This is a genomic window from Lysobacter sp. Root604, assembly GCF_001427505.1.
GTDB lineage: Bacteria > Pseudomonadota > Gammaproteobacteria > Xanthomonadales > Xanthomonadaceae > Lysobacter.
Genome location: NZ_LMGS01000001.1, coordinates 1,363,576 through 1,421,246 on the forward strand (window position 1 = coordinate 1,363,576; position 57,671 = coordinate 1,421,246).

Annotated in this window: 48 protein-coding genes, 1 tRNA gene and 1 pseudogene (2 of these 50 only partly in view); 13 read left to right on the forward strand and 37 right to left on the reverse strand. The window is 66.3% G+C overall.

Features of this window, described 5'->3' with window-relative positions; translation table 11 throughout:
- On the forward strand, window positions 1–545 hold the 3' portion of the coding sequence (locus ASD69_RS06250; protein ID WP_056175126.1) for an Rne/Rng family ribonuclease. It extends 2,758 nt beyond the left edge of the window; 545 of the gene's 3,303 nt are visible here — the last part of the coding sequence; its start codon lies beyond the left edge, outside the window; the stop codon is at window positions 543–545.
- Window positions 546–942: 397 nt separating this feature from the next.
- On the opposite strand, the gene ASD69_RS06255 is transcribed toward ASD69_RS06250, so the two are convergent.
- Window positions 943–1,590, reverse strand: coding sequence for a response regulator (locus ASD69_RS06255; RefSeq protein WP_056175131.1), 648 nt, complete (start codon window positions 1,588–1,590; stop codon window positions 943–945).
- 142 nt (window positions 1,591–1,732) lie between these two features.
- Between ASD69_RS06255 and ASD69_RS06260 the strand changes: the two genes are divergently transcribed.
- From ASD69_RS06260 to ASD69_RS06280, 5 genes are all read left to right on the forward strand, one after another.
- Window positions 1,733–2,641 carry a M20/M25/M40 family metallo-hydrolase gene (locus ASD69_RS06260; RefSeq protein WP_056175134.1) on the forward strand — a complete coding sequence of 303 codons (909 nt, stop codon included), beginning with the start codon at window positions 1,733–1,735 and terminating at the stop codon, window positions 2,639–2,641.
- A gap of 223 nt (window positions 2,642–2,864) precedes the next feature.
- Entirely contained in the window at window positions 2,865–3,668 is an 804-nt protein-coding gene (locus ASD69_RS06265; RefSeq protein WP_056175137.1) for an isocitrate lyase/phosphoenolpyruvate mutase family protein, read from the forward strand.
- An 86-nt stretch (window positions 3,669–3,754) separates the two neighbouring features.
- Complete coding sequence (locus tag ASD69_RS06270; RefSeq protein ID WP_056175141.1) at window positions 3,755–5,122, forward strand: phospholipase D-like domain-containing protein; 1,368 nt, start codon at window positions 3,755–3,757, stop codon at window positions 5,120–5,122.
- Window positions 5,123–5,313: 191 nt separating this feature from the next.
- Entirely contained in the window at window positions 5,314–5,556 is a 243-nt protein-coding gene (locus ASD69_RS06275) for a hypothetical protein (RefSeq protein WP_056175144.1), read from the forward strand.
- Window positions 5,557–5,781: 225 nt separating this feature from the next.
- The gene (locus ASD69_RS06280; RefSeq protein WP_056175149.1) at window positions 5,782–6,630 is read left to right on the forward strand and encodes an aminotransferase class IV family protein; all 849 of its coding nucleotides are present in this window, start codon (window positions 5,782–5,784) and stop codon (window positions 6,628–6,630) included.
- Window positions 6,631–6,682: 52 nt separating this feature from the next.
- On the opposite strand, the gene ASD69_RS06285 is transcribed toward ASD69_RS06280, so the two are convergent.
- The 3 genes and pseudogenes from ASD69_RS06285 to ASD69_RS06295 form a co-directional block, all read right to left on the reverse strand.
- The gene (locus ASD69_RS06285; protein WP_056176655.1) at window positions 6,683–7,672 is read right to left on the reverse strand and encodes an HNH endonuclease; all 990 of its coding nucleotides are present in this window, start codon (window positions 7,670–7,672) and stop codon (window positions 6,683–6,685) included.
- A gap of 28 nt (window positions 7,673–7,700) precedes the next feature.
- Window positions 7,701–7,790: transfer RNA gene (locus tag ASD69_RS06290), tRNA-Ser, on the reverse strand.
- Between the two features lie 166 nt (window positions 7,791–7,956).
- Window positions 7,957–8,835 (reverse strand): annotated as a pseudogene (locus tag ASD69_RS06295) (LysR family transcriptional regulator); the annotation flags it as partial.
- A 117-nt stretch (window positions 8,836–8,952) separates the two neighbouring features.
- Here ASD69_RS06295 and ASD69_RS06300 point away from each other — a divergent pair.
- Window positions 8,953–9,531 (forward strand): NAD(P)H-dependent oxidoreductase, encoded by a 579-nt coding sequence (locus ASD69_RS06300; RefSeq protein ID WP_056175155.1) that lies wholly within the window; start codon window positions 8,953–8,955, stop codon window positions 9,529–9,531.
- Between the two features lie 430 nt (window positions 9,532–9,961).
- On the opposite strand, the gene ASD69_RS06305 is transcribed toward ASD69_RS06300, so the two are convergent.
- From ASD69_RS06305 to ASD69_RS06350, 10 genes are all read right to left on the reverse strand, one after another.
- Window positions 9,962–13,147, reverse strand: a complete 3,186-nt coding sequence (locus tag ASD69_RS06305; RefSeq protein WP_056176657.1) for a discoidin domain-containing protein — start codon at window positions 13,145–13,147, stop codon at window positions 9,962–9,964.
- Between the two features lie 153 nt (window positions 13,148–13,300).
- The gene (locus ASD69_RS06310; protein ID WP_056175159.1) at window positions 13,301–14,122 is read right to left on the reverse strand and encodes a carbohydrate ABC transporter permease; all 822 of its coding nucleotides are present in this window, start codon (window positions 14,120–14,122) and stop codon (window positions 13,301–13,303) included.
- Entirely contained in the window at window positions 14,122–15,000 is an 879-nt protein-coding gene (locus tag ASD69_RS06315) for a sugar ABC transporter permease (RefSeq protein ID WP_056175162.1), read from the reverse strand. The genes ASD69_RS06310 and ASD69_RS06315 overlap by 1 nt, the downstream gene beginning before the upstream one ends.
- Entirely contained in the window at window positions 14,997–16,343 is a 1,347-nt protein-coding gene (locus ASD69_RS06320; protein WP_082576296.1) for a sugar ABC transporter substrate-binding protein, read from the reverse strand. The genes ASD69_RS06315 and ASD69_RS06320 overlap by 4 nt, the downstream gene beginning before the upstream one ends.
- Window positions 16,344–16,353: 10 nt before the next feature.
- Entirely contained in the window at window positions 16,354–18,000 is a 1,647-nt protein-coding gene (locus ASD69_RS06325) for a glucoamylase family protein (protein WP_056175169.1), read from the reverse strand.
- A gap of 112 nt (window positions 18,001–18,112) precedes the next feature.
- Window positions 18,113–21,148 carry a TonB-dependent receptor gene (locus ASD69_RS06330; RefSeq protein WP_056175174.1) on the reverse strand — a complete coding sequence of 1,012 codons (3,036 nt, stop codon included), beginning with the start codon at window positions 21,146–21,148 and terminating at the stop codon, window positions 18,113–18,115.
- Between the two features lie 260 nt (window positions 21,149–21,408).
- Entirely contained in the window at window positions 21,409–24,435 is a 3,027-nt protein-coding gene (locus tag ASD69_RS06335) for a TonB-dependent receptor (protein ID WP_056175178.1), read from the reverse strand.
- 81 nt (window positions 24,436–24,516) lie between these two features.
- On the reverse strand, window positions 24,517–25,536 hold the full coding sequence (locus ASD69_RS06340; protein WP_056175181.1) for a LacI family DNA-binding transcriptional regulator: 1,020 nt from the start codon (window positions 25,534–25,536) through the stop codon (window positions 24,517–24,519).
- 162 nt (window positions 25,537–25,698) lie between these two features.
- Complete coding sequence (locus ASD69_RS06345) at window positions 25,699–25,974, reverse strand: BolA family protein (RefSeq protein WP_056176659.1); 276 nt, start codon at window positions 25,972–25,974, stop codon at window positions 25,699–25,701.
- An 11-nt stretch (window positions 25,975–25,985) separates the two neighbouring features.
- Window positions 25,986–26,285 (reverse strand): YciI family protein, encoded by a 300-nt coding sequence (locus ASD69_RS06350; RefSeq protein ID WP_056175184.1) that lies wholly within the window; start codon window positions 26,283–26,285, stop codon window positions 25,986–25,988.
- 180 nt (window positions 26,286–26,465) lie between these two features.
- Between ASD69_RS06350 and ASD69_RS06355 the strand changes: the two genes are divergently transcribed.
- The 6 genes from ASD69_RS06355 (at window position 26,466) to ASD69_RS06380 (ending at window position 34,115) form a co-directional block, all read left to right on the forward strand.
- On the forward strand, window positions 26,466–27,716 hold the full coding sequence (locus ASD69_RS06355; RefSeq protein ID WP_056175187.1) for a zinc-dependent metalloprotease: 1,251 nt from the start codon (window positions 26,466–26,468) through the stop codon (window positions 27,714–27,716).
- A 569-nt stretch (window positions 27,717–28,285) separates the two neighbouring features.
- Window positions 28,286–29,299, forward strand: a complete 1,014-nt coding sequence (locus ASD69_RS06360) for a ScpA family protein (RefSeq protein ID WP_082576297.1) — start codon at window positions 28,286–28,288, stop codon at window positions 29,297–29,299.
- A gap of 92 nt (window positions 29,300–29,391) precedes the next feature.
- The gene (gene scpB / locus ASD69_RS06365) at window positions 29,392–30,363 is read left to right on the forward strand and encodes an SMC-Scp complex subunit ScpB (RefSeq protein WP_056175191.1); all 972 of its coding nucleotides are present in this window, start codon (window positions 29,392–29,394) and stop codon (window positions 30,361–30,363) included.
- Complete coding sequence (locus ASD69_RS06370; RefSeq protein ID WP_056175194.1) at window positions 30,360–32,060, forward strand: pseudouridine synthase; 1,701 nt, start codon at window positions 30,360–30,362, stop codon at window positions 32,058–32,060. The genes scpB and ASD69_RS06370 overlap by 4 nt, the downstream gene beginning before the upstream one ends.
- Window positions 32,061–32,190: 130 nt before the next feature.
- The gene (locus ASD69_RS06375; RefSeq protein WP_056175197.1) at window positions 32,191–32,862 is read left to right on the forward strand and encodes an SMI1/KNR4 family protein; all 672 of its coding nucleotides are present in this window, start codon (window positions 32,191–32,193) and stop codon (window positions 32,860–32,862) included.
- A 101-nt stretch (window positions 32,863–32,963) separates the two neighbouring features.
- The gene (locus ASD69_RS06380; protein ID WP_056175198.1) at window positions 32,964–34,115 is read left to right on the forward strand and encodes an NAD(P)/FAD-dependent oxidoreductase; all 1,152 of its coding nucleotides are present in this window, start codon (window positions 32,964–32,966) and stop codon (window positions 34,113–34,115) included.
- Window positions 34,116–34,300: 185 nt separating this feature from the next.
- Here ASD69_RS06380 and ASD69_RS06385 read toward each other — a convergent pair whose 3' ends face one another.
- From ASD69_RS06385 to ASD69_RS06495, 23 genes are all read right to left on the reverse strand, one after another.
- Window positions 34,301–35,521, reverse strand: coding sequence for a lipase family protein (locus ASD69_RS06385; RefSeq protein WP_056175201.1), 1,221 nt, complete (start codon window positions 35,519–35,521; stop codon window positions 34,301–34,303).
- Between the two features lie 446 nt (window positions 35,522–35,967).
- Complete coding sequence (locus ASD69_RS06390; protein WP_056175204.1) at window positions 35,968–36,765, reverse strand: amidohydrolase; 798 nt, start codon at window positions 36,763–36,765, stop codon at window positions 35,968–35,970.
- Window positions 36,766–36,882: 117 nt separating this feature from the next.
- A complete protein-coding gene (locus tag ASD69_RS06395) occupies window positions 36,883–38,547 on the reverse strand; it encodes a type IV secretory system conjugative DNA transfer family protein (protein ID WP_157499105.1) in 1,665 nt (554 codons plus the stop codon).
- Window positions 38,548–38,600: 53 nt separating this feature from the next.
- Window positions 38,601–38,897, reverse strand: coding sequence for a hypothetical protein (locus ASD69_RS06400; protein WP_056175208.1), 297 nt, complete (start codon window positions 38,895–38,897; stop codon window positions 38,601–38,603).
- A gap of 55 nt (window positions 38,898–38,952) precedes the next feature.
- Complete coding sequence (locus tag ASD69_RS06405) at window positions 38,953–39,450, reverse strand: XVIPCD domain-containing protein (protein WP_056175211.1); 498 nt, start codon at window positions 39,448–39,450, stop codon at window positions 38,953–38,955.
- A gap of 224 nt (window positions 39,451–39,674) precedes the next feature.
- Complete coding sequence (locus ASD69_RS06410) at window positions 39,675–41,003, reverse strand: XVIPCD domain-containing protein (RefSeq protein ID WP_056175214.1); 1,329 nt, start codon at window positions 41,001–41,003, stop codon at window positions 39,675–39,677.
- Window positions 41,004–41,058: 55 nt separating this feature from the next.
- Window positions 41,059–41,727: a hypothetical protein gene (locus tag ASD69_RS06415; RefSeq protein ID WP_157499059.1), complete on the reverse strand. Its 669-nt coding sequence runs from the start codon at window positions 41,725–41,727 to the stop codon at window positions 41,059–41,061.
- A 154-nt stretch (window positions 41,728–41,881) separates the two neighbouring features.
- The gene (locus ASD69_RS06420; RefSeq protein WP_082576298.1) at window positions 41,882–43,165 is read right to left on the reverse strand and encodes an XVIPCD domain-containing protein; all 1,284 of its coding nucleotides are present in this window, start codon (window positions 43,163–43,165) and stop codon (window positions 41,882–41,884) included.
- Between the two features lie 88 nt (window positions 43,166–43,253).
- Window positions 43,254–43,790: a hypothetical protein gene (locus ASD69_RS06425; RefSeq protein ID WP_235567152.1), complete on the reverse strand. Its 537-nt coding sequence runs from the start codon at window positions 43,788–43,790 to the stop codon at window positions 43,254–43,256.
- 245 nt (window positions 43,791–44,035) lie between these two features.
- Window positions 44,036–45,262 carry a peptidoglycan-binding protein gene (locus tag ASD69_RS06430; protein WP_056175223.1) on the reverse strand — a complete coding sequence of 409 codons (1,227 nt, stop codon included), beginning with the start codon at window positions 45,260–45,262 and terminating at the stop codon, window positions 44,036–44,038.
- A 99-nt stretch (window positions 45,263–45,361) separates the two neighbouring features.
- A complete protein-coding gene (locus ASD69_RS06435) occupies window positions 45,362–45,976 on the reverse strand; it encodes a hypothetical protein (protein WP_157489296.1) in 615 nt (204 codons plus the stop codon).
- 307 nt (window positions 45,977–46,283) lie between these two features.
- Window positions 46,284–46,775: a DUF4189 domain-containing protein gene (locus ASD69_RS06440; RefSeq protein WP_162250617.1), complete on the reverse strand. Its 492-nt coding sequence runs from the start codon at window positions 46,773–46,775 to the stop codon at window positions 46,284–46,286.
- Window positions 46,776–46,814: 39 nt separating this feature from the next.
- Complete coding sequence (locus ASD69_RS06445) at window positions 46,815–48,038, reverse strand: type IV secretion system protein (protein ID WP_082576300.1); 1,224 nt, start codon at window positions 48,036–48,038, stop codon at window positions 46,815–46,817.
- 143 nt (window positions 48,039–48,181) lie between these two features.
- Entirely contained in the window at window positions 48,182–48,979 is a 798-nt protein-coding gene (locus ASD69_RS06450; protein ID WP_056175236.1) for a hypothetical protein, read from the reverse strand.
- A 75-nt stretch (window positions 48,980–49,054) separates the two neighbouring features.
- The gene (locus tag ASD69_RS06455; protein ID WP_056175239.1) at window positions 49,055–51,514 is read right to left on the reverse strand and encodes a VirB4 family type IV secretion/conjugal transfer ATPase; all 2,460 of its coding nucleotides are present in this window, start codon (window positions 51,512–51,514) and stop codon (window positions 49,055–49,057) included.
- A gap of 141 nt (window positions 51,515–51,655) precedes the next feature.
- Entirely contained in the window at window positions 51,656–51,964 is a 309-nt protein-coding gene (locus ASD69_RS06460; RefSeq protein WP_082576301.1) for a VirB3 family type IV secretion system protein, read from the reverse strand.
- A complete protein-coding gene (locus tag ASD69_RS06465) occupies window positions 51,957–52,328 on the reverse strand; it encodes a TrbC/VirB2 family protein (RefSeq protein WP_056175246.1) in 372 nt (123 codons plus the stop codon). Before ASD69_RS06465 ends, ASD69_RS06460 begins: the two co-directional genes overlap by 8 nt.
- Before the next feature lie 73 nt (window positions 52,329–52,401).
- Window positions 52,402–53,238 carry a lytic transglycosylase domain-containing protein gene (locus ASD69_RS22975; RefSeq protein WP_082576302.1) on the reverse strand — a complete coding sequence of 279 codons (837 nt, stop codon included), beginning with the start codon at window positions 53,236–53,238 and terminating at the stop codon, window positions 52,402–52,404.
- Between the two features lie 176 nt (window positions 53,239–53,414).
- Complete coding sequence (virB11, locus tag ASD69_RS06475; RefSeq protein WP_056175255.1) at window positions 53,415–54,452, reverse strand: P-type DNA transfer ATPase VirB11; 1,038 nt, start codon at window positions 54,450–54,452, stop codon at window positions 53,415–53,417.
- A 23-nt stretch (window positions 54,453–54,475) separates the two neighbouring features.
- Complete coding sequence (locus ASD69_RS06480; RefSeq protein WP_056175260.1) at window positions 54,476–55,738, reverse strand: TrbI/VirB10 family protein; 1,263 nt, start codon at window positions 55,736–55,738, stop codon at window positions 54,476–54,478.
- Window positions 55,735–56,514, reverse strand: a complete 780-nt coding sequence (locus ASD69_RS06485; RefSeq protein ID WP_056175263.1) for a TrbG/VirB9 family P-type conjugative transfer protein — start codon at window positions 56,512–56,514, stop codon at window positions 55,735–55,737. The genes ASD69_RS06480 and ASD69_RS06485 overlap by 4 nt, the downstream gene beginning before the upstream one ends.
- Window positions 56,511–57,485: a type IV secretion system protein gene (locus tag ASD69_RS06490; protein ID WP_056175266.1), complete on the reverse strand. Its 975-nt coding sequence runs from the start codon at window positions 57,483–57,485 to the stop codon at window positions 56,511–56,513. The genes ASD69_RS06485 and ASD69_RS06490 overlap by 4 nt, the downstream gene beginning before the upstream one ends.
- A 95-nt stretch (window positions 57,486–57,580) precedes the next feature.
- Window positions 57,581–57,671: the final stretch of a hypothetical protein gene (locus tag ASD69_RS06495; protein WP_056176666.1), read on the reverse strand. 401 nt of this gene lie beyond the right edge of the window; only the last 91 of its 492 coding nucleotides appear in the window; the start codon falls outside the window, past its right edge — the gene reads right to left on this strand; its stop codon occupies window positions 57,581–57,583.

Below are 57,671 nucleotides of genomic sequence, written 5' to 3' on the forward strand. Positions count from 1 at the left end.
CGCCGGTCGCGACCGCTCCGGTGGAAGCAGCGCCAGTCGCCGCCGCCGCCAAGACGGAAGCGCCCACTAGCGCCTACGTGGCGCCGAAGGCGTACGAAGCCCCGAAGGCCTATGAGGCTCCGAAGGCCGAAGCGCCCAAGGCCTACGAAGCACCGCAGGCTTACGAGGCACCGAAGCCCGTCGAAGCGCCGGTCGTGATCGCGCCGCAGTACGCCCAGCCCGCCGCGCCCAAAGCCGACGAACCGGCCGTCGTGACGCCCACCGCGGTCGTGATCGAGCCTGAAGTCGTCGCCCCGCTGGTGGTCGAAGCCGAAGTCGTGCCGGCACCGGTCGCGATCGAAGAGACCGTGGTCGAAACGCCGGCCGTGGTGCCGGCGGTCGAAGCGAAGGCGGAAGCCGTCGCGCCTTCGATGCCGCACACCGCCAGCCTGTTCGATCCGGTCCCGCAGCCGCCGCGTCCGGCGACGCCGGCACCTGCCGATGCCGCGGTCGAAGGCCAGGCCGATGCGGACGACGAGCCCAAGGAAGGCGACCGTCACGCCTGATCGGGTGAGGTCGTAGTGCGACAGGAAACGGGCCGCTAGCTGCGGCCCGTTTCTATTTGGGGGCTAGGAATAGGAACGGAGGCGTTCGTGACGAGCCGTTCGTGGTGAGCTTGTCGAGCCATGAGCGGTGGGCCCGCGCCAAGGCAAAGGCAAATCCCCCTCAATCCCCCTTTTGCAAAGGGGGAAGGCAAACAAGGCGAAGAAACCCCACGAGCCGTTCGTGGTGAGCTTGTCGAACCATGAGCGGTGGGCTCGTGACAAGGCAAAAGCAAATCCCCCTCAATCCCCCTTTTGCAAAGGGGGAAGACAAGCAAAGGCAAAGAAAACTCACGAGCCGTTCGTGGTGAGCGTGTCGAACCATAAGCGGCGAAGCGTGCCGCGTAACCTGCGGCGCCGCTTACAACGCGTGCGCCGGATCCGCCAAACCGTACTGCCCGGCCAAGCGCGCCAGCGCGATGGTGTCGACCACGCCCAGCTTCGCGAACAAGCGCGTCTTGTGGGTGTTGACGGTTTTGGCGCTAAGGCTCAGACGCTTGGCGATCTCTTCCTGGCGCAGCCCCTGCACCAGCAACAGCGCGATTTCGATTTCGCGCGGCGACAATTCGTCGAACGGCGACGCGCCGCCGTCGACCTTGGCCAAAGCCATGTTCTGGGCGATCGCGACGGCCAGGTAACGCTTGCCGCGTGCGACGTCGCGCACCGCGCGCAACAGCTCGGCGGCGTCGCCGCCCTTGTTGACGTAGCCCGAGGCGCCGGCCGCGAGCAGGCGCTGCGGCATCGGCCCGTCCTCCAGCACCGACACGATGATCACCCGCGTGCCGTGGTCGCCCTTGATCACGCGCTCGGTCACTTCCAGCCCGCTGTAGCCGGGCAGATGCAGATCGCACAGCACCACGTCGGGACGCAGCTTGCGGATTTCCGGCAAGGCGAGCTCGCCGCTTTCGGCGTCGCCCACCACTTCGATGTCGGTTTCCGCCGACAAGATCATGCGCATGCCGGTTCGCACCAGCGCGTGATCGTCGACAAGGTAAACGCGTATCGTCATGCTGTCCCCGGCCGCTGCGGCCTGCCGCAAACGAGGCTACGCGGCGCCCGCGGGGCACGCAAGCAGTCGCGAACCTTTGGCACATTCGATCCATTGCCGCGCTGTGCAAACTCCAGCTAATTCGTTAGGCGAAGGAACCCAAATGCCGCACAAAAGCCGTCTTGTCGTCCTCGCGCTCAGCCTCGCGATCGCCGCCTGCGCGCAAACCGCGCCGGTTGCGCCGGCCGCACCGCCGGCGAGCGTAGACGCCACCAGCCAACCCGCCGCCGCCGGCTGGCTGGCCGACGTGGTCGCGATGTCCGACAGCCAGGCCGCCGGCGACCGCCGCGCGGTGATCCAGCGCCGCCTGCAGGGCCTGGGCATCCAGTGGAGCGCCGTACCGTTCAGCGCCGGCGAACACAGCGGCGAAAACCTGCTGGCCGACGTCTCCGGCTCGGCCGATGCGCCGCTGCTGCTGCTGGGCGCGCATTCGGACAAGGTAGACGTCGGCCGCGGCGCCACCGACAACGCCTCCGGCAGCGCGGCGGTGCTGGCCCTGGCCGAGCGCTTCAAGCGCGAACCGCTGCGGCACCATCGCGTCGCGGTCGCGTTCTGGGACCTGGAGGAACGCGGTCTGCTCGGCGCCAAGGCCTACGTCGCCGACGGCAAGGTCAAGCCCGCGCTGTACGTCAATTTCGACGTGTTCGGCTGGGGCGACACGCTGTGGATGATGACGCCCGATGCCAATCAGCCGCTGGTCGCCGCATCGCGCGCCGCCACCGACGAAACCGGTATCAGCCTGTCCGCTGGCGACAAGTACCCGCCGTCCGATCATCTGGCCTTCCTCAAGGCCGGCTGGCCGGCGGTGTCGTACTCGCTGCTCGGCGCGGCGGAGATTCCGCTGACCTTGGAAGCGTTCGCCGGCAAGAAGCCCAAGCCGGTGCCGAAGGTGATGCAGGTGATCCATAGCGATGCCGACACCGTCAGCCAGGTCGACGCGGTCGCGGCCGCGCGCGGCGTGGATGCGGTGGAACGCGCGTTGCGCCGTTGGGACGCGCAGTCCGCGCCGTAACGCGATCGGCGCTCGCGGCGGCTGCCGCCGCGAGCGCGTAACGCCCGTCTTGCGGCGAATTCGCAAGCGCCGCACAGGTTGCCAACGGCACGCAGGCTATCGTGATCGATACCCGCCGACGCGACTCCGAGCACAGCGCCACGGCGCTGTCCGAATCCGGCGAGTCGGCATCGCGCCCAGCTGTCAGCATCACCGCATCCAGCCCTCTCCCCCGGAGCACCGAATGACCGACCACGCCACCGCCTTCCGCCGTCTGCATCAGGACGGCCTGCTCCTGCTCGCCAACGCCTGGGATGCGGGCAGCGCGCGCTTGATCGAAAGCCTGGGCGCGAAAGCCGTCGCCACCACCAGCGCAGGCCTAGCCTGGTCGAACGGTTACGCCGACGGCGACGCGCTGCCGGTCGAACGCCTGTACGCCGCGGTGGAAAGCATCGCGCGCGCGATCCGCGTGTCGCTGACGGTCGACGCCGAAGGCGGCTATTCCGACGATCCGGCCACGGTCGGCGCGACGATCGCGCGGCTGGGCGCGCTGGGCGCGGTCGGCATCAATCTCGAAGACGGCGACGGCACGCCCGAGGCGCTGTGCGCCAAGCTCGACGCGATCAAGCGCGCCTGCGCCCAGACCGGCGTCGACCTCTTCGTCAACGTGCGCACCGACATCTACCTGCGCGGCCTCGCCCCGGAAGGCGAGCGCGTCGGCGCCACCCTGGCGCGCGCGCGGCTGTACCGCGACGCCGGCGCCGACGGCCTGTTCGTGCCCGGCATCGTTGAGCGCAGCGATATCGCCGACGTCGTCGCCGGCACGCCGCTGCCGGTGAACGTGCTCGCACGCCCGGGCCTGCCCGCCGCAGCGGAGCTGGCGCAGTTGGGCGTGCGCCGCCTCAGCGCGGGCTCCGGCCTGTCGCAGACCCTGTTCGCGCGCGCCGCCGAGCTCGCCAGCGGCTTCTTCCGCGACGGCGACTCCGCGCCACTGTCCGCCGGCGCCATGCCCTACGCCGACATCAACGCGCTGTTCGCCGCACGCTGACGCGGCGGCGCGCGGCGCCGGTGTACATTGCCTGCAACGCGCACGCGCCGGCTCCACCGGCGCGGCGCTAGCGCCGAGGCAGACGCATGTTCCATTGGCTGACGGGCACCTTCGCGCACCTGGCCGCCGCCGCGCTGGCGGTGCTGATCTATGTCCTGACCACGCGCGTCGCCCAGGAACGCCGCGCGCCCGCGGCCGCGATCGCCTGGGTGATCGCGCTGGCCCTGCTGCCCTACCTCGCGCTGCCGCTGTATCTCGCCTTCGGCCGGCGCAAGCTCACGCGCGAGCGCGTGCACCTGCGTGCGCACACGCAAGCGCAGACGCATTGGGCCGCCGAACTGCTGGTCTCGCTGGGCCTGCCCACGCCGGCCAGCGCGAACACGCAGTTCGACGCCGACGGCACGGCCGCGCTCGCATCGATGCTGGCGCTGATCGACGGCGCCCGCCAGCGCTTGGACGTGTGCAGCTTCATCCTCGGCAGCGACCAGGTCGGCGCGCGCGTACTGCGGGCGCTGGCCGCGGCCCAGCAACGCGGCGTGCGCGTGCGACTGTTGCTGGACGGCGTCGGCTCGCTGCGCACCGATCGCGCCGCCCTGCGCGCCTTGCGCCGCAGCGGCGCCGAGGTCGCGTTCTTCCGTGGTCTGCTCGGCCGCCCCGATGGAGCGCCGCGCAATCTGCGCAATCACCGCAAGCTCGCGATCGCCGACGGCCAGCGCCTGTGGAGCGGCGGCCGCAATCTCGCCATCGAATACTTCCTCGACCGGCCCGAGCGCCCGGCCTGGCTGGACCTGTCGTTCACCATCGACGGCGCCGTCGCCGCCGACGCCGCCGACCGCTTCGAGCGCGACTGGTGCAAGGCCGTGCACCGGCCGCTGCCCGCATTGGCCGCATCCGTGCCCCAGCCCGCGCAACCGCTGGTCGCGGCCGCCCAATTCCTGCCCAGCGGCCCCGAGTTGCCCGAGGACAGCGCCCAGGCCCTGCTGGTCGCCGGCGGCTACCGCGTGCGCCGCCGCTTGCTCGCGGTCACGCCATATTTCGTGCCCGACGACAGCTTGCAACAGACCTTGAAACTGGCCGCGCTGCGCGGCATCCAAGTCGACCTGGTCCTGCCCGCGCAATCCAACCACCGCCTCGCCGACCTCGCCCGCCGCCGCTCCATGCGCGACCTGGCCGCGGCCGGCGCGCGCTTCTGGCTGCACCCGCGCATGCTGCACGCCAAGGCGGTGGTGTTCGACGACGACCTGGCGATGTGCGGCTCGATCAACCTCGACCTGCGCAGCCTGTTCCTCAACCACGAGGCCTCGGTGCTGTTCTACGGCCGCCACGAAATCGACTGGCTCGCCCAATGGATCGACGCCCGACGCGGCGAATCCCAGGCCTACCAGCTCCGCCCGGCCGGCATGGGCGCCGACCTGCTGGAAGGCGCGGTGCGCGCGATCGCCTTCCAGCTCTAAGCACGTCCGCTGACACCATCGGCCACGCCGATTGGGGATTCAGATCACAACTTTTACGCGCGCTCAAAGTCTGCCGGCCGATTCCGTGCTTCCATGCCGCGAAAGACCGCGCCGCCGGCACGCTCACGCCTTATTCTCTGCCGGGACACCAGACTGTCAGCCACGCCAGGCATTACACGGGGCCGCACCACATGCCGGACAAGGAACGCCGACGCACCGCCGAACCGACCGATGCGCAATTGCGCGCCGGCCTGACGCCCGAACAGCTGTCCGCCTTGGAGACGCTGGAACACTTCCGCTGGACCCTGCGCTTCGTGCGCCGCCCGCTGTTCAAAGAACCGATACCGGTGGTCTTCCACGCCGACGGCCGCTACGCCGTGCTGGAACCGGACGGCTCGATCAACGACAACCCCGGCTTCGATATCCGCAAATAGCCGCACCGGCGTCCCAACGCCAACCCCGTTTTGGGGTAGGAGTGGCGTAAGCCGCGACCACGTAACCCCACCTACGACGCGTCCCAGACTTCAAACCAAACTTGAAGCCCCAACAAGAAACATTCGTTTCTCCACATCGAAACCGCGGCGGATAGTCGCACCCATCGAACCGCTGCACTGCTCTTCTACGGGCAATGCAGCGCCTAATCCTTGGAGTGCCCCGCCATGCTCACTGCCTCGCCCACCTACGTCACCCAACGCAACGGCCAAGACGCCAACGCCGAAACCCTCGCCCCACTCGCCTTCGCCGGCCACGCCCACTTCACCGCCATGCAAGTCCGCGACCGCAAAATCCGCGGCCTCGACCTGCACCTGGACCGCCTGCGCGCCGCTTCGATGCAGATGTACGGCCACGCCCTCCCCGACGAGCGCATCTGCGCCTACCTGCGCAGCGCCATCGAAGCCGGCCCCGCCGACCTCTCGCTGACCGCCACGGTCTACTCGCCCGCCGGCGAATTCGTCGTCGCCGGCCCCGGCATCGAACCCGAAATCCTGATCCGCACCAGCCCCGCCGCCACCGGCCCCGCAGGCCCGCTATCCCTGGCCACCTTCGACTACGAACGCCCGCTCCCCAACGTGAAGCACGTAGGCGAAGTCGCCAAAACCCACTACCTGCGCGCAGCCGTCGCGCAAGGTTTCGACGACGCCGCCTTCGTGGACCGCCACGGCCGCCTCAGCGAAGCCTCGATCTGGAATCTGGTGTTCTGGGATGGCGAAGCCGTGGTGTGGCCGATCGCGGACATGCTGATCGGCACGACGATGGGGATCGTACGGCGGCAGTTAGAGCGCCTGGGCGTCGCGCAGCGCGCTCAAGAAGTACGGCTGACCGATCTGGCCTGCATGGCGGGCGCGGCGGTGATGAACTCGTGGACGCCGGGGATCGCAGTGAGCGCGCTAGATCAAGCCAACCTATCAGCATCCCCTGCGCTCATGAGAACTTTACATCGCGCATATGAGATGGAACCACCGCAAGACCTAGATCTCTCAAAAGCGACACGAGTCGAATCGAGATAGAACGAGCAAAAAGCATTTCAACGCATACTCTGCATGCTCTGATTAGCAACTATCAAGAATGACTTCGGCGTGCGCGCGCCAGCGCCGAGTTCATCTTATCTGACCAGCCATCGGGGAGAGACAACTTCATTGATAGGAGAAACTGACCTTCAGCTCGGTTATCAGCCAAGATTTTTGACATAAAGTCTGGCACTTTCGCTGCCTCGTCAATTATCCCTCCTGCAACGCCGACGAGAAGGTCGCGAACCTCTATGTACACATCATCAACGGTAGAGAAACGCACCGTCTCCTCCCAAGCCAGGCATGCTTCACAAACCTCACGATACAGCCTACAAACGGAGATGATGTCAGATTCGATGCCAGGAACTCCCGGAGCCCCCCACGCGCGCGCGAACTCAACATTGCTCAGCTCGCCGAAGGCCCTGATCATGACGCGGATCTCAGCCATACGATCATCCAACCAAGAAAGGAAATCGACCTTCGCCACTCTTGTCGCGGGCTTCATATATAGCCCTCGTTGCAATGCGTCCCAGCGTCGAAGGACAGGCGCCATCTCAAAACGTAAAACTTCAGCTGTGAGGCGATACTCCCAGGGCCCATCTTTCTCAAGAATCAGTCGCTCGGCCAAATAGCTCAGCCGCCCTAATTCGTCCAAGTGACGTTTCTCATATCTCTCGCGAACATCAGCGCCAGCCTTACCCACTAAGTCGCTAATTGTTCGGGCGTGCTCCCTTTGCCATTCGAACAGAAGGCCAACTGGGAAGCGATTCGGATCGTCATCTACTAGCTTATGGCAATTGCCACATAGCCAAATTGCATTCGAAATATCACTGCGCGCCGATGAGCTCATATCAGCGTCATAACGAGCCGCCCCGGGATTCGCGCCATAGATATGCGCCGCTTCTCCCACGTTGACCGAGCCTGCCGGATCATCGGTGGGACCACTAGTTATTGCCTTGCAGTCCGGGTTAGAGCACCGATTTGCCGCTCTCTTCGCTAACGTCACAATGACTGATTGCTTGAACCTGTCTTCCGTCGCCATACCGGCTCCGCCCTGAAAGACGAGAACATGGCGGAGAGAGTGGGATTCGAACCCACGGAAGGTTTAACCCTTCGGCGGTTTTCAAGACCGCTGCCTTAAACCACTCGGCCACCTCTCCGTAGCGGGGTCGCGGCGCCGGGCGTGGCCGGCGGCGCCGCGGGATTCTCTCACGCCGCGGTCTTGCTGCGCGCCTTGGCGTCGTTCTTGGCGACGCCGTCGGGGCACGGGGCGCCCTTGATGTCGCTGCATTGCAGGCGCGCGGACTCGACCAGGGACGGGGCCTTTTCGGCCAGGAAGTCGATGAACACGCGCACTGCCGGCAGCAGACCGCGACGGGAGGCGAACACGGCGTGGAAGATGCCTTGCGGCAGGCGCCAGTTCGGCAGCACCACTTCCAGCTCGCCGCGGCGCACGGCTTCGGCGCAGACGGTTTCCGGCAGCAGGGTGATGCCCACACCCTGTTCGGCCAGCGCCATCAGCATCGGGAAATCGAAGCCCATCACCCGCGGCTTGAGTTCGACCCGGCGCACTTCGCCGTCGGGGCCGTGCAGCTCCCAGCGCTGGCGGGCGTCGTCCTCGCTGATGCTGAGGGTGACATGGTCGGACAGTTCGTCGGGGTTCTTGGGACGGCCCATGCGGGTGAGGTACTTCGGGCTGGCGACCAGCAGTTCCTGGATCTGGCCGAAGCTGCGCATCACCAGGCTGCCGTCGTCGTCGAGCTTGGAACGCACGCGCAAGGCGACGTCGATGCCTTCGTTGATGATGTCGACGCGGCGGTTGCTGACGTGCAGTTGGACGCGCACCTGCGGGTACTTGGCCAGGAATTCGGGCAACAGCTTGGGCAACTGCTGCTGGGCCAGGCCGACCGGCACGCTGACGCGGATCACGCCGCGCGGCTCGGCGCTGAGGCGGTCCACCACTTCGCGCGCGGCCTGGGCTTCGGCCAGCATCGACTGGGCATGGCGATAGACGCTGTTGCCGACGTCGGTGACGGCGAAGCGACGCGTGGAACGCTGCAGCAGGCGCACGCCCAGATCGGTCTCGAGCTGGCTGATGCGCCGGCTCAGACGCGACTTCGGTATGCCCAGCGCGCGCTCGGCGGCGGCGAAACCGGCGTGGTCTACGACCATCGCGAAGTAGTAGAGGTCGTTGAGATCGTGCATGGCTATAGTTCCGAATTCAGAACAGTAAGTGATATTAAACCAGCTTTATCCTATTTTTGCAACGAACTACAGTTTGCCTCAACGCGGCGCCGCCGCAACCGCCCACCGAGGCCAGCCATGAAACTCCTGCACATCGATTCCAGCGCCCTAGGCGCCAATTCCGTGACCCGCGAGCTTAGCGCGGCCGTGGTGGCGCGCTGGCAGGACGCCCTGCCGGCGCTCAAGGTCGAGTACCGCGACCTGGACGCCGAGCCGATCCCGCATCTTACCGGTCGCACCCTGGCCAAGGCCGATCCGGCCGAGGCCGACGAGGGCGAGCGCGTGATCCAGCAGTTCCTGGACGCCGACGTGATCGTGATCGGCTCGCCGATGTACAACTTCGGCGTGAGCTCGACCCTGAAGGCCTGGATCGACCGTGTCGCCGTCGCCGGCCGCACCTTCCGCTATACCGAGAACGGGCCGGAAGGCCTGGCCAAGGGCAAGCGCGTGATCGTCGCCACGGGTCGCGGCGGCTTCCACGCCGGCGCGCCCACCGACTTCCAGGAGCCCTACCTGCGCCAGGTGTTCGCCTTCCTGGATATCGACCAGGTCGAGTTCGTACGCGCCGAGGGCGTGGCCTATTCGCCGCAGCACCGCAGCGACGCCCTCGCCCAGGCGCATGCGTCGATTCCGACCCCGCTGCGTCTGGCCGCCTGATTCCCTCCCCGAGCCGGCGCCCTCCCCTCGCCGGCACCGCGCCGGGCCTGCACGCAGGCCCGGCGTTCTTGTTTGGTGGCGGCGCTACACCAGGAGCGGCCGCGGCTTTGGGGTAGGAGCGACGTGAGTCGCGACACGCGCAACTGGCCGTAGGTTCGCGGTCGCGACTCACGTCGCTCCTACCCCAAGGCAACGGCATTGTTGTGATCGCCTCGAGGCTCACGGCCAGCGCATGGTCCAACCTCGAAAACATCTGCCGACTGTAGGAGCGACGCGAGTCGCGACCACGAAACTTCGGCCACCTGCGCGACCCGCCTTCTGTGGGAGCGACGTGAGTCGCGATTGCGCAGCTTCGGCGACCTGCGCGGGTCGCGACTTGCGTCGCTCCTACAGGACGGTGGCGCAAGTTCGCCGGCAACCTCGCCTACGACTACTGCGCCAACTCGACCGTCACCTTCGCCGGCACCCGCTCGATCCGCAGCTCGCCGTTGCGCCATTGCGCGGGCTGGCCGTCGATGCGGGTGGCGCCCGGCGCCTGCGGGTAAGGCCAGCTCAGCACCACGCCGCCGGCGGGCGGCGTCAGGCCGGCCTCCAGGCTCAGCTGCAGTTGCTTGCGCTGGCTGCGCAAACGATAGGACAGCTGACCATAAGGCGTGCGCAGTGCGGTCACCGACACGCCCTCGTCGTCCAGCCAGTCCGCCGGAAGACCGGCGCCGATCACCAGCGCCTCGTCCAGGTCGCGGGTATAGGCGAACAAGTCCAGCGCCGAGCGCACGTAGTCGGACTCGACCCAGGCATGCGGCAAGTCGCCGACGAAGAACGGCTTGCGCGGCGTACGCGAGACCACCTCGGCCCATTGGTTCCAGCCGCGCGGCTGCTGGTCCTTGAAGAAGAAATCCAGAGCCTGGTGCGCGCGCTCGCGCCAGCCCAGGCGCACGAAGCTGCCGATAGTGCGCAGCTCGTAGGGCGTGTAGTCCTTCCACTCGCGGCGGCCGTCGCGGCGGTCCACGAATTCCATCCAGTAGCGCTCGAAGGTATTGCGCAGCAGCGTCTCGGGCAGGCGCCCCTGCTCGCCGCCGGGCGCGAGCGCGATCGTGGTCGAGGTGGCGTCGAAATCGCCGAGCTCGGCGGCGCCCGGGATGAAGTCGATGCCGCGGTCGCGGGTGGCGGCGGCGATGGAGGCGTAGAGATCGTCGCGGAACTGGTCGCGCGAGGCCTTGATGCGCCGGGCCTCGTCGTCCTTGCCCAGCCACTGCGCGATCTCGACCGCGTCCTTGTAGCCGCGCAGCGCCCAGAAATTGTCCCAGTACGAGTGCATCGGCTTGGCCGAATAGCCCTCGTGGCTGATCGAGGCCGGCATCATGCCGTAGAAGGCCGGGTTCTTCGCGCGGTTGGCCTCGGTGCGCTCGCTCAGGCGCAGCTCGTCCATGTACTTCACCGCGCCCAATACGTGCGGCCACATCGCGTCGAGCAACGCGCGGTCGCGGCGGTAACGGTAGACCTCGGCGACGGTAAAGATCAGCTCGCCGTGGCTGTCGTTCTCCGGCACCGGGTCGCTGCCGCGGTCATCCACGCAGCACGGTACCTTGCCGTTGTCGAACTGATACGGCGCGTACCAGCGCAGGAACTCCTCGGCCACGTCTTCGCGCCCCATGCGCAGCAGGCCCTCGCCTATCATCGCGCCGTCGCGGATCCAGGCGCGCGAATACGAGCGTGTGCCCGGCTGCAAACGCGGGCCGACGCGGCTGATCAGCATGTGGGCCAGGCCCGTGCGCAAGGTGTCGACGATAGGCTGGCCTTGCTTCGGCACCGCAATGCGCACGCGGTCGAGTTTGTCGCGCCATTGCCGGGCCACATCGTCCTGCACCTGCTGCGGCGACCGCGGCGGTGGCGGCGGCCCGGGGGGAGCGGCACCGCTCAAACGCGAGTCCCAACTGAAGTCCTGGCTGGCGCCCGGGGCCAGCTCGACGGCGTAGAGCAAAGCACCGGAAGCCAGGCCGCTGGCGTCGCTGACTTCAGCGGCGCTGCTGCCGACCAGAGTGAACGGCCGCTCGTTGTCGGCGCAAGCTTGCTTGCAGAAACTCGACCAGTCCGCGTTCGCGAGACGTTCTACCACATCGCCTTGATCGTAGGCGCTGGCGAAAGCCGCCGCGGACTTGCTGGCGCGAACACGCTCGCGGCCGGCCACCGTGAAAATCCCTTCGCTGGCGGAGATCGTGTAAATCGGGCTGACGCCGCCGACGGTATTGAGGAACTGGCTGGGCGGATTGACCTGCAAGGGTCGCGCGGCCAACACGAACACATAACGGCGCGGTGAAGCGCCGGTGTTTGTGAGCCGGTAGCGCGCGTACAGCGTCGAGTCTTCGCGCACGCCCTGCGCGAACGCCGTGATATCCAGCGCGAACTCAGGGTGCGCCCATTTCACCGACGGGATCGGTAGATAGCCGTCCTGCAAGGATTGAGAGGTTTGCACATCGGCCCAGGTGACTAGCCGATCGCCACTGACCACGAACGGCTCGATGCTGAAACCGCCCTTGCCCACCTCGATCGCGCCATCCTCGCCGATCAGGCCCTGATCTTCACCGCCATCGACGCCGACGATGGTCCAGTACGGCTGCTCGCCGCTGAAACCGCGCGGATAACGGCCGCGCGGCGCCTCCTTGGCGATCGCGGCGACGAAGTCGTTGGGCGTGGCGGCGAAAGCCAAGGGCTGCACACTGAATTCGGCCAATCCAAAACCGAGCCCCGCGCCGTTCTCCGGTAGCAGCCGCAGATAGCGCGCTTCGGCTTCGGGCAGCGGAAGATGGTCGGTCCCGCCGTTGCCACCCCGCACGCCGATCGCAGGCTGCCATTGCTTGCCGTCATCGGACAGCTGCAGGCGGTAATCGGAGGCGTATTCGTCATCCGCCCAGCGCAGCACCACGCCGCCGAACTCGCGCTTGCGGCCCAGGTCGAGGGTCAGGGCCGGGTCGGGATCGGTCGCGAAGCCGGCGTGCCAGGCGGTCTTGGGATCGCCGTCGACGGCGAACTCGGCGCGGCTGCCCTGGGCCGCGGTAGTCGCGACGACACGGCCGGTCAACGGCGCGCCGTCCTCCTTCGGCAGCGGCTCGAAGGTCAGCTGGTCGAAGCACACCGAGCCCTTGCCGCCGCTGCTGTTGTAGATAGTGAATTCCAGCTTGGCGCTGCGTCGCAGGGTCGGGTCCGGCGCCGGGCCCCAGGCGCGGCTGATGTGGCGCTGTTTATAGACCACCGGCGTCCACTGCTTCGGGAACGCGTACTTGGGCCGGTTGACCCACCACACGTTGTCGCCGCTGTCGTCGACCAACTTGAACTGCAGGTCGTTGACCGGCGAGTCGCCGCGCAGTTGGAACGAGAAGGCGTAGTTGTCCGGGTACTGCATCGGCAAGGCGCGCTGCAGGCCAACATAGCCGGAGACGTCGTTGAAGTCGTAGTCCAGGCAGATCGCCTTGCCTTGCGCGCCGTCGGCGAGGCGCAACTGGCCGCTGACCTGGTTGGAGGTGACGACGGTCCAGGGGGCGGTGGATTCGAAGGTATCGAGGGTGCGGGGTTTAGCGCTGGCTGGGAGACTGGTTAGGAGCAGGAGCGCAAAGCAAATCCCCCCTAGCCCCCCTTTTGCAAAGGGGGGGACCGGTGTCGGAGCAGGCGACGCGCTTGTCTTCCCCCTTTGAAAAAGGGGGATTGAGGGGGATTTGCTCTTAGACCACCACGCCACACTCGCCAACATGCCGCTCCTCATCCGATCCACCGCTCAGCCCTTGACGCTGCCCACCAACAGGCCCTGCAGGTAATAGCGCTGCAGTACCAGGAACAGCAGCAGCACCGGCAGCACGGTGACCACCGAGCCGGCCATCATCAGTTCGTTGTCCTGCACGTGCTCGCGCGACAGCGAGGCCAGCGCCACCGGCAGGGTCTGCAGGCCGCTGTCGCTGAGCACGATCAGCGGCCACATGAAATCGTTCCAGGCGCCGAGGAAACTGAAGATCGCCAGGGTCACCAGGATCGGCTTCAGCGCCGGCAGCACGATCTGGAAGAAGATGCGGAACTCGCCGGCGCCGTCGATGCGCGCCGCTTCCAGCAGTTCGTCCGGGATCGAGCGCGCGTACTGCCGCACCAGGAAGATACCGAAGATGCCGGCCATGCCCGGCACCACGGCGCCGGCGTAGGTGTTGATCAGCCCGATCTGCTTGAGCATCAGGAACAGCGGCATCATCGTGACCTGGGCCGGGATCACCAGCGCCGCCAGCAAGGTGCGGAACACGCGATCGCGGCCGGCGAAGCGCAGCTTGGCGAAGGCGTAACCGGCCATGGTGTTGAGCAGCAGCGCGACCAGGGTGGTCATCGTCGCGATCAGGAAGCTGTTGAACAGGTAGCGCCCCATGCCGATGCGCTCGAACAGCTCGTGGTAGTTGGCCAGGGTCGGATGCGCGGGCAGCAGCGGCGGCGGGAAGCTCGCCGCCTCGCCGGGCTGCATCAGCGACACCGACAGCATCCACAGCAGCGGCGCCAGGCTCAGTATCGCCAGGCCCAGCAGCAGGCCGTTGACGATGGCGCGCGCCAGACGCGGGCTCATCACTCAACCCCCTTGCGGCGCGCGAACCACAGCAGGCCGCTGGTGACCGCGGTCATCAGCACGAACAACAGGAACGCGACCGCCGAGGCGTTACCCAGGTTCCACCACTTGAAGCCTTCTTCGTACATCAGGTACAGCACGCTGACCGTACTCTGCAGCGGACCGCCCTGGGTGATCACGTAGGGCTCGGCGAACAGTTGGAAGTAGCCGGCAAGCGTGAGGATGCCGACCAGCACCAGCACCGGCCCCAGCATCGGCAGGGTCACGTGGCGGAACTGACGCCAGGGCGAGGCGCCGTCGATGCGCGCGGCTTCGTACAGGTCTTCCGGGATCGCCTGCAGCCCTGCGAGGAAGATGATCATGTTGTAGCCGAAGTTCTTCCACACCGCGAACAGGATGATGGTGGGCATGGCCCAGGTCGGATCGCCCAGCCAGTCGATCGGATCGATGCCCAGGCCCGACAGCGCCCAGTTCACCAGGCCGTAGCGGGTGTGGAACAGATAGCGCCAGATCACCGCCACCGCCACCACCGTGGTCACCACCGGCGCGAAATAGGCGGTGCGAAAGAACGGCTTGAGGTAACCCAGCTTGGAATGCAGCAGCAGCGCCGCGCCCAGCGAGACCGCGATCGACAGCGGCACGCCGACGATCACGAAGTACATCGTGTTGCCCAGCGCCCGCCAGAACAGCGGGTTCTGCAGCAGGTTGAGGTAGTTGTCGAGCCCGACGAAGCGCAGGTTGCCGATATCCGACAGCGCGTAGATGTCGAAGTCGGTCAGGCTGAGCGCCAGCGCGGCCAGCACCGGCAAGCCGAAGAACACGCCGATCACCGTCAGCGCGGGCCCGGCGAACACCCAGCCGGCGGTGGAGGCCTTCATCGCCCTGCCCCCGCCTGCGCCGCGGCCTGGTGATCCAGCATCCAGCGCCGCTTCTCCAGAATCTTGTCGGTGCGGCGGTCGAGCTCGGCCGCGGCCTCGTCCACGCTGAGACGGCGGTTGGCCAGTTGCTCGCCGACCAGCTTGATCTCCATGGCGATGCGCTCCCACTCCGGCACCTTCGGCGTGGGCCGCGCGCGTTCGAGCTGGTCGCGATAGGCGCGCGCATACGGGTCGGCCGTCAGCGCCGGCGCGTTCCAGGCGCTGCGACGCGGCGGCAGGTTGCCGGTCAGGCCGTGGAAGCGGATCTGGGTTTCGGTGCGCGACAGGTACTCGACCAGTTTCCAGGCCGCGTCCTGGCGTTTGGAACCGCGGAACACGACGAAGCTGGCGCCGCCAGCGATCGAGGCGCCGGGGCCGTGCTCGCCCGGCAGCGGCATGGTCATCCAATCGCCCTGCACGTCCGCCGGCAGGCGCTTGCGGAACTCGGCGATGTTCCAGGGGCCGTTGATGTAGTAGCTGAAGTAGCCGCGGCCGAATTCGTTCCAGACGTTGGCGACCTGGGTGTTGCTGAGCAGCGGCGCCCAGCGTTGGTCGAACATCTCGCGATAGAACGTCAACGCACGCTTGAAGCCCGGGCTACGAAAATTGCCGTAGCGCCCGTCTTCGCGCAGCAGCGGATCGGGCGACTGGATGCCCAGGTTGAGCAGCGGTTCGGGCTCGTTGAGCGGCAGCAGGATCGCGTAGCGGTCCGGCCCGACGTCGCGCTTGATCGCCGCCATCGCCTGGCGCCACTCGTCCCAGGTCTGCGGCGGCGTCTTGATGCCGGCGCGCTCGGTGATGTCGCGACGGTAGAACGGAAGCCGCGTCTCCACGTACCACGGAACCGCATAGGCCTGGCCGCCGATCACGCCGCTGTCCCAGGCACCGCTGAAATAGTCTTGCACCGCCAGCGACGGCGTCGCCGCGATGCGCGCATCCAGCGGCTGCAAGGCGTTCAACAACGCGAACTCCGGGATCCAGGTGTTGCCGATCGCGCACACGTCGGGCAGCGAATCGCCGGCGAACGCGGTGAGCAGCTTCTCGTGCGCGGAGGTGATCGGCAGTTGCTGGATCTCGACCCGGATGCCCGGGTTGAGGCGCTCGAACTCCGGGATCAACTGGGCCACGACCTCGCCTTCGTAACCCATGGCCCAGAACCGCACCACCTGGCGGCGGTCGTCCTGGCGGCTGCAGGCTGCCGCGAGCACGCAGACGAGCAGCACCAACAGCACCGCGAAGGCGCTGCGCACGCGCGGCGCGCGCGAGGCGCGCCGGCGATCGGGGAATGCGAATGAAATAGGCATACGCCGCAGCTTAGTCCGGCTGCTGCTTGGGCGCCTGGGCCTCGTTGGCGCGGCCCGCGCGCGACTCCGCCTCGCCCAGCGCACGCGCGGTCGCGGCCTCCTTCTCGGCCTTGGTCTGCGGCTTGGGCGTGGTCTCGGGCAGCGCTTCCTTGCCGTCGGCCTGGACCTTCGGCGGTTCCAGCCAGCCGCCCTTGAAGCCCGCGCGTTCCAGGCCGGAGCGGATGTAGGGATTGCGCTTCATCACGTTCCAGACGAAGTCGTTGCGGTAGTTGGCGATCATCGCCAGGATCGGACCCTGATCGATGCCGATGTAATCGCTGGCCACCCAGCCCTGGTTGGGCACCACCCGCCCGGTCTTGAGCGGAATGTCGTACTTGAAGCTGGGATTGAACGAATCCAGGAAGCCGTAGCTGGAATACAGGAACTCGCCGTAGCGCTCGTGCATGGCCACGGTGCTGGGGATCACGATCTCCGGCGCGAACGGCAGCGAAGCGATCGCCGCGGTCGGGGCGATGGTGCCGTCGTCGAAGTTCTCGCGCAGGCCGGCGCCGCGCGCCGAGTAGTGGCGGAACTGGCGCTGCTCGCCGCGGTATTCCTGCAGGGTCTGCTGCGGGCCGTCGCTGGCGGTCAGGCCCCAGACTTCCGGGCCGTAGTCTTCCCACTTCATCGGGTTGGCGATGGCGTAGGCGCGCTGAGCGTAGGCGGCGCGGCGGCTGTTCTCGAAATAATCGATGCCGCGCTCGCGCATGTAGTCGTCCTGGATCCCGCGGAAATCGATCCAGACGTGGCTGTACTGGTGGCCGAACAAGGGGCCGAACGCGAGGAACTCCTCGCCCTGGTACACGCCCCAGACGTCGTTGTAAGTGCGCGTCCACACCGTCCACGCATCCGGGCTGACCGGGTGGCTGGGCGAACCCAGGGCCAGTACGTACAACAGCATGGCCTCGTTGTAGCCGGTCCAGTCGTGCTTGATGAAGCCGCTCTCGGGGAACCAGCCCATCGACACCAGCGGCTTGTTCTTCTGCAGCCAGGTCCAGTCGACGCGACGGTACAGCGTGTCGGCGATCTCGCGGATCTCCTTTTCGCGCGCGTCGTCGCGGTCGTAGTAGGACTGCGCGAACAGCACGCCCATCATCAGCAGGGCGGTGTCCACGCTCGATAGCTCGACCCAGCTGTCGTAACGCTGGCCCTTCTGCATGTCGAGGAAGTGGTAGTAGAAGCCGTTGTAACTGCCCTTGCCGCTCTTCTGCGGGCCCGAGGGCAAGTCGCGGAAGAACTTCAGCGTCAGCAAGGTGCGGTCCACCGCCTGGCTGCGGCTGACCCAGCCGTTCTCTACGCCGATCGGGTACGCGGTCAGCGCATAGCCCACCGAGGCGATGCTGGCGAACGGCCGCGAGGGAAACCGGTCGGGCGTGAGCCCGTTCTGCTCGTTGGTGGTGTCCCAGAAGAACTGGAAGGTGCGCTTTTCGATGTCGCGGAACAGCGGCGGCAGCTCCATCTTGGTCGCCTTGAGCGGCTCGACCTCGATATCGGCGGCGGGCGCTATCGGATACGTCTGCGACGTGGGCGTATTGCGCTGGCAACCGATGAACGACAACGGCGCCGCGATCAGCAGCGCGATCAGGACCTGACGGGAGCGAGATACAGCATGCAACATGAAGAGAGCAGACCTTTCGATCGTGGGGGATCGCTTGGACTTCGAGGTGGAGGCCGGATCTATCGATCGAACCGTCGCCCGCTTCCGGCCGGAAAGCGGGCGACCGGGCCGGCTACCAATCTACGCCGAACGTGAGCTTGAACGTACGCGTCGGCTGGTCGATACCGTCGCCGTTGCGCCGTCCAAAATTGGGGTTGGGTCGCGCCGGTACGTTCGGGTTGGCCGGGTTGAAACCGTTACCGCGACCGCTGTCGAAATTGTTCCAATTGCGCCAATTGAACACGTTGAGCACGTCGCCGCGCACCCGCAACTTCAGATCGGTGCCGGTGTCCCACACCTTCTGCAAGCCTACGTCCAACTGCTTGAAGGCGATGTCCTCGCCCGGAAAGTACGGGTCGAAGTAACCGTTATTGACGTCGACGGCCATGAAGTTGAGGGACTCGCGCGCGATCGGGCTGGTCAACTTGAGCTTGGCCGAGAACGTCATGTCCCACGGCAAGTCGAAGATACCGGTGGCCACGAGGCGGTGCTTGGCGATGCCCAGCGCCTCCGTGAAGGCGACGTTATCGAGATCGGGATAGTCGAACGAGAACGTATCGGAGTTGTTGCGGTTTTCCTTGGCGTCGCTGTAGGTGTAGGCCAGGCTGACGCCCCAACCCGACTCCTGCGTGTACGGCTTCTCCAGCGACAGCAGCAACGAGGTCAAGCGCGTTTCCACGGCGTTGCGGCCGATCAGCAGCTGACCGAAGCCAGGCAGATTGGCCGGCGTGGTGTTGCCGAATGTGCGGCCCGGCGGGAAGAAGCTGCCGTCCGGGCGGCGATTGCCGACCGAGAACAGGATGCCGTCGTGGCTGAGCACGTGCATCACCGTCACCGACGAGTTCCAGTCGTGGCCGAACATTCCGAAGCTGTTGCGCATGCCCAGGCTGAACTGGTCCGAGTACGGCGTCTTCAGGTCGTTATCCAGCAGGACGACCTGGGTGCCGCGATTGGGATTGGCCGCGACCAGCGCGTCCAGCTCATTCTGATTGAGGTACTTGGGATCCCAGGTCAGGCAGCGGTCCGGGGTGCTGGCGGTGCACACATGTCCGGGACCGTTGAAGAAGTAGGTGTAGCTCTGGAAGGCCAGGTTGTAGCGTTCGCGCGCCAGGAAATCGAACTGGTTGCGATTGTACGAACGCCCGGCGCCGCCAAAGATCACGTGGCGCTGATCGCCGGCGAAATCGTAAGAGAAGCCCAATCGGGGCTGCCAGGCATCCTTGAACGCCTTGCGGTTGTTGCCGGTGCTGATGAAGTCGTTGTAGTCGTAATCGACGCGCGCGTTATTGATGTTGGGATAGTTGCGCAAGGCGGCAACCACCGCCGCCGGCGTGACGAAATCCTCATAGGCCGGAGAGGTCTCGTAATCCCAACGCAGGCCCAGGTTCAAGGTCAGGTGCTCGTTGACCTCCCAATCGTCCTGCAGGTAGATGCCGAACTGCTTGTTGTCCGTTTCCACCGGACCGGTCTGACCGATGCCCGTCGAGGAGAAGTTGACCTCGTAGGGCTGGGTCAGACTGCGATTGATGTCGTAACGGAACTGCGGATTGGCGGGCTGACGCTGGTAGGCGCTGATGTCGACCAGCTTGTACTTGAAGCCGGCCTTGATCGTATGCCCCTGCCAGCCGAAGAAGGTGAAGTCGTTCTGCAGCGCATAACCCTTCTGACCTTTGTTCTGCAGGTTGGCGCTACCGCCGGTGTTGAAGATGGTCTCCATCACCGGGTTGTTGAGGTTGACTTGGTCGGCGCGCGGCACGCGAAGGTTGTAGCCCGGCGCATCGGTGAGCGGCCGCGGGCCGAAACTCACGTCCTCGAAAGTCAGGTGGGCGTCGTTGAGCCAGTCGGCCGCGCTGTACTGGTAGCGCAGGTCCAGCCGGGTCTCCTCGCCCGCGTTGGAGGTACCGTAGGCGCCGGCATTGACGCCGCCGATGCTGCCCGCCGTCACCTCCTCCTCCTTGCGGTGCTTGGCGGTGAACTCGAGCAGGTTGGCCTCGTCGATCGCGAAATCGATCTTGCCGAAATACAGGTCCTCATGGAACGGCGCGGCCTTGGTGTCGCGGGCCGCATCCTGCAGGAAGCCGGGCAACTGATCGATGCGGAAGTTGCGCCCCGGTGCGACCTCCTTCGGCGTCAAGTAATCCTTGCCCTCGTAGGTCAGGAAGAAATGCATGCGGTCCTGCAGGATGGGGCCGCCGAAGGCAACGCCGTACTGCTCTTCCTTGGAGCGGATCTTGTTGCCGCTCTTATCCTCGATCACCGTCGGCGCGCGCCAACCGGTGAAGGTGCCGTCCCAGAACAGGCTGCCCGAGAACTCGTTGGTGCCCGAACGGGTCACCGCGCTGACCGCCGCACTGCTGAGCTGGTCGTACTCGGCCTTGTAATTGGAGGTGATGACCTTGTATTCGGCGATGCCGAGCTGCGGGAACGGGTTGCCGCGGGTCGAGTCCTGGCCCGAGATGCCGCCCTTGAGCACGTAGTCCTTCTGGCCTACACCGTCGATGAAGACGTTGATGCCGTTGGCCAACTGGGCGCCGCTACGCAGCGAAATGGAGCCGTCGGTACCGGTACGCGTCTCCACGCCCGGCACGATGTCGGCAAAAGCGAGGAAGTTGCGCGAGGCCTGCGGCAGCGCTTCGATCTGCTTGCTGGAGACGTAGGTCGCCACCTCTGAGGTCTTGGTCTCGAACACCGGCGCCGCGGTCACCGTCACCTTGTCGATGTCGGTCGCATCGGCTGTCGGCGCGGTTTCGGCCACGCCTCCGGTCGACAAGTTGAGTGTCGCCGTCTGGCCGACCTGCACGGCGATGGTCTTGGAGTTGGTCTGCCCGCCCGCGCTCACGTCGATGCGATAGGTACCCGGCGGCAGGCCGGCCACCGAATAGCTACCGTTGGCGCCGGACTGCACCGACCGGCTCAGGCCTGTGGCCACGTTGGTGGCGGTGATCTTGGCGTCTGTTGCCGGCGCCGAATCCACAGTCACCTGACCGCGGATGGTGGCGGCAGTGGACTGCGCCAACGCGGCCGGGGCGGCCAGCGCCAGGCAACTGGCCAGAGCGCAGGCCAGCAATCTCGGCCTGGGCCGACGCACACAAATTCGATAAGACTTCATCGGGTTTCCCTCTCCCCAAAAGGGTCGGCTGCAGCGTTCGGCCAGGTCCTTGGCGTGGATGGTGCGCGCCGACATTCATCGGCCCCAAACCACGACGCCGGTGATGGCGTCGTGGTCGGGAAACGCAGGGCGGCGGCGGCTGTCGGCATCAAGCTGTGGTTTTTTGTTGACTGGAGCGGCCGAAGCGCGGTCGCGAATGTGGGTGCGGGGTGCCACGATGCATCGCCTGCCGCCCGTTGAGGGGCGGCAGGCGGATGGGGTTACCAGTTGAAACCGAGCGAGAGCTTGAAGGTACGGGTCGGTAAGGCGATGTTGTCGTTGCTCCGCTCGCCGAAATTGGTACTTTCGACACCATTGACGCCACGGAAGGTATTGAAATCGACCCAATTGCGTTCGTTGGTTACGTTGAAGATATCGGCGCGGACCCGAAGCTTCAGGTCTGTACCGGTATCCCATTCCTTTTGCACGGCAATATCCCATTGGCGGTACGTGGCGTCATCGAAATAACCAGCCTCGAACGTGCCATTGGCGCATCCATCCTGACCTGGGTTGGTCGGAGCAAGGCAGTTGAGCACGTCCTTGGCTATGGGGCTGGCGATCGTCACCTTCGTGGAGAACGTCAGACCCCAGCGCGTAAACATGCCGGTACCCACGAAGCGGTGCTTGGAGATGCCGATCGAACGCACCCAGGGAGCATCGTTCAGGTTCGGGTAGTCGAATACATAGTGCTCGTCGTTGTTTGCCGCGTTGCTGCGGTTTTCTTCCGCATCGGTGAAGGTGTAAGCCAGGGTCACGCCCCAAGGCGACTCGTTGGTGTAAGGCTTCTCAGCCGACAACAACAGCTGGTTCATCCGAGTCTCGACGCCATTGTCCGCCTTGATCAAGGAACCGAAGCCGGGAATGCGCTCACCGAAAGGTGCACCGCCAAACGTACGACCTGGACCATAGAAGGTGCCGTTCGGATAGCGGTTACCGAGGGAGAAAACGATGCCGTCGTGGCTACGGATGTGGACCACCGACACCGAAGTGTTCCAATCCTGGTTGAAAACGGCAATCGTATTGCGCATGCCGAGACTGAACTGATCGGAGTACGGAACCTTGATGTCGTTTTTGATCAGATTGACTTCGGAACCTAGATTAGGATTAGCCGCAACCAAGGCATAGAGTTCTTGCGGGTTGTAGTACTTCGGGTCCCAGTTAAAACAGGTCGTGTTGTTGACCGCGCAGGGATCGCCGGCAACATTGAATTGAAGGTTGTACGACGGGAACGTGCTCTTGGACTGCTCCAGAGCGATGTAGTCGAACAGGTTGCGATCGTAGGCGCGGCCCGCGCCGCCGAAGATCACATGGCGCTGATCGGCGAACAGATCGTAAGAGAAGCCAAGACGCGGCTGCCAGGCATCCTTGAATGCCTTGCGATTGCGTCCGTTGCTGATGTAGTCCTCAATGTTGTAGTCGACATTGGCGTTATGAATGTTCGACCAAGAACGCAGAGCGGCGACCAGATTGGCCGGCGTCACATAGTCTTCGTAACCCGGCGTGACTTCATAGTCGTAACGCAAGCCGAGATTGAGCGTGAGCTTGTCGTTGACGGCCCAATCGTCTTGAAAATAGATGCCGTATTGCTTGTTGGTCGACTGGATATCGCGATCCCCAGTGCCGGGGAGCGGTGCACCGAAGCGGACCTGAAACGGCTGAAAGGTCGACAACGAGGTGCGGCCTGCGTCGATGTTGGCTGGCAAATTGACGCCGAACTGCGGGTTGTAGGGCTGTTGCTCGAAGGAATTGACCTCAATCGACTTGTATTTCACGCCCATCTTCATGGTGTGGCCTTCCAAGCCACTGAAAGTCAGGTCGTCCTGGAATCCCCAGCCTTTCTGCCCCTTATCCTGATAGTCCTGACCACCGCCGACATTAAGCACGGTGCCGCGATTCCTATTCAGAATATTGAAGCCGTTGGCCAGCGTAAGAATGCGCGGACTGAAGGCGTCGTCCTCAAAGGTGACGTGCGCATCGTTGAGCCAATTGATACCGCTCCACTGATAACGCAAGTCGATGCGGGTACTGTCGTTATTCTTGTTCTTGCCGTAGGTCCGAGTGTTGCGGTCACCGATGTCCTGAATATCGGACTCATCACGGACCTTGCCGGAAAGCTCGACCAGATGCGCGTCGCCAGGCTGCCAAGTCAATTTGCCGAACCATAGATCCTCGTTGAACGGCGTCGAGGTCGGGCCAGTCAATGCCGCCAAATCCGGCGTCAGCGAATAACCTGGTTCAAGTCCGGTCGCCGAAATCGTACGCGGGATCTTGAACTCCTTCGCCTCATAGGTCACAAAGAAGAACAACCGGTCCTGGATGATCGGCCCACCGAATGCGGCCCCGTACTGGGTTTCGCCGGACGGGGCTTTAAGGCCCGTCTTTTCCTCTGCGGGGGTCGGCGCACGCCAATCGCGCGTACCGTTTTGATCCCAAAAGAAATCGCCATGAAATTCGTTGGTGCCGGACTTCGTCACCGCGGTCACCGCGGCGCTGCTGATCTGGTCGTACTCGGCCTTGTAGTTGGAGGTGATGACCTTGTATTCGCCGATCGCGAGCTGCGGGAACGGATTGCCGCGACTGCCCTGCTGGCCGCCCACGCCTCCTCCAAGCACGTAGCCCTTCTGGCCGACGCCGTCGATAAAGACGTTGATGCCGTTGGAGCTCTGAGCGCCGCTGCGCAGCGAGGTCGAACCGTCCGACTTGGTGTCGAAGATCATGCCAGGCACGATGTCGGCGAACGCCAGAAAGTTGCGCGAGCCTTGCGGCAGTGCTTCGATTTGACGCTGACTGATGTAAGTCGCGACCTCCGACGTCTTGGTCTCAAACACCGGCGCAGCGGTCACGGTCACCGCGTCGATGTTGGTCGCCTCGCCCGAGGGCGCGGTCTCGGCCACGCCTCCGGTCGACAGGTTCACGGTCGCGGTCTGGCCGACCTGCACCGTAATGGTCTTGGAGTTGGTCTGCCCGCCCGCGCTTACGTCGATGCGGTAGGTGCCCGGCGGCAGGCCGGCCACGGCATAACCGCCGTTGGCGGTGGACTGCACGCTGCGGGTCAAACCGGTAGCGACATTGGTGGCGGTGACCTTCGCATCGGTCGCCGGCGCCGAATCCACGGTCACCTGACCTCGGATGGTGGCGGCAGTGGACTGGGCGAAGGCGGCGGGGGCGGCCATCGCCAGGCAGCTGGCCAGGGCGCAGGCTAACAATCTCGGCGTGGGCCGACGGGTCGAGCGTTGATACGGCTTCATATGCTTTCCCTCTCTCCAAGAAGCATTCGAGCTGAGTTGTAAACGGTTACATCGCAACGCAAAAAAAGGTCGATCAGGCGCTTAGTTGCGCTTGCTCTCCACGGATGCACTGGAGGCGCGCACGATCAGTTCCGGGCGCAAGGCCGCGCGGCCTTCGTCCGGCAAGGCTTCGCCGGCGATCTGGATCAACAGCAGCCGCGCGGCGCGGGCGCCGAGTTCGGCGATATTGACCCGCATGGTGGTCAAGGTCGGGTGCACGTAACGCGCCAGCGGGATGTCGTCGAAGCCGGCCAGCGCGATCTCGCCCGGCACGTCCACCCCACCCTGCGCGAACACGAACAGACAGCCCAGGGCCATCATGTCGTTGGCCGCGAACACCGCATCCGGGCGCTGTTTGGCACCGAGGATCTCCAGCCCGGCCTGATGGCCCGAGGCCTCATCGAAGTCGCCCGGCAGCACCCATTCCTCGGCATCGGGCAGCAGGCGATTGAGCGCGTCGCGGTAACCGCGCAGGCGCTCGTGGGCGTCGAAGTTGTCGCTGGGGCCGGCGATGAAGGCGATGCGGCGGTGCCCGGAGGCGACCAGGTGCTCGACCATCGCCACGGCGCCGCCGTAGTTGTCCACGCCCAGCGAGATCACGCCCGCGGTCGCATGTTGGGTATTGATCAGCACCGTCGGCAGGGTCGGCGCGAGTTCCTCGGCCAGCGGGCCGGGCGCGGCCACGAACGGCGACATCACCAGCAGGCCGTCGACGCGACCGCGCATGGCGCGCAACGCGGCGCCCTGCTCTTCCGGATGGCCGTGGTAGCTGGAGACCAGCAGGTGCAGACGGTGCTCGCGCGCGACCTGGTCGATGCCGCGCACCAGTTCGGAGAAGAATTCGCCGTGCAGGTCCGGCAGCACCACGCCCAGGGTCTGGGTGCGGCGGCTGCTGAGGCTGCGCGCGGCGGCGTGCGGGGTGTAACGCAGTTCATTGGCGGCGGCCAGCACGCGGCGACGCACTTCCTCGGCCACGTTTCCGTGTCCGTTGAGCGCGCGCGATACGGTGGCCACGGAAACCTGGGCCACTCTCGCTACATCTTTGATGGTTACGCTGGTCACGCCCTGAACCGCCCCTCCGCGGTTGGGATGCGGGGCCGACTGTAAACGTTTTCAAACACGAGTGTAAAGTTCGTGTTATCCAAACTGGCCTCGGCGATAAATCCTTGCAGGAACAACAGGCTTGGCCTGCCGCACATGCTGCACTGCGGCATCATGCGGCGCTCAAACCTCCCCAGGCGCCCTCGCCTTGATCGCCAGCGCATGGATATCGGTGGTCATCATCTCCCCCAAGGCCGCGTACACCGCCCGATGCCGGGCGATCGGGTTGAGGCCGGCGAAGGCCGCGCTGACGATCTCGACGTTGTAGTGCCCTCGCCCGTCCTGCGCCCCGGCATGACCGGCGTGGCGGTGGCTGTCGTCGACCACGCTGAGCGATTCGGGCGACAGCGCGGCTTCGAGGGCGGCGCGGATCGCGTCCACGCGTTGCTCGCGCGGCAGCGGGCCGGCGCTCACGGCAACACCCGCTTGAACGGGCGCACGTCGACGCGGGTGTAGACGCCGGCGGCGACGTAGGGGTCGGCGTCGGCCCAGGCGCGCGCGTCTTCCAATGAATCGAACTCGGCCACGATCAGGCTGCCGCTGAAACCGGCCGGGCCGGGATCTTCGGCGTCGATCGCCGGACACGGGCCGGCCAGCATCAGACGGCCTTCGTCGCGCAGCGCGAGCAGGCGCGCGAGGTGGTCCGGACGCGCGGCCAGACGTTGCGGCAGCACGTCGCTGCCGTCATACCCTTCGATGAGATACCACATGTGATTCCGATCAACCTCCAAGCGTGATGCGGGGTTCTGGGTTCAGCAAATTGGGGGAAATCCCGATTGCATGAACACAGGGCGAGCGCGTCCTAATCGCTGTGTCCCGCACAGGGGAACGTGACAACCGGGACATCTTCATTCGGGCGGCAGCGCCGCCATCTACTCAGGAGGAGTGACATGAAGTCGAATTCCGTGAAAGCCACGGCCGCGATCGTGAGCATGATACTCGCAGGTTCCGCGGTTGCCGCCGGCAAGCCGCTGGTCAGCAGCACCGCCACGCTGGCCAGGGCCGGCAACGACGCCGCATTGGAGAGCCTGCTGTCCAGCGCCTCGACCGCCAACGTGCGCCTGGTCCAGGTCGACGCCACCGCGGTGGACGAGCCGCGGATCGAAATCGAACTGGACGGTCGCACGCTCACCGCCAACCGCAACAAGGTCGAGCGCACCGAAACCGGTGACACCGTGTGGTACGGCAACTTCGGCCCGCGCGTCAGCGCCAAGACCCTGTCGGGCGTGGATCCGCTGAATTCGGCGATCCTGGTGCGCAGCGGCGACACCGTCACCGGCACCCTGCGCAGCAACGGCAAGCTCTATCGGGTGCGTCCGCTGCCCGGCGGCGAACACGCGATCGTCGAGGTCGACGAGAGCCGCCTGCCGGCCGAGCATCCGCACGATTACAACCGCCTGCCGACCATCCGCATGGCCGCGCCCGCGGACGACGGCCGCGTCGGCGCGCTCGGCATTCCGCCGGGACCGACGGCGACCATCCGGGTGATGGTGGTGGCGACCAACCAGGCGGTGGCGGCCTACGGCGGCAACATGCAGTCGCTGATCCAGCTGGCGGTGGCCGAGTCCAACCAGGGCTACGTCAACAGCAACGTCGGCATCAATCTGGTGCTGGCCAGCTACACCACCACCAGCTACACCGAGTCGGGCAACTTCAGCACCGACCTGGCCCGCTTCCGCGGCACCAGCGACGGCTACATGGACAACATCCACACCACCCGCAACAGCAGCGCGGCCGACGTGGGCGTGATCGTGCTCAATAACAGCTCGTACTGCGGGCTGGCCTCGGGCATCGGCTCGACCGCGGCCACCGCGTTCGCGTCGGTGTACTGGGATTGCGCGACCGGCTACTACAGCTTCGCCCACGAGATCGGGCACCTGCAGAGCGCGCGCCACGACCCGGCCACCGATCCGTCCACCAGCCCCTACGCCTACGGCCACGGCTATCGCTATCAGCCGGCCACGGGCACCCGCTGGCGCACGATCATGGCCTACAACTGCAGCCCCAGCTGCACGCGCCTGAACTACTGGTCCAACCCCAGCATCAGCTATGGCGGTGTGCCGATGGGCACCGCGACCCAGAGCGACAACCAGCGCGTGCTGGTCAACACCAAGGCCACGGTCGCCGCCTTCCGGCACTGAACGGCCTCGCCCCGAACGGCCATGCCCCTGCCGGCGTGGCCGTTCCTCGGCGCAGGCGCGCGATCCAAACCCGGGCCCGGCCCCGCGAGTCGTCCGGCCCCTCCAGCACGCCCCGCTGAACGCCGGGATACTCCGGCGTGCACCTCCAGCGCCGGCCCCCCGGCCGGCGCTGGACACTGCGCGCGCCAGCGCTTACCCTAAGTCTCAACGCCCGAGGCCGGACGCAGCGGCCCGTCGCGACAGGTTCCCCACACCGTCGCCACGACTCAGCACCGCTGCAGACCACCGGCCCGCGCCCGCAACCCTCTCGAACGTCGTCGCCACGCGGTATGCGCGGCACGGGCCGAGCCGTTCGGGCCCAGCTCCGACTTTATTGAGTTACGCCTCGCCTTCGTCCAGGCCGGACCGCGCCCGTTGCCGGTTGGCTACAGGCACCGCCCGCGGTGCCGGATCGTCGTGCGCGGATGTGGTTGCCGAGGTCTGTCTTCACCCGGCGCCGCCGAGTCGCGAACACCGCGCTCGTCGCGTCGCCATCAGCAGTACCCACGGCCCGGAGGGGCCGGCCCAGCATGACCAACGAAAACGTGTCCGACGAAGCGCAGCCCGACGAGAGCGCGCCCGACGCCTCCGCAGCGGAGCCCTCCGCCGCCGGCGCCGAGCCCGCGTCGCCCGCGCCCGACGACACCACCCCGGCGGCCGATGGCGCGGCGACGACCGCCGCCCACCGTCCGCAGCAGCAGGAAATGCCGCTGGCGATGATCCACGGCCAGCCGGTGCTGCAGATCCCGCAGGACCTGTACATCCCGCCGGACGCGCTGGAAGTGATCCTCGAAGCGTTCGAAGGCCCGCTGGACCTGTTGCTGTACCTGATCCGGCGCCAGAACCTGGACATCCTGGACATCCCGGTGGCGGACATCACCCGCCAGTACGTGCAGTACATCCAGGCCATGCACGAGATGCGCTTCGAGCTAGCCGCCGACTACCTGGTCATGGCCGCGATGCTGGCCGAGATCAAATCGCGCATGCTGCTGCCGCGCGCGCCCAACGAGGAAGGCATCGAGGAAGACCCGCGCGCCGACCTGGTGCGCCGCCTGCAGGAGTACGAGCGCTTCAAGAAGGCGGCCGAGGACATCGACGCCCTGCCCCGCCAGGACCGCGACACGGTGCCGGTGCAGGCCTTCGTGCCCGACCGCGCCTCGATCCGCCTGCCGCCGCCGGTGGACCTGAAGGAAATGCTGCTGGCCCTGCACGACGTGTTCAAGCGCGCCGAGCTGTACACCCAGCACGCGATCAAGCGCGACGCGCTGAGCGTGCGCCAGCGCATGGGCGAGCTGCTCACGCGCATGGCCGACGGCGTGTTCCACCGCTTCGAGTCGCTGTTCACGGTCGAGGAAGGCCGGCTCGGCGTGGTGGTGACCTTCCTGGGCCTGCTGACGCTGGCCAAGGAGCAACTGATCGAGATCGTCCAGGAAGGCCCGCTGGAGCCGATCTACGTCAAGTCGCTGGCGCTAATGAAGGACCCCGACGAGATCGAACTCAGCAGCGAGTTCGACCACGCCGCCAACGACGATCCCAACGCATGAGCCTGACCCTGCGCGCTTCCGCCGGCCTTGGCCGCGCATCGAACGCCGCAGCGCCGCCGCAAGGCACCTAACGGTAAGAACACGCACGCCCCATGGATCAACATTTCATCACCCGCATCGTCGAGGCCGCCCTGCTCGCGGCCAACCAGCCGCTGACCCTGGCGCAGCTGCACTCGCTGTTCCCGGAAGACCAGCCGGCGCCCGCCGACAGCGTCGAGCAGGCACTGGAAACCCTGCGCGAAGGCTGCGCGGAACGCGGCGTGGAACTGGTGGAGCTGGCCTCTGGCTTCCGCTACCAGGTCCAGTCCGACGTGCACCCCTGGGTCGCGCGCCTGTGGACCGAGCGCCAGACCCGCTACACCCGCGCCACCCTGGAAACCCTGGCCCTGATCGCCTACCGCCAGCCGATCACGCGCGGCGAGATCGAGCAGGTCCGCGGCGTCGCGGTCAACAGCAACATCATCAAGGCCCTGGAAGAGCGCGAGTGGATCCGTGTGGTCGGCCACCGCGACGTGCCCGGCAAGCCGGCCCTGTTCGGCACCACCAAGACCTTCCTGGACTACTTCGGCCTCAAGCGCCTGGACGAGCTGCCGCCGCTGTCGGAGCTCAAGGACATCGGCGAGCTGGAGCCGCAGCTGCAGTTCGACGGTCCGCCCGCGCCCAGCCAGATCGAGGCCGGCGGCATCGGCAACGCGGGCGATGAGGACGGCGCGGCCGGCAACGATGAAGCCGATGGCGAAGACGCCGGCAATGACGAGACCGCCGGCGACGACAGCGACACCGCAACGAATGCCAGCGACAACGAGGCCGTGGATCTCGACGATGGCGACGCCGAGCCCGAAGCCGGCGACGAAACCCAAGACAACGAAGACGCCGCCGGCGAACCCGCCGACGACGATCAGCAAGATTCCGAATCCGTCCCCATGGACGACCCCGATGCCGCGCCGGGCGAGCGCGCGGCAGACGCGAACGATCACGAGCAAGACCCTCACGCCGTCGAGACGACGACCGTTCCGAACACAGAGGCCGAGTCCGAAGACGACCGGCCGGAGCAACAGAAATGAGCGAACAAAAACCCCGCAAGCTTTCCCTGAAGCGCAGCGGTGACGCCGCCTCCACCGAGGCGCCGCGTCTGGAAGAGCGTCTGCACAAAGTGCTGGCGCAGGCCGGACTGGGCTCGCGCCGCGCGCTGGAACAGCGCATCGCCGACGGCCTGGTCAAGGTCAACGGCGAGACCGCGCAAATCGGCATGAGCATCAAGGGCGGCGACAAGATCGAGCTCGACGGCCGCAGCTTCGTCGCCAGCGCGCTGACCGAGCCGGCCCGCGTGCTGATGTACAACAAGCCCGAAGGCGAAGTCACCACCCGCGAAGACCCCGAAGGCCGCCCGACCATCTTCGAATCCCTGCCGGCGCTCAAGGGCGCGCGCTGGATCGCGATCGGCCGCCTCGACATCAACACCACCGGTCTGCTCCTGCTAACCACCGACGGTGAGCTCGCCAATGCGCTGATGCACCCGTCGTTCGAGGTCGAACGCGAGTACGTGTGCCGCGTGCGCGCGCCGGAAGGCCAGGACAAGGTCGCCGACAATATCGTCGACCGCCTCGCCCGCGGCGTCTCGCTCGAGGACGGCCCGGCCAAGTTCGACGAGATCGAGCGCGTCGGCGGCAGCGATTCGCACGACTGGTTCCGGGTGGTGGTGAAGGAAGGCCGCAACCGCGAAGTGCGCCGCCTCTGGGAATCCCAGGGCTGCCAGGTCAGCCGCCTCAAGCGCATCCGCTACGGCAGCGTCTCGCTGCCGCGCGAACTGCTGCGCGGCCAATCGCAGGAGCTCGCTTCCGACAAGGTCGAGTCGCTGCGCGGCGAACTGGGCCTGGAAGACGGCACGCCGTCGGCGCTGACCCTGCAGCCGGTGATCGGCCAGCGCAAGGCGGCCAAGTCCACCGTGCACCTGTCCGGCGGCGAGCGTTCGCAGGGCTACGTGGGCGGCCACAACACCGCCGACGAAGGTCGCGAACTGCGCCGCTTCGATCACGTGCGCGAAGATCGCGGCGGCCGCGGCCGCGGCGGCCCGCGCAAGCACGGCGGTCTCACGGTCAGCGGCGAAGCCGCGGCCAATCAATCGCAGAAGCCGTTCAAGCAGCGCAAGGACAAAGGTCCCAAGCCGCTGCCGGACGGCAATCCGGCCGCGTTCCGCACCTGGTACGTGCCCGACGGTGTCGACACCGGCCCCAGCGGTCATCGCAATCCCGACGCTCGCGGCCCGAAGAAGCCTTACGGCGGCAAGCCGGGCGGCGGCGGCGGTCGTGCCGGCGCGGGTGCTGGCGGCGGCGCGCGCAGCGGCGGCGGTTACGGCGGTGGCGGCCAGGGCCGCTCCGAGCGCGGCCCCGGCGGCGGTGGCGGCTACGGCGGCGAACGCAGCGGCGGCGGCAACAGCCCCTACGGCGAACGTCGTGGCGGCGGTGGCGGCGGTCAGGGACAAGGCCAGGGTCAGGGCCAGCGCTCGCGTCCCTACGGCCACCCGGGCAACGCGCCCAGCTTCCCGTCCGACCACGCCAATCCCGGCGGCTTCAACCCCTACGGCGACCGTCCGCGCAGCCCGCGTCCGGCCGGCGGCCCGGGTGGCCCCGGCGGCAAGCCCGGCGGTCGTCCCGGCGGCGCTCCGCGCCCCGGCGGCGCGCGCCCGAACGCCAACGGCCCGCGTCCCGGCGGCCCGCGCGGCGGCGGCCGTCCCGGCGGCGGTCGCGGCCCGCGCGGTTAAGCGCTGGCGAGCGGTAACGAAGAAAAGGCGCTGCGGCGCCTTTTCTTTTGCGTGTAGCCTTCCCTTCCGGTGAGATCGGCCAGCCCCGCCCCTACGCGGCAACAGCGCACTCGGTGCGACAATTCGACCCATGCACTTCGAAATGCTCGCCGCGCGCACCGGCATCGCCCTGCCCTCGTCCTTCATCAGGCTGCAGGCGGATGGCAGAACGCGCTACGGCGACAACCTGGAAGATTGGAAATCCAACTGGCTCGAGTACAGCCTGAAGGCGCAGCCACTGCTGTCGTGCGCCTACGACCTGGAATGGATAGATCCAGCGCAGGCCGATGAGATCGTAGAGGGCTGGCTCAACCCCCGCTTTCAGGACGGTCGCAGGTTTCTGCCTTTCGCCATCTCCGGCGCCGGCGACGCCTACTGCCTGATGCCCAGCGCCGACGGTGGGGTCGGCGTCGGGATGATCTGGCACGACCGGGACGACAGCGCGATCGAGTCGGCGACCTTCGAGCACTTCCTGTTCGCCGCGCTGGTCGAAAGCGCTGCCGATTTCGAACACCTGCTAGAGGATTTCTCGCCCGCTCAGGCGCGCGAGTGCGTGCTGTCCAACATACGCGTGGCCGCCGCTTATCTGCCCATGGAGCTGAATCTGGCGCTGGCGGAATCGATTCCGCAGGACCCGCCGGGCGACGAAGGCGCGACCGGCATGATTTCGCGGGCGCTGGTCGATGCGACCTTGAGCGTGTTGCCGGCGTTCGAACCGACGCGCTTCCCCGTGCTGCCGCGCTGGCGCTGCAGCGAGGGCTGACGCGGCAGGCGCCGCGCCGGCGCCCGGACTTCACATTCGCCCCATCCAGGCTTCATCGCCAGGCGCGACAGTGGCTGCGCCCTTCGATCAGGACGCCCGCCATGCCCCTACACGACACCTCCTACGATTGCGACGTGCTGGTGGTCGGCGCCAGCTTCGCCGGCGCCGCCTGCGCGCTCGCGGCGGCGCGCGCGGGTCTGCGCGTGACCGTGCTGGAGCGCAAGACCGATCCTGGCGAGCGCCTGCATACCACCGGCATCGTGGTCAAGGAAGCCGCGGAACAAACCTGGCTGAGCCGCGCGCCCAGCGACTGCCTGCATCGCGTCGAGCGCGTGCGCCTGTACTCGCCGCGCCTGCAAAGCCTGGCTCTGAACGCGCCCGGCTACTACTTCCTCACCACCGACACGCCGCGGCTGATGCGCTGGCTGGCCGACGAACTGCGCCGCAACGGCGTCGATCTGCGCCTGGGCGCTTCGTTCACCCAGGCCCAGCGCGACGGCGACGGTTGGCGCATCGAGGGCATGTCGCAGGGGTTGCTGCCGATCCGATGCCGCGCGCGCTGCCTGGTCGGCGCCGACGGCGCCAAGTCGCGCGTGGCCGAGCGCACCGGTTTGGGCCGGGTCAACGAATTCCTGTACGGCATCGAGTACGAGTTCGCCGGGGCGCAACTGCCCGAGCCCGATGCCCTGCACTGTTTCGTCAGCAAGCGCTACGCGCCGGGCTACATCGGCTGGATCGCGCAGAATCCGACCGGCGTGCAGGCCGGCCTGGCCCTGCGCCACGATCCCGAGCGCGCGCGCGTGCCCGATATCGACGGATTCCTGGCCCGCGTGGGCGCCTTGGTCGGCCTGCCCACCGCCGCGCCCGACGCAACCCGGGCCGGGCTGATTCCCTGCAGCGGCCCGGTGTTCCCGCTGGCGCGCGACGGCGCGCTGCTGACCGGCGACGCCGCCGGCATCGTCTCGCCGGTGACCGCCGGCGGCATCCACTCGGCCTGGGCGCACGGCTGGACCCTGGGCCAGGCTTTGGCCGCGCACGTGCGCAGCGGCGGCCCCGCGCCGGAGCAGGTCGCGATCGACAGCGCGCCGCGCTTCCGCACCAAGCGCGCCCTGCGCTGGGCCTTCGACCGCTTCCAGTTCGACTGGCCCTTCGATCTGCTGCTGCACTCCGCGCCGCTGCGCTGGGCCGCCGAGCAGGTCTACTTCCATAAGCGCGGCGACAGCCCGGCGCGGGCGCTGCGGCGGGCGGAGTGATTAATCCTTATCGCGAGCTCCGTTTCGCATGACGGTGCGGTCATCGCCGCAGCCTACGAGCTCGCCTTCCCCCTTCGAAAAAAACGAAGGGGTACGTTCGTAGGGTGCGGTGAGCGTATGCGAACCGCACCATCGCACCCTACGGCGCCGGCGACGATGCGGTTATCGCTGCACCCTGCGGGGCGCTACTTCACAGCGCTCAATGCATCGAACCAGGCAAGCGCCGGCGCATAGGTCAGCGCGGCGCTGTTCCAATGATCCACCGCGCCCAAAGCGTGCAGCGACACGTTGCCGCCATGCGCTTTCGCGTACGCATAGAAGGTTTTCGCCGATTGCGGCAATACATCGCTGTCGTCGTCGCCGTAGTAGATCCGGAACGGCGCGGCCGGCGCCCAGTGGTCGGTGCGATTTTCGTCCAGCGCGCGCGTGAGCCAGTTGTCCTGATCGGCCTGCAGCGCATGCAGGAATTCGGGCCGGAACAAGCGGCGGGCGTCCTCGGGCAGCACCGGCGCGAGCTGCTGCGGGGTCTTGCTGCCGTCGAACAGCGCGGGCACGGCGGCTGCGTACTCGGCCGTCAGCGTTTCGTCCAGGGCATGCCCGTAGTGGCCCGAATAAGCGTTGGCGATGAAAGCGAAATAGCCCGCGTTGTTGGGCGCCGCGGCGTGCGCGGGCGTCAGCTTGTTCACCACCAGCGCGCGCAGGTCGTAGGGACCGGCAATGCCGATCGAAGCGCGCAAGCGATAGCCGGCCAGCGGCTCGCGCTCCAGAGCGCGATGCACGGCGGCCGCACTCTGCCCGCCTTGCGAGAACCCCATCAGGTACAGCGATGGCGCAGCGTCGCGGCCCAGACCTATCGAGGCCGAGCGCACCGCCCGCAGCAGATCGAGGGTGGCGTCGACCTGGGCCGCGGCGATCAGATAGGCCTGCGGTTCGGTGGATACGCCCAAGCCGATGTAGTCCGGCAAGACCACCTCGTAGCCGTTGCCGGCGAACACCGCGGTTTCTTCGTTGCCGTCCACGCGCTGCGGCTGCGAAGGCGACGCGGCGCGTGTGATCTGAGTGCCGTGCAGATAGACCACCGTGCCCTTCGCGGCCGCCGCGCCAGCGGGCACGGCGTACAGGCCGGAGGCCGCGACCAGCCGGCCGCGGTATGGCGTCCAATAGACGACGCGATAAAGCGAGGCGCCACCGGCGACCGCGATCTTGCCCGGGAATTCGGACGCGATCTGCTGCAGACGGGCTCGCTCTAACGGCCCCAACGCCTCCAATTGGATCAGCTCGCCGCGGGCATGCGCACGCGCCAGGCCGCCGGCCTGGCGCACGTCCGGGGGGCGTACGGCGCCGCAGCCGGTCAGCGCGATCGCGGCGGCGGCAAGAAGGCCCAGGAAGATTTTGCTGAGCGGCATGGCGCGACTCCCGCTCCCGACGAACGCCGCGGGATGGCGGGCTACGTTTGGGCATAGCCCACCGGCGCGCACAGTGCCATCGGTCACGCGGGGTCGGGCGCGTCCGCTTCGGGGCAGGAGCGGCGTGAGCCGCGACCGTGATCTATCCGATCCGGGCCCAAATCCGGGCGGCCTCAGCAGCGGCAGCAGCTAAACCGGCGCGGGTGCGTGAGGTTGCGGGTCGCGGCTTGCGCCGCTCCCACAGGGAGTCGTGCGGGCCGCTTTGGGGTAGGAACGGCGTAAGCCGCGACCGTGATCCGTCCAATCTCGGCGTAAATCGTGGCCGACGCTGTTACGGCGGCAGTGGAACCTGCGCGGGTGCTCGGAGTTGCGAGTCGCGGCTTGCGCCGCTCCTACAGGGGACCGGCGCGGCTGCTCTGGGGCGGATGTAGGCGGCTACCCTGCCCTCACTTCAGGGCGAAGGCATCCCCATCCAGCATCGCCGGGAAGCGGGCGCGGTGCGCGGCCAGTTCGTCGGCCAGCAGGGTCGTGGTCGACACCACCTCCTCGTCGGTGCACTCGCTGAGCGGGTGGCCGAGGAAATCGATCACTGCGCTGTCGCCGGAGTAATGCAGACCGTTGCCGTCGTCGCCGACGCGGTTGAGGCCGGCGACGTAGCACAGGTTCTCGATCGCGCGCGCGCGCAGCAGGGTCTTCCAGGGATAAGCGCGTGCCGAGGGCCAGTTGGCCACGTACAGCAGCAGGTCGTAGTCCAGCGCGCCGGGGCGTTCGACGTCGTAGCGGTTGCGCGAGAACACCGGGAAACGCAGGTCGTAGCAAACCTGCGGGCAGATCCGCCAGCCCTTCCACTCCACCGTCAGGCGATCACGGCCGGCGGCGTAGCGCTCGTGCTCGTTGGCGTAGCGGAACAGGTGGCGCTTGTCGTAGGTCTGCAGCTCACCGTCGGGCGTGGCGAACAGCAGGCGGTTGAACACGCCCTCGTCGGTGCGCAGTTGGACGCTGCCGGTGACGGCCGCGCCCAGCTTGGCCGCTTGCTCGCGGACCCAGGCCACGGTCGGGCCGTCCATGGTCTCGGCGTTGCCGATGGCTTCGTTGCTGAAACCGCTGGTGAAGGTTTCCGGCAGCAGCACCAGATCGGTGTTGCCTCGCAACCCGGAGATCAGGTGGCCGTAGTAGTCGCGATTGCCGGCCGGGTCGTGCCAACGGGTGGCGCCTTGGACCAGGGAGATGCGCAGGTTCTGCATGGGATGAGGTTCGGTCGCATGGGGCCGCGGGGGCGGCCGATGAGGCACATCGTATCGCCGCGGCTGCGATCGTGCAGCCGCCGCGCCGGTGCGCGGCGACGGCGGCTCAGCCGGGGCTCAGACCCGGATGGTCAGGGTCGGCACTTCCACCTTGGGCAGCAGGCGCGAGGTGAAGTACTTGTCCTGGTAGTACTTGATCTTGTCGCACTTCACCGGGTGCGGGATGCCTTCGTACAGGAACACTTCGGTGTCGAAGCCCATCGCCTTGAGCTCCTGCGGCAGCATCAGCGCGCGGCGCTCCTCGGATTCGCTGCGCGAGAACTCGCGGCCGCGGGTCACGTTTTGCTTGCGCACCGTGGTGTAGCCCAGCATGTCGGAGTAGTCGTTGGCGTCCTGCTGCTCGCGCGGCGCGTAGATGATCTGCAGCGCGTGGTTGGTGATGATGGTGCGCGAGATGTCCTTGCCGTAGGTCGCGTCCAGCTGCGACATGCTCTGGATGATCGGCAGCAGGCGGATGTTGTAGCCGGCCATGTACGACACCGCCGAGGCGATGATGTCGACCTTGCCGATCGAGGTGAATTCGTCCATCAGCAGCAGGCACTGGTGCTTGAGCGCCTTGTTGTTCTGCGGCAGTTCGCGGGTATTGAGGTTGATGATCTGGCTGAAGAACAGGTTCACGATCAGGCGGCTTTCGGCCAGCTTGTTGGGCTGGATGCCGACGTAGATGGTCATCCGCTTCTTGCGCAGATCGGTGAGCAGAAAGTCATCGGCGCTGGTGGCCGCATCCAGCACCGGATTGATCCAGGGGTTCAAGGGTTCCTTGAACGTGCCCAGGATCGAGGCGAAGGTCTCGTCGGCCTGCGACAGCATGTTGGCGAACGCCGAGCGTGCGTTGTCGCTCAGGAACGGACGCTGCGACAGTCCCTGCAGGTAGGGCTTGAGCTCGCTCTTGCCATCGCCCGAAGACAGCCGATAGATCGCGCCGATGGTGGGCGCGCTGGCGAACGGGAAACCGATCTTGTTCTCTTCCTCGAAGGCCTCGAACAGGTACAGCGAGAACGCCATGAAGGCGTTGCGGGCCTGGCTGACCCAGAATTTCTGGTCGTCGGAGCCGTCCGGGTACAGCATCGCCGCGATGCTCATCAGGTCCGAGACCCGGAACGCCGGGTCGTTGGACACGTAGGTCAGCGGATTCCAGCGGTGGGTGCGGCGGTCTTCGGCGAAGGGATTGAACAGGAAGATCTCCTGCCCCTGCTGGGCGCGCCAGCCGCTGGTCAGGTCGAAGTTCTCCTGCTTGATGTCCAGCACCACCATCGATTCCTGGTACTCGAGCAGGTTCGGGATGACGATGCCCACGCCCTTGCCCGAGCGCGTCGGCGCGGCCAGGATCACGAACTGCTGACCGCCCAGGCGCACCAGCTTGCCGTTGTACTTGCCGACCACGATGCCGTTGGGCGAGGCCTTGAACATGCCCTTGGCCTGCAGGTCCATGCCGTTGGCGAAGCGCGCGTCGCCGTGCATGGAGCGCGCCTTGGGCTTGAGGATCAGCACCGCCATGGCCAGGTAAGCCACCACCGGCAGGCCGAAGCCGATGTAGCCCGAGGCCTTGATCTTGCCCGCATACGGCTTGTATTGCGGCAGGTCGAGCACCCTCACGTAGTCCGTGTAGGTGTTCCACTTGAGCAGACCGGTGTCCAGTTTCAGCAGCAGCAGCGTCAAGTAGCCCGACAGGTACAGGCCGGCGACCAGGGCGACGAGGCCCAGGCCGAGGGCGAAGATCAGCTTCCCTTTCACGTGTTATTCCCTAATGAAGTTCCCCAAGACCCGCCCCGCCATCATCGCCGCTTCCGGCCGGGCCGGGTCAACGTGGATCGCGTGCGGGTCGCTTCTACCGGATCGCGTTCGCGTGCGCGTGCTGGTTCGGGGCTGCTGGGGCTGCCCCGGTCCTGCTCTATCCTATCGTCTATCCAGTTCCTGGCGTCGCTGAGCGAGAGCTCCTGACGCAGTTTGACGCCGGAAGACGACATCACCGCGTAAGCGTAGATGTCGTCGTTCTCGAACTCCTGGTCGCGGGTCAAGGCGACGATGTGATAGTGGCCGCGCGTCAGTACGTGATGTTGGTATTCGCTCACAATCTAGCCTCCAATGCCTGTGCGACCCCGCGGACCGGCCGCGTCTGCACCGCCCTCACAGGGAACGCGGCCCCAGCCCCAGCAGCGGTGCTTCGCGCTGCGGCTCGGCCTGCTTCTCCTGCTGCTGACGGCGGTCGCGCTGTTCCTGCTCGCGCGACAGCTGCGCCAACTGCTCGCCGCTGCGCTCGATCGGTTGCGCGGCGGCCTGTGCGGTTTCGACGTAAGTGACCCGGCGCCCCGGCGAGTTGAGGTCGCCCTCGACCGCGAATGCGCGCTCGCCGTCCTTGCTCAGGACGACGTGGTTGACGCGCATTTCGTTGCGCCGGGCCTCGACCGCGAGTGCGGCCGCGAGGTTGTCGTTCTGTTCGGGGGAACGCGAGGTCACGGTGTCCTGGCGATCCAGGCACACCCGCACCTGCTTGAACAGGTCGTGGTTGGGATGGCTGGGACTGCTCAACAGCGCGCGTTGTTCGGCCTGTCGCAGGTCGTCCAAGGTCTTCACCGACGCGTCGCTGTCGACCTTGCGTTCCTGTCCCTGGGGGAGTCCGTTCATGGCGCCTCCGCTGCTGCAGCCTGGCCCGTATGCTCGCGCAATCGCGAGGGTGCTTCAAGGCTAGGCGGATGCGGAACCGCAGAACGGTCCCGCATCCGACTGGCCGCCACAACCGCGTCCCGGGGGGGCTGCACGGCTGAGGTCCGGTCGCGGGCGCGCCAAACGCGCGCCCGCAGGTAGGTGCATGGCCGCGCGCCGCCGACGGCGGCGCACGACCGCTGCGATCACGCGCGCGCCTGCTGGCGCTCCTGCTGGGGCTGCGGCAACGCCTGGACCGGCGGCTGCGGCACGTCCTGCTGCAGGCGCTGGCTGGTCTGCTCCACGCTCTGCCCCACCGCCTGGCCGCGATCGGCGAAGGCGCGGTGGTGGGCCGGGTCGTTGAGGCCGCCCTGGACCGCGAACAGGCCGGTGCCGGTGGTGTTGGGCACCACGTGGTCGATGCGGTTCAGGCCGCTGACCCGCGCTTCGTAGGTCAGGGTGGCGGCGGCGCGCTCCATGTCCTCGCGGCTGTTGAAGCCGCCGTTCGGGCCCAGGCGCTCCAGCCCGGCGACCGCCTGGCGGTACACCGCGTTGTCGCGATTGCCCGGATCCGACAGCGCGCTGCTGCGGGCCGGGTCGGCGGTGACCGGCTGAGCCGGCTGATCGCGGCCGCGCTCGTTCGCCGGCAGCTGGCTTTGCGCGTTGCGCAGCGCGTTCAAGGTATCGCGGCCGGCGATGCCGTCGTCGGTCAGGCCCTGATCGCGCTGGAACGCTTTCAGCGCTTCCTGGCTGCGGCGGCCGAAATGGCCGTCGGGGTTGAGTTCGTTGCCCTGGGCGTCGCGATAGCCCAGACGCTTGAGCGCTTCCTGCATGTCCTCGACGGCCTGGCCGCGCTCGTTGAGCTTGAGCACGCCGTCGGCCATGGGATCGCGACCGCCACGGCCCTGCGCGGGCAGCACCACTTCGCCGCGCGCCAGGCCCTGCATCACTTCCGGGGTCAGCATGCGCTCCCACTCGGCCACCGCCGCGCGGCGCTCCGGCAGGTGCTTGTAGCCGCCGTTGATGTCGTGGGTGGCTTCGCGCACATCGAACTGATGGCCGTGCGGCACCACTCGGCTCTGCCAGTAATGCACGGCGATGCTGGCCGCATTGCTGCGGTCCGCGCCCAGATCGGGATTGCCGGTCAGGTCCAGGCCGAGTTCGCGCCCGGCGCGTTCGTAGTTGTCGCGGCCGGTCAGCTGCACATAGCCGCGGCCGTGGAAACGCCAGCCGTCGCCCGGCTCGGTGTTGCCCAGGTTGTCGCGGCCCCAGCGGCCGCCGTAGATGGTCTCGGCGATCTGCTCGCGGCCGCCGCGCACGACCTCGCGCGCTTCGGCCAGGGTGTTCATGCCGTTACGGTCGGGGAACACCTCATGCAGGCGCTCGGCGCTGTAGCCCAGGTTCTCGTGCATGCTGGCGAAGGATCGGGATTCGACCTGCATCTGGCCCATGAAGGCGGCCAGTTCGCGCGGGTCGTGGATGCCCGCCTCGTAGGCGCGTTGCAGCAGGTAGTCGCGGTTGCTAGGTGTAGACATAGGATTTCCTCTTTGATGCGATCGCTATTCGTGGTGGTGGCTGCGGCCGTGCGGATCAGGGCTTGGCCGGAAGTCCGCCACGATCGATCGCAGCGTCGCGGTCCCAACCGCGGGTGAACTTGAACAAGGTGTCGTCGATATCGTCGACGACGCTGCCGGGCTCGCACGCGGCCACGCTGTCGGCCTTGGCCGCATCGCCGTTGGCGATCAGCAGGCCACGCTCTTCCAGGCCGTTCTCGCCGGAGATCGCGTAGAAGATGCGCTTGCGGCCGCCGTCCTCGAACGAATAGGCGTAACCGCCGGTGTTGCCGGCGAAACCCAGCTGGGTGCGCTTGAAGCGCTTGGCGTGCACGCCCTTGTCGGCCGGAAAGACGTAGTCGGCCTGGCCCGCCGCGCCCTGGGCGAAGTAGACGTAGCCGGCCTGATCGCTCACGCCCTTGGACGCGCACAGCGAGGCCAATTGACCGCCGGCCAGCTTGCACGACAGCACGATGTCTTCGCCGGCCGCGCACAGCGAGCGCGCGTCGCCGGTGGCGGGCGCGGCGCCGGGCGCAGTGGCGGGCGCGACTTCGGCGGGCACCGCAGGCACGGCGGCGGCCATCGGCGCCGGCGGCGCAGCTTCGGTTTCGCTGGCGCTCGCGCCGGCATCGGCCGGCGCGGTCGCCGCGTTGCAGCCCGCCAACACGGTCAGCAGCGCGACGCACAACAGATTTGCAGATTTCATGAGGATTCCTGAAGCGAATTCGAGAGCGACGAAATCGACCGACTCGATCCGGTGCGCCCTGCTACGGGACGCACCGGATCGGGCCGACGGCCGCGTCGCCCCCTAGCGGACGCGGCCGTACCTGCGCCGCGCCTACGCGCGGCGGCGGGTCGACTCAACCCATCGCGCGCGTCGGCGGCGGCTGGGTCTGGTTCGGATTGGCCTGAGCTTCGAGCTTCTGGCGCTGCTGCGTGTCCTGCTGCAGTTGGAACGTCGACTGTTCCAGGGGCTGCTCGCCGGCCTGCTGCTTGTTCACGTGCGCACGGTGATGGCCAGGATCGTTGAGGTTGCCCTGCACCGCGAACAGGCCGGTGCCGTTGGTGCTCAACGCGACGTGATCGATGCGCTCGAGGCCGCCGACCTTGGCTTCGAAGGTCAGCGTGGCCGCCGCGCGTTCGAGCTCGGCGTGGTTCTTGAAGCCGGCCTGCGGGCCCAGCTTCTCCAGTCCGCCCACCGCCTGCTTGAACATGGCGTGGTCCGGGTGCGCGGGATTGGACAGCAGCGGGGTCTGCTCGGCCTTCTTGAGCGCGTCCAGGGTCTTGGGACCGGCGACGCCGTCGTCCTTGAGACCGTGGGCGCGCTGGAACGCCTGCACCGCTTCCTTGGTGCTGGCGCCGAAGTGGCCGTCGGGATTTAGCGCGCGATCCTTGCCGTCGGTATAGCCCAGCGCGTGCAGGGATTTCTGCAGGGTTTCGATCGCCGGCCCCTTCTCGCCCGCCTTCAGCACGCCGTCGGCGGCCGCGTTCGGCGCGGTGCGCGCGGGCGTGGCCGGCGCAGGGGGTTCCACCGCGCGGCCGATGCGGCCGGCGGCGAGCTGTTCCATCAGCTCCGGGGTCAGGGTCTGCAGCCAGCGCTCGTTGCGCGACTCGCGATCGGCCAGGCCGTTGGTGCCGCCGTTGACCGCGCGGGTGGCCTTGGTCACGTCTTCGCGCGCGTTCTGCGACACGTTGTGCTGCCAGTACCAGGTCGCGATGCGGGCCGCGTTCTCGGGCTTGGCGGCCAGATCCGGGTGGTGGACCAGATCCAGGCCCAGCGCTTCGCCGGCGGAGCGGTAGTTGTCCTTGCCGGTCAGCTGCATGTAGCCGCGACCGCGGTATTTGTAGCCGTCGCCGGGCTCGTCGTTGCCCATGCGGCCGCCGTACATCAGGTCGGCCAATGCTTCCGGACGCCCGCGCAGGGCCTCCAGGCGCGCCGATTCCAGCGCCTGCGCGCCTTCGCGCATCGCCGATTTCACCGGGATCTGCGAGATGCCCTTGGTGTAGCGGAAGCCCTCTTCGAGCTTGGTCAGGCCGTGCGATTCGTGGCCGACCTGGGCCATGAAATTCGCCAGCTCGCGACGCGAGGAGATCCCCGATGCCGTCGCGGCCTGCAACAGTTGCGTTTCCCTATCCGTCGTCATGTGTAGCTCCTGGTTGACTTAGCCATATCGCCTAAACCCAAGCCCTGCGCGAACCGTCCTGGTCCGTGCCGGCTCCGATGCTGCGTACTCAGGTCCCTTCCACGGACGGCAGCTTGTCCCGGTCGAATTCCTCGAGCCGGATCGCGCCGAAATCCTTGCGCTGCAGATCCAAACGCTTGTCTTCGCCGGTGTCGGTGTCGACCACGCTGCGTACCGCCTTCTCCAACAACCAATCCTGCTGCTCGGCCGAATAGGCGAAGCCGAACTCGTCCGACCAGCGCTCGCGCGAACCGCCCTCGATCAGCACCGTGAACCCACCCGCGTAGGCGCGCACATAGCCGAACGGGTCGCCGGCGATGCCACCGCACTTCGCGCATGGCACCAGCCGCTCGCTGCGCTTGACCGCCTGCAGCTTGCCGGCGGCGTCGCGGATCAGCACCACCACGGTGCGCGGCGCGCCCTCGCCCAACTTGGCGCCGGGCTGGGCTGGCGGATCGATCACCAGCACCGCGTCCTCGCGGCCGTCGCCGTCCAGATCGGCGCGTTGCACCGCCAACTGCTTGCTGCCTGCGGGAATGAATCGGCTCAGGTCGTCTTGCTGCGGCGTCACGGACAGATTGTTCACGGGCACTTCCTGTTGCGGGTTTGGCTGCGTCTGCGCGGCCGGCGCGGACGCAGCTGCCTGCGGTTCCGCGTCGCCGGGCGCCGCCGCCTGGCATGCCGCCAGCGACGTCATCAGCACTAACAAGGTCAACGACTTGCGCATGTTCTCGCTCGGCACTCCATTCGGCTTTGCCGGTTGCGGCGGTAACCCGACCCGCGACCGGCTGAGCGCCGACCGACGCCCCGCGTCGATCGGCGTTCGCATCCTCAGGCCATGACCCGCGCTTCGCGCTGCTGCTGCGCGACCGCGGGCGCCTGTTCCAGCTTCTGGCGCTGCTGTGCGTCCTGCTGCATCTGGAACGTCGACTGCTCCAGCGGTTGCGCGCCGGCCTGAGCCTTGTCCACATGCGCACGGTGATGGCCCGGATCGGTCAGCCCGCCCTGCACCGCGAACAAGCCGGTGCCGTTGGTGCTCAGCGCGACGTGGTCGATGCGGTTGAGGCCGCCGACCTTGGCTTCGAAGGTCAGCGTGGCCGCGGCGCGCTCGAGCTCGGCATGGCTCTTGAAGCCGGCCTGCGGGCCCAGCTTCTCCAGCCCGCCCACCGCCTGCTTGAACATGGCGTGGTCCGGATGCGCGGGATTGGACAGCAACGGCGTCTGCTCGGCCTTCTTCAACGCGCCCAGGGTCTTGGGACCGGCGATGCCGTCGTCGGTCAGACCGTGCGCGCGCTGGAACGCCTGCAGCGCTTGCTTGGTGCTGGCGCCGAAGTCGGCGTCGGGCTTCAGCGCATGGCCCTTGCCGTCGTGGTAGCCCAGCTTGTTCAGCGATTCCTGCAACGCGCGGATCTCGGCGCCCTGCTCGCCCGAACGCAGCACGCCGTCGGCCGACGCGCGCGGCGGCGCGTGCTTGACCGGCTCGGCGGCGGGACGCTCGTGCGAGGTCACCGGCGCCGCGACCGGCGTCGGCGTGGCCTGGCCCTTGGTCGGATAACGATCGGCGGTGATCACGCCGGTGTCGATATCGCGGATGTACTGCTTGAGCTTGTCGAGATGGTTGGCGTTGAAGTCGATATGGGTGTGGGTCGGATAGGCGTCGAGCTTGCCGCCGCCCATGCCGGACTGGATGCCCATCGGCTGACCGTACTTGATGTGGTCGCCGTCCTTGAGGCCGGAGCCGCGCAGATCCATGTGGCGGACCTGGGCGATCATCTCGCCGTCGGGCAGCTTGTCGTAGATCTTCACCAGACCGCTGTTCTTCTCGATCTTGATGTAACCCTCGGCCGGAGCCGGCGTGCGCAGGCCTTCCTTGCTGCCCTTGTCGTCGAGCAGGATGAAGTCCTTGGACACGAACACGTGCCCTTCCTTGGAATGCGCGACCTTGCCGTTCGAGGACAGCACTTCCTGATTATGGCCGTCCACCACCTGGTAGTGGCGCCCCGGCTCCTTGCCCTTCTTGCTGGGATGATGGATTTCCAGGTCTTCGTACGAATGCACAGCTTCACGACCCTTCGGGCCGCTCTCAACGATCGTGTACTTACCGCCCACGAGACACCTCCGTATTTTCTCGGAACAAAGAAGAAAACCCGCGCTGGATCAGCGCAGGTCCTGCGTCAGGTACCAGCACTTGTCGCGCAACTCGAAGACGTAGGCGCCACGGTCGCCGACCGTTCGCACCAGGTTGTCTTCGGCATCGAATTCGGCCTTCACGTACTCGACCTGAGCGGTCTTGTCCTTGGGCTTGATATCGATATCGAGTCGCGGATAGTCGCCCGGCTCCTTGATGGCCGGGTCCAGGTACACCCACCGGTAATCGACGGCGCCGATCCTGAAGTCGCGATAGCCGGCCTTGGCGACGCTGCGGGCGTCTTGCTTGGGCGCGGCGTAACGGCCGATCCGCACGTCCGCCCAGGTATAGGCGTTGCGTACGGAAGCGGAGTCGACGTAAGCCTCGAAGAACTCGCGGAACCCATCGGGCGTACAGGCCGATTCGGGCAACGAAGGATCGGGCAGGACCGTAGCAGCCGGTGCGGCGCTGTCGGTGACGGGCGGGGTTTGAGCAGGCGGAGCGACCGTGTCGGAGGCGCCAGGCGCAGCGGCGGTGGCTGCGGTGACGGGGTCGTCCTTGGGTGCGGCCGGCGCATGTGACGCCGAATCGCAGGCGCTGAGCATGCATAGCAACAGCGCAAAGGGAACGAGTTGTAGCTTCATGCAAACCTCTACGCCACGTCGAAAACTCCGACGCGGCGTCTCCTGGTGCCTTCGGCCGCGCGGCCTGAGGGCACGTTGTCCGTCGGCGGATGCCGGCGGTGTAACTCCTCGGAGCATCGATTGCAGGATCGCCGCGACATCCTAGTCACGACTGTGCGATCGCGCCCCTTGATCTAGCGCTGCGGGCGGTGTGGACCGAAGTCCGCCAACGCGCCGCCTACGACTACTTTACCGCATCCGGCGGCGAATCCGTCGCCACCGGTTTGAGCCTATGCTCGCCTCAATACCGCCAAATCGCAAGCGCTACTCAGTACTGCACCGGGTAGCTGCAGCCCGAATAGTAGATCTGGCAGTCGCCGGTGTTCTGACCGCAGACCTGCAGCGCCTCGCCGGCCGCCGCGTCCACCGAAGCGCCGCTGCGCATGGCCGCGAAGCTGGCGCCCCAGGCGACCACGCCACAGCCGTTGCCCCAGGAAAGCAGATTTTTCTTACAACTGCTGTCGTCGCCGCCGTTGGCGCGGCATTGCGCGATCGCGGCCTTCTCCGCCTTGCGGGTGTTGGCCATGTTCGACGCCGTGCCGAGCTTGCCACGGGTGTAGTCGATCGACATCGCGCCGAAACGCGACTGCCATTGCGGGCCGCGCGGTTGCGACGGCTGGCCCGCGCTGGGCGCGCCCAAACCGTAACCGGGCTGCGGTACGCAGATCGGTCCCGGCGCCTGGCCGATGGGGGCCAGGCCGGCGGGACAACCCTGCTCCGCGCGCGCCCAGCCGGAACTCGCGAGTCCAAGCAGGAGCACACAACACCAAGCTTTCATCCTTAACCACCTCCCTATGAATTAGCGCGTGCCTGGGGTGACGTTCGGAGTAGGTTTAATGGTGTCGGTATGAGTGGGAGATGAACCTGGCCGCCCGGTCGCCGCGCCCTGTTGCAGCGATGGGTTCGGCGCGCCACCGCCCTGCCCACCTTGGGCGCCCGGCACGTAACCCGGCTGACCGCCGCCGCCACCGCCGCCGTAGGTCGGCGTGGTCGGACGATAGCCCGCGCTGCCGGCGTAGCCCGGGGGCATGCCGGCGCCTGGCGCGGCCGAACCGGCGCCGCCCATGCTGTTGTAGGCGCTGGGCGTACCGAGCAGGCCCTGGAAGAACATCGCGGCCATCGGCGGTGCGCTGACGATCAGGATGGTGAGGATCAGGCCCATGCCGCCTTGCTGCATGGCCTGGCTGGTCATACCGTCGCTGAAGTCGCTGCCCATCAACCTGCCCGCCAAGGCGGTTGTCCAGAAGGCTGCCGATACGCGCGTAACCATCTCCAGGGCTATCGACACCATCGCGCTTAGGACCGCCATCGAGAATAGCGTTCCTATGCCGTAGTAAAGCCATTTAGTGAATAGCTGTTTTGTCTGGTCGAACAGCAAACACAATATGAATATCGGCCCGAAGCCGACGAACATCGCCATCGCGATCTCGTAGAGCAGCAGCATGGTGCCGCTGACGATCGCGGGCCCGCCCGTACCCATGCCGACGAACCACATGGCGCGGTTCTTGTCGTCGTCCAGGGTCGGGTCCCGGACCACGTCGATCATGTCGATACTGGTCAAGGCCACCTGCATCCAGGCCAGGCTCTTGTCGATCTGGTCCTCGATCTTGGTGTCCTTGCCGGTGACGATCCAATGGATTTCCTTGTTCAGGTCCTCCGTGAAGAACGTATGCATGTTGGTGCCGAACGCGGCCATCGAGGTGGCCACGCCGATGATGAAGGCGGCGCGCAACGAATTGCTCACCAAGGCCATCATCGGTTCGCGCGAGATGCCGGTCACGATGCGATAGCCCTGCACCAGGATCCACAGCGTCATCGCGGTGAGGGCGATAGCGCCCACCCACGTCATGGCGTTGGTCATCATGCCGACGCCGAATTTTTGGATCTCCTCGCGCAGATAGGCCAGGATCAGGCGGAAGAAGACGAAATCCCCCACCGACTGTACCTGCGGATTGAGCCAATCCAGCCAGTTGCCGATGCTGCCCTTCAGCCAATCACCCACGATTTCGATTCCCCTGCTCATCTGCGCGCCTATCTGCCTGTCGGGTCATTGCCGCTGGCCTGCCCCTGTTCACCCACCGCACCGAACCCATCGGCGCAGACTCACTACCGGCCGACGAAGCAGCGGGCCGCTAAGGGCCCGGCCGCTCCAGCCGTTCCCCTAACTCAGTTGCCGACCTTCAGCGCCGTCGCCAGCGCGCCGGTCTTGACCAGCGAACCCAGGATGGTCTGCTGACCCTTCATCGCCTTGTAGGCCAGAGTGCGCTGGTTCTCTTCCATGGTGGCGATGTAGACGTCGTAGGTCTGCATCTGGCCCTGCCAGATCTGGAACTTCAGCGCCAGGTCGTTGGAGATTTCGTTGGACGAGCTGTCCACCGCCGCCACGTTGCCCTGGGTGTTGCTGGAGTTGCGACGGGTGTTGACCGTCTTCAGCATGTTCTGCATCTGCGGCGCGACGTTCATGACGAACTCGACCGTGTAGTTGTACTTCTCGTTGCGAGCGCGACGGATGTTGACGCAGATTTCCTTCTGCTTGGCCACCCAGTCGCCGGCCGGATCCAGGCCGATCATGCTCAGCAGGCCGCTGACGCTGAGGCCGCCGCCGCCGCGGTTGCAGGATTCCTCGACCAGGTAGGTGTTGGCGTTGACCTTGGTCCAGGTGGTGCCGTTGGGCATGGAGACGGAGCTGAGCAGGCTCTGCATGTTGATCAGCTGCTGCTTCATGTGGTTGAGCTGATCGAGCCAGCTCTTGGCGTCGTTCGCGTAAGCCGCGGTATCGGCGAAGCGCTGCGAGTAGGTGTTGATCTGATTCAGGATGCTCTGGATCAGGTTCGGACCGACCTCGACCACCGGCCCCATGGCGCTGCCGTTGCCGGCGGCCAGCGAGCAGGTCAGGAGGATGCTGGCGAGCGCCAGCTTCTTGGACTTGCGGCCGTTGGCCTGGTTATTGCGCTTGATGATCATGGTGAAGTTCCTCTTCGATGGCAGGTAGCGGTGCGTCGTTGTCGTTCGCGTGCTGCGTGAATCCGTGTGGGGGGATCAGGCCGTGGCCTGTTGCGGTCGGTCGGTACTAGTCGCCTTGCCTTTGCCCGAGCCCTTGCGATTGGCGTAGAACGAGGCCAGCCACTGCTCCGGACGCAGTTCGTCGACCGTGATTCCGGCGCGACCGGCTTCGGTCTGAAGCACGTTGTGCATGATTTCGATGTTGTCGGTGGAGGCAGAGATCACCGCCAGCGAGTCGTCCAGGCCGCGCAGGTTGAGCTGGCAGACCGTGGCCGCGTGGCCTTGCTTGACCAGGAAGCAGCGCGAACGCTCGTCCAGGCTCTTGACCACCTGGTATTCCGAGTCGGTCAGCTTGAGGCCTTCCATGTAGTCCTCGCGGCTGGCGTTCGGGTTCGGCAGCAGGATCAGGGTCGCGGTCTGCTCGATCAGCGAGGCCGAGATGTCGCTGGCCAGCGCGTCTTCCGGGCTCTGGGTGGCGAAGATGCCCAGGCCGTTCTGCTTACGGATGGTCTTCTGCTTGTTCTTGGCGAATTCCTTGAGGCCACCGGAGCCATCCAGGATCTTCCAGAACTCGTCCATCACGTAGATCAGCGGGCGGCCGTCGATCAGCTCCTCGAGGCGGTGCAGCAGGTAATTGATCACCGGCACGCGCACTTCGGGGTTGTCGATCACATCGGTGTAGTCGAAACCGATGATGTTGGCCTTTTCGAGATTGATGGTGTCGACCGGGTTGTCGAACACCCAGCCCAGCGAATTGCCCGCGGTCCACTTGCGCATGCGCGCGAACAGACCGTCGTCGCCCATGTTGGGCAAGCTCTTCTGCAGGTTGGTCATGCTGCGCAGGTGCTTGGGCGTGTCGAGCATGTTCTCGACCGCGCGGAAGATGTCCTCGTCCTCGCGCGCCGAGTACTGGGTCTTGCCGCACAGCACCTTGATCAGGTCGGCCAGGAACTGGGTGTTGGCCTCGTTGCGCTCGCACTGCAACGGGTTGAAGCCGGTCGGCTGGCCGTTTTCCAGCGCCAGGTAGTTGCCGCCGCAGGCGCGCACGAAGATCTCGGCGCCGCGGTCCTTGTCGAAGAAGAAGATCGTCGGCGTCGGCTTGAGCTTCTGCACCTGGCTCAACAGGAAGTTGATCAGCGCGGTCTTACCGGTACCGGACTTGCCGATCACCATGGTATTGGCGATCGCCTTCTCGCCCAGCGAATTCTCGGCCGGGTGAGTGGCGTGGAAATTGAAGTAGTACGGCTGGCCGTTGGTGGTCTGCAGCGTGGTGACGCACTCGCCCCAGGGGTTGTTCTCCTTCTTGCCGGTCGCGAAGTTGTGCAGCGGCGACAGGCCGAGGAAGTTCAGCGAGCTGACGTTGGCCAGACGCGTGCGGTACTGCCAGTTACCGGGGAACTGCGCGTAGAACGACGCGGTCACGGCCAAGTCTTCCTTGGCCGAGACGAAGCCGGCGTTGGACAGCTCGGCGCGCGCCATCGCGATGTTGTTGGCCAGCTTCTCCTGGCTTTCGGCGAACAGGCAGATGGTGAAGTGGTACTCGCCGAGCACGAAGTTGCCCGAGGCCAGCTGGTCCATCGCCATGTCGAGCTCGACGATCTGGCTGACCGCCTTGTCGCCGGACGAAATCATCATGCCCTTGGTGCGGTCGAGCACCTTGAGCGCGTCCTGGCGGCCCATCGGACTGAACGAGTGCGTGATCACGTACTCGAAGTCCAGATACTTCATGCCGTTGAGGATGCCGGGATAGGTGCCGTCGGTGTACTCCTTGACGTTGAGCATCGCACCGAAGTGGTTGACGCCGGTCGGAGTGTTGACGACGAAATCGCCGGTCTTGGCCGAGAACATCAGCCGGCTGACCGGCAGATAGCTCGGGATCGGCGCCGGCAGCACCGGCACCGGCTCGTCGATGCGGTTGAGCAGATAGCCGAAGAATTCCAGCGCCTCGGAGAACACGATGCCGTTCTTGGCCTCGTACATGCCCAGGCGGTAAGGGGCGTAGTCCTTCAGCACGGCCTCGACGTTGCTGGCCAGCTCGAGGATCTTGGCCACGGCCTGATCCTGCTGGTCCTGCAACTGGGCGGCGCTGGTGGACTTCTCGACGAAGCGCTTACCCGACACGATCGGCCGGTACATCATCGTCATGTACAGCTCGTTCTGCATCAGCTTGGCGCCCGACAGCGTGGTGAAGTACGCGTCGGACATATCCTGATTGAACTGCTGGTCGAACTTGGCGCCGCCCTGGACGCGGCGCTTGCGGCGCACGTCGTGGACCCAGAACGCGACGTTGGTGAAATCGGGCGCGCGCAGCGTCTGCAGCATGCGGTTGAACGTGTTGTGGCGGTGCTCGATCTCCCATTCCTCGCGACCGACGAAGGGCAGTCCGCCCAGGCTCCACACGAGCATGTAATCGCCGCCCGTGGTCTTGATGACGGTCGGGGACACATGCGTGGACAGCGGAATGAAATCGCTGATGGGCGTATCGGGAGTCAGCATGGCGTACTGGGTCTGCTCTGAAGTCGGACGGGCTATGGATCGATCACCTGCCGCCGGCGCGATGCCTTGCGGCTACGCGACCGTCGGGACCTGCAAACCCGTGCGCCATCGCGGTCGGACCGCGATGGCGCCGGGGGCGTTTCACTTCCGCTTGTCGCCCGAGCCGCGGTAGGTGTTCTGAGTGAACACCCACATGCCCGAGTGGTGCTGCAGATTGCGCATGCGGAAGCGGAACTTCCAACGCAGGCTGAGCAAGCGGAAGATCATTTCGTCGCGTCGTGTCATTTGCCGCATCACGAAGATGACGAACGGCAACAACGCGATGCAAAACATGTTGACGTACATCGTCAACACGATGACCGCGCCCGCACCGATGGCGAAGGGGATGTAGGGCACCCCCAGGAACATCGCCGGCCGCGTGCAGCCGCGGAATAACACGTTCTTATGCATAGGACGCGCTGAGGATGGTCAGCATCACGCCCGAACCGACGTCTTCCGGGATGATCATCTTGGCGATCTGAGCGGCCGCACCGATCACGAACGCGCCGACCAGGATCGGCAGCATGTCCATGATGCGCTTGTTGGCGAACGCGATCTGATAGCCGGTGTAGATCAGAGCCATGGTGACGACGGCGACGGAAGCGATGTTCAGGAGACCGTTGATGTTGTTGATGAAGCCCTTCACGCGGCCCGTAGCGTCGGCGCCGCCGCCGCTCTGAGCGAACGCGATGTCCGGCACGAGCAGCATGCCGACGAACAGGGCCGCCATGACGAAGGACGTGAAGATGGTCTTGAGGTGCGCGTTGGAGTTCATGGATAGATCCCTCTTTCGATTGACAACGATTTGAATGGTGAAACTAGCTTCGGTTCAAACTACAAGCGGCACGCTAAAAAACGAATGCCTGATCCCCCTGGGATTGCTCCGTGGCGGCCGCGGGGGCGCCCGCCATGGGTTGCACTTTCACCGGCTGCGGCGCCTGCGCGGCGACCACCGCGCCCATCGCCGCGACCGGCATGGGAGCGACGGGCTGCGGAGCGAACGCGGCCGGGGCCGGATTCGCGGACGCGACCGGAATCTGAACTGGATTGGGCGCCATCGGCATGGCCGGCGGCGCGGCTACCGCCATGCTGACGCGGCTGATGACCTGGGCCGGCGCCGCACCGGCGGCCGGCAGGCGCGTGGCGCCGCTCTGGCGGGTGTTGGCGAACAGCGGCATGCGGCTGACCGGCACCGAGCGGCGCGAGGGCTTGCTGATCACGGCGATGGCCTGGCCGTCGGACGCGGTGGTCTTGGCGCCCATCGAGGCGTAGACCTTCTGCACGTAGCCGTGGCGGTAGCCGGTGACGAAGTTGCCGGAGTAGTAACAGCTGAAGGACTTGCCCCAATCGCCGCTGGAGCGACCGTAGCACTCGGCCAGGATCTTCGAGCCGGCCTGCAGGTTCGGGCAGGCCTCGAAGGCCTTTTCGTAAGAATCCAGACCGTACTTGGCCAGGTTGTAACGATTGACCTGGGCCAGGCCCAAGGAGAAGTTGTAGCCCTTGCCTTCGAGCATGCGCACGGTGGCTAGGGCTTCGGGCAGGCTGCGCGGCTGGCGCACGAGGCGGCCGCCGACGACGCCGATGGCGTACGGATTGTAGGACGACTCAACGCGCACGACGTGGTGCATTACTTCGTGCGGAACCGCCAGACTGGGGCAGCTCATCAATTCGATACCGGGCAACATCCGTATTTCCCCCTGTGCCGACCTTGGCGTCGACCTAACAAAACCGTCTTATAAACAGCCTGTTATGCGCCTGATCGACACACTTATCATTCATCTACAGACGAATGATGTCAATAAGCGCTCCCCTACCCTGCCCCGGCAAGGTCGCGCCCCCAATAATGAGACAGACCTCGCGTTTATTCGCTGTGCGCACGTTCCGGGTTGAAATCGATGCCCGTAATGTGACGCTGCCCGGCGTGGGCCTTGATATGGACCACGATATCGATGGTCATCATCAACAACCGCTTGATGACCGCGAACTCGAGGCCCGAGCCCTCCGCCGAAGCCTTCACCATCAGCGCCAACTGGTCCCAGGTCTGGGTCGTGCTGCCGGCGTGGCAGCTGGTGATCGACCCGGGGTGGCCGGAGGCGCAATTTCGGATGAAGTAGAACGATTCGTCGCCGCGCAACTCCGCCAGGATGATCCGGTCCGGCTTCATGCGCAGACAAGCTTCCATGCAACTCTTTGCAGTGACGTTGCTAGTGCTTTGTCCACCTTTCGAATAGAGCAAGTGCACTACGTTCGGCTGCTGGATGAAAAGCTCGCGCGCGTCCTCGATGGTGACCAGGCGCTCGACGTCGGGGATATGCCCCACCAGCGACTTCATGAATGTGGTCTTGCCGCTGCCGGTGGCGCCGGCGACGACGATGTTCTTCTTGTACTGGACGGCCTTTTTGAAGAACTCCGAGTAGTTGCGCGAGGCGCGCAGCTCCAGCAGTTCGCGGTCGTGCTCGCTCAGGACATGCGTGCTTTCCAGGATCTGGGCGAAGAAGCCGTCGTCCTGGTACTGCTGCAAGGTCTTGTTGTGCTTGGACGGCAGGCGGATGGTGATCGAGACCTTGCCGGCGTCGCAGGCCGGCGGGATCACGAACTGCGCGCGCTGCCCGGTCGGGAAGGTCAACGAGACCACCGGGTCGGCATCGGTGATGCGCTGCCCCGTGTTGCTCTCGTTGACCACCGCCGTACAGAACTGCCGCGCCCGCTCGAAGGTCAGCGTCGGCACCTCGATGAACTTCCAGCCCTCACGGGTTTCCAGGTACAACTCGCCCGGCTTGTTGATGCAGATTTCGGTGACGTCGGGCGAGCTCATGTATTCGTGGATGCCCAGCACTTCGTACTGGTACTCCAGGAACCCGCTCGACACCTTCGCGATCGGCGAATCGTCCATACCCATTCAGACCGTCTCCCCGTCCATCATCAGCGGATGATGGACGAGAAGTCGACGTCCTTGGCCACGTAAACGTTGACCACGGTGCCCTGGTTGATCGTCACCGTCGGCGGACGGTTCACGCTCTTGTCCAGGGCCTGGTTGGCCAGACGCTCGACCGAACGCGCGGTCACGCTCTCGTAGGGGCTCTGCACCACCACGCCGCCCGGGGCGATCGTGTTGGTTTCCGGACCGTTCTCGGCCGCGGCGTACTTAAACGCGTCGGCGATCAGGCTGATCATCAGCGCCGAGGCGATGCGGCTGCCCCAATGCGCGTTGTAATCGCCCGGATGGCCGGCGCCGCCGAGGTTGTCCACGCCCGGGCTGGCCATGTTCACGTCGATGCCGGTCGGGGTGGTGATGCGGTCCCAGATCACCGACACGCGCGGGCCGTTGATGTTCTCGTTCTGGTAGCGGCCGGAGATCTTGGAGCCCTTGGGCAGCAAGAGGCGGCGGCCGTTGATCGAGTAGGTCGGCTCGGTGACGATGCAGGAGGTGAAGCCCGACACGTCGGTGACGATGCGGGTCTCCATCACGCAGCGGATGTAGGTACCGCGCACCAGCAGGGTGTCCGGGTTGTAGATCGGCTTGGCGCTGGCCACGGCCGCCGCCTCGCGCTGCGGGCCCTGCTGCGGCATCTGGCCGTTGGCGTTGGGCACCATCGCCATCATCTGCTTGGCGTACTCGTCCGGCGGGGTCATGCCGGCGGTCGCGGCCTGACCCGGGGTCATGCCGCCCGCGCCGGAACCGTCGGCGCTGTTCATCATCCGGCGCTCCATCAGCGTCGGACCGCGCGGACCGGTGTCCTCGACCACCATCTGCGGCGCGTCGTTCTGCTGCGGCGGCGGCATTTCCGGGGCCAGCGGCACCGGCGGCAGATCCGAGACCTGCTCCGGCGGCAGCGGCGGCGCCACATCCGAAGCGGCCTTGGGTAGCTCGGGAATGTTGACCACCTCTTCCTCGACCTTGGCCTTGTCGTCTTCGCTGGAGGTCGCGCGGGTGAACATCCACACCGCCGCGAACACCAGCAGCACCACGATGCCGGCCAGGAACAGCAGGGCCTTGCGGTTGAGCTTCTGGACGTCGCTGGATTTGAGCAGCGGCGCGCCCGCGTCCAGGTCGGGCGCCTGCTGGGCGTTCGACTGCTGGCCGTAGTACGGATTGGCGCCGGTGTAGCCGTAGCTCTGCTGATCCTGCGGAGCGCCGGTGTTTTCGTCGGGCTGGCCCTGGTTGGGCGGCATGTGTTGGCTCATTTCTGCTTGTTCCTGCGCAGACCGACGACGTTCTTGCCGTGGCGGATGATCAAGTAGGGATAGGTGCCGTGGATGACGATGGTGTTGTCCTCGACCGTGGTGTTGACCACGAAGTCCTCGCCGCTCTCACGTTCGCGCGCGAACACCGCCGGGAAGTTGCCGGTCGGCAGGTCCTTCAGGCCACTCATCTTGACGTAGGTGAACTGGCCGTCGTCGTAGACGTTGACCGGAATCAGCCAGGCCTTCTTCTTGGCGCTGCGCGTCGAATACTGGTAGTCGAAGTGGTACAGCCGGTTCTTGTCCAGCGCGGTGCTGATCTCCGGCACCGGTGCCTCGGCTTCCTTGGCCTTGGCGGCGGCGAACTCGGTGTCCTTCGGATACACGAACTTGATCTTGTACTGCACGCCGGCCTGCTTGGCCTGCTCCAGCACGCGCCAGTCGGTGGCTACGACCTTGAGCTCCAGGATGTAGGAGTGGGTCGCGGTGCGGATCATCATGTTGGTGTCGACGTCGACGTTCTTCGGCTTCAAATAGAAGACGTTGTCGCGACGGCTCAGGTCCCAACCCGCGCTGAAGCCGGTGCTGTAATCGAGGATGACCTCGTTCGGGTCCAGCTCGACCTGCGTGGTGATGCCCAGACCGGTGCGCACCTGGTAGATGCGGCTGGGTTCGTATTCGTATTCCTGGACCACTTGGGCCGCGGCGGGTAGCGCCGAGCCGGCGAGCGCCAGAAGCAACAGGGCGGCGGCGAGGCGATGTTTACGCAGGCAATTCATCGGGTGCTGACTCCATTCGCATTACCGGTCGGTGCGGGTGCGGCCGGCGGCGTCGCCGGGTTGACGGTGTTGGGGGCGGGCGCGCCGGGTTGCGGCACGGCGCCGGCGGGTGCCGGCATGCCAGGCTGCGGCGCGGCCGGAACCAGGTTGGGATCGACCGGCTGGCCGGGCACGGCGGCGGGCGCCGCGGCCGGAGCTGCCTGGGTCGGCACCGGGAATTCGCTGCCGGTATTGACCGGCGGCGACGCGGCGTAGTCGTTGTCGACGCGATAGCCGGTGACCTGGAAGCCGAGCGGATTGAGGACGCGGTTGTTCTCGTCCATCTTCAGGTTCGACTTGTACAGGAACTCGATCGTCGCGATCTTGCTGTCCAGCGGCTCCGAAGCGCCGCTTTCCTTGTTGTACAGCGTGCGCTGGAAGCGCGCGGTCGCCGTCTTGGTCTTGTCGTCGGTATTGGACGCGCCGTGCAGCTGCATGCTGAGGATCTTCACGCGCACGGTCTTGGTCTTGCCGAACAACGTGATCGGGTTGTTGCGATTGGTGCTGTCGTACAGCTGCTTGTAGCCGCTGGTGACCTGCGGGGTGCCCATCGCGAACACCGTGGACCAGTCGCGCTCGCCGATCTGCGAGAAGTCGTAGGACTCGCGCGCCATGATGAAGTGCGAGATGTTGCTCTTGTTGAGAGCCTCGCTGGCGGCGATGGTCGGGTTGGCGAAGTCGTCGCGCAGACGCGCGATGGTGACCGTGCCGGTGTAGGCGTCGGCCATCACCAGGTAAGGCACCTTTTCCTTCAGCGGCAGGAAGTAGAAATAGCCGCCGGCCAGGATCAGGGCCATCAGGATCGCCGCCCACGCCACGATCCACGCGCGCTTTTCGCTGCGGCGTGCGATATCGGCGACGGTGACTTCGTAGTTCACGGCCTTGGCGACCGCGTTCTCCACTTGAGGAGTGACTGCTTTCTTTCCGAACATCTAGGCTGCATCCAGTACGAGCATGGAAAGTGCGTCGCCTGTCGCGCGCGCGGGCCGACAGGCCACGACCGCGCGCGACGACGACGTGCGCGCGTTTACGGCGCGACCCCGGCCACGTGCGCCGCCTCGGCCTGGGCGGCCTCGGACGACGGTGCGGTTTCGCCCGACATCGACGCGGAGCTTGCC

What these genes read in the sequence shown, in the direction of transcription:
- ASD69_RS06255 (WP_056175131.1), bottom strand. Translation starts at nt 1,590, where the DNA reads ATGACGATACGCGTTTACCTTGTCGACGATCACGCGCTGGTGCGAACC.
- ASD69_RS06380 (WP_056175198.1), top strand. Translation starts at nt 32,964, where the DNA reads ATGCCCCTACACGACACCTCCTACGATTGCGACGTGCTGGTGGTCGGC.
- ASD69_RS06490 (WP_056175266.1), bottom strand. Translation starts at nt 57,485, where the DNA reads ATGTTCGGAAAGAAAGCAGTCACTCCTCAAGTGGAGAACGCGGTCGCC.
- ASD69_RS06455 (WP_056175239.1), bottom strand. Translation starts at nt 51,514, where the DNA reads ATGCTGACTCCCGATACGCCCATCAGCGATTTCATTCCGCTGTCCACG.
- ASD69_RS06415 (WP_157499059.1), bottom strand. Translation starts at nt 41,727, where the DNA reads ATGAAATCTGCAAATCTGTTGTGCGTCGCGCTGCTGACCGTGTTGGCG.
- ASD69_RS06375 (WP_056175197.1), top strand. Translation starts at nt 32,191, where the DNA reads ATGCACTTCGAAATGCTCGCCGCGCGCACCGGCATCGCCCTGCCCTCG.
- ASD69_RS06280 (WP_056175149.1), top strand. Translation starts at nt 5,782, where the DNA reads ATGCTCACTGCCTCGCCCACCTACGTCACCCAACGCAACGGCCAAGAC.
- ASD69_RS06405 (WP_056175211.1), bottom strand. Translation starts at nt 39,450, where the DNA reads ATGAACGGACTCCCCCAGGGACAGGAACGCAAGGTCGACAGCGACGCG.
- ASD69_RS06450 (WP_056175236.1), bottom strand. Translation starts at nt 48,979, where the DNA reads ATGATCATCAAGCGCAATAACCAGGCCAACGGCCGCAAGTCCAAGAAG.
- ASD69_RS06360 (WP_082576297.1), top strand. Translation starts at nt 28,286, where the DNA reads ATGACCAACGAAAACGTGTCCGACGAAGCGCAGCCCGACGAGAGCGCG.
- ASD69_RS06385 (WP_056175201.1), bottom strand. Translation starts at nt 35,521, where the DNA reads ATGCCGCTCAGCAAAATCTTCCTGGGCCTTCTTGCCGCCGCCGCGATC.
- ASD69_RS06260 (WP_056175134.1), top strand. Translation starts at nt 1,733, where the DNA reads ATGCCGCACAAAAGCCGTCTTGTCGTCCTCGCGCTCAGCCTCGCGATC.
- virB11 (WP_056175255.1), bottom strand. Translation starts at nt 54,452, where the DNA reads ATGGGTATGGACGATTCGCCGATCGCGAAGGTGTCGAGCGGGTTCCTG.
- ASD69_RS06355 (WP_056175187.1), top strand. Translation starts at nt 26,466, where the DNA reads ATGAAGTCGAATTCCGTGAAAGCCACGGCCGCGATCGTGAGCATGATA.
- ASD69_RS06285 (WP_056176655.1), bottom strand. Translation starts at nt 7,672, where the DNA reads ATGGCGACGGAAGACAGGTTCAAGCAATCAGTCATTGTGACGTTAGCG.
- ASD69_RS06310 (WP_056175159.1), bottom strand. Translation starts at nt 14,122, where the DNA reads ATGAGCCCGCGTCTGGCGCGCGCCATCGTCAACGGCCTGCTGCTGGGC.
- ASD69_RS06270 (WP_056175141.1), top strand. Translation starts at nt 3,755, where the DNA reads ATGTTCCATTGGCTGACGGGCACCTTCGCGCACCTGGCCGCCGCCGCG.
- ASD69_RS06315 (WP_056175162.1), bottom strand. Translation starts at nt 15,000, where the DNA reads ATGAAGGCCTCCACCGCCGGCTGGGTGTTCGCCGGGCCCGCGCTGACG.
- ASD69_RS06485 (WP_056175263.1), bottom strand. Translation starts at nt 56,514, where the DNA reads ATGAATTGCCTGCGTAAACATCGCCTCGCCGCCGCCCTGTTGCTTCTG.
- ASD69_RS06410 (WP_056175214.1), bottom strand. Translation starts at nt 41,003, where the DNA reads ATGTCTACACCTAGCAACCGCGACTACCTGCTGCAACGCGCCTACGAG.
- ASD69_RS06390 (WP_056175204.1), bottom strand. Translation starts at nt 36,765, where the DNA reads ATGCAGAACCTGCGCATCTCCCTGGTCCAAGGCGCCACCCGTTGGCAC.
- scpB (WP_056175191.1), top strand. Translation starts at nt 29,392, where the DNA reads ATGGATCAACATTTCATCACCCGCATCGTCGAGGCCGCCCTGCTCGCG.
- ASD69_RS06480 (WP_056175260.1), bottom strand. Translation starts at nt 55,738, where the DNA reads ATGAGCCAACACATGCCGCCCAACCAGGGCCAGCCCGACGAAAACACC.
- ASD69_RS06445 (WP_082576300.1), bottom strand. Translation starts at nt 48,038, where the DNA reads ATGAGCAGGGGAATCGAAATCGTGGGTGATTGGCTGAAGGGCAGCATC.
- ASD69_RS06350 (WP_056175184.1), bottom strand. Translation starts at nt 26,285, where the DNA reads ATGTGGTATCTCATCGAAGGGTATGACGGCAGCGACGTGCTGCCGCAA.
- ASD69_RS06320 (WP_082576296.1), bottom strand. Translation starts at nt 16,343, where the DNA reads ATGCCTATTTCATTCGCATTCCCCGATCGCCGGCGCGCCTCGCGCGCG.
- ASD69_RS06420 (WP_082576298.1), bottom strand. Translation starts at nt 43,165, where the DNA reads ATGACGACGGATAGGGAAACGCAACTGTTGCAGGCCGCGACGGCATCG.
- ASD69_RS06325 (WP_056175169.1), bottom strand. Translation starts at nt 18,000, where the DNA reads ATGTTGCATGCTGTATCTCGCTCCCGTCAGGTCCTGATCGCGCTGCTG.
- ASD69_RS06335 (WP_056175178.1), bottom strand. Translation starts at nt 24,435, where the DNA reads ATGAAGCCGTATCAACGCTCGACCCGTCGGCCCACGCCGAGATTGTTA.
- ASD69_RS06435 (WP_157489296.1), bottom strand. Translation starts at nt 45,976, where the DNA reads ATGAAGCTACAACTCGTTCCCTTTGCGCTGTTGCTATGCATGCTCAGC.
- ASD69_RS06275 (WP_056175144.1), top strand. Translation starts at nt 5,314, where the DNA reads ATGCCGGACAAGGAACGCCGACGCACCGCCGAACCGACCGATGCGCAA.
- ASD69_RS06265 (WP_056175137.1), top strand. Translation starts at nt 2,865, where the DNA reads ATGACCGACCACGCCACCGCCTTCCGCCGTCTGCATCAGGACGGCCTG.
- ASD69_RS06465 (WP_056175246.1), bottom strand. Translation starts at nt 52,328, where the DNA reads ATGAACTCCAACGCGCACCTCAAGACCATCTTCACGTCCTTCGTCATG.
- ASD69_RS22975 (WP_082576302.1), bottom strand. Translation starts at nt 53,238, where the DNA reads ATGTTGCCCGGTATCGAATTGATGAGCTGCCCCAGTCTGGCGGTTCCG.
- ASD69_RS06460 (WP_082576301.1), bottom strand. Translation starts at nt 51,964, where the DNA reads ATGCATAAGAACGTGTTATTCCGCGGCTGCACGCGGCCGGCGATGTTC.
- ASD69_RS06300 (WP_056175155.1), top strand. Translation starts at nt 8,953, where the DNA reads ATGAAACTCCTGCACATCGATTCCAGCGCCCTAGGCGCCAATTCCGTG.
- ASD69_RS06330 (WP_056175174.1), bottom strand. Translation starts at nt 21,148, where the DNA reads ATGAAGTCTTATCGAATTTGTGTGCGTCGGCCCAGGCCGAGATTGCTG.
- ASD69_RS06370 (WP_056175194.1), top strand. Translation starts at nt 30,360, where the DNA reads ATGAGCGAACAAAAACCCCGCAAGCTTTCCCTGAAGCGCAGCGGTGAC.